The organism is Marmoricola sp. RAF53, assembly GCF_052114005.1.
Classification (GTDB): domain Bacteria; phylum Actinomycetota; class Actinomycetes; order Propionibacteriales; family Nocardioidaceae; genus Marmoricola.
Window position 1 is genome coordinate 1 of the sequence record NZ_JBFRDX010000027.1, and the last position, 48,312, is coordinate 48,312.

The following is a 48,312-nucleotide window of genomic DNA, read 5'->3' on the forward strand; positions in this document are numbered from 1 at the left end:
CCTGCGCGAGGTGCGCGGCCGCCTCGGACGGCGCGCCGAGAGCGGCCGCCCGGTCGGCCGCGCGCTCCAGGTGGTCCGACGCGGCGCGGGTCAGCTCGCCGACGTCGGGGTCGGCGGGGACCGCGTCGATCGCGTCCAGGTAGTGCTGCGCGATGATCGGCGCGAGCTCGACCGAGGCGTCGCCGGACTCCAGCTCGGACTCCAGCGCCCGCGCCACCCGCAGGTGCGTCGACTTCCGGTCCCGGCGCGACAGCATCCCGTAGGCGACCTGGCGGACCGCGCCCTGGACGAACCGGTAGTCGCCGAAGTCCGCGCTGAGCCGGTCGCTCTCGCGGCGGATCACCTCGCGGCGGACCAGGCCCGCGATCGCGCCGTCCAGGTCCGGTACGTCGTCGCACAGGGCGGCGATCCCCGGAGCCGTGAACACCAGGCCGAGCACGCTGGCCCGGTCCACGACCCGGCGCTCGCCCGCCGGCAGCGTGTCCAGCCGCGCGGCGATGAGCGCCTGCAGGCTGGCCGGCGCGGTCAGTGCGCCGAGGTCGACCGCGTCCGGGTCGGCCAGCACGTAGTGCCCGTCGCGGGCGACGACCAGCTCCTGGTCGACCAGCGAGCGGACCGTCTCGATCGCGAAGAGCGGGATGCCCTCGGCGCGGGCGACGAGCTCTTCCCGGATCGCCGCCGGCACGCCGGCGACCAGGCCGTCCAGCAGGCTGGTCATCTCCGCGGTCGACAGCGGCTCGAGGTGGACCACGGTGACGCGGCGGTTGCCGACCAGCTCCGGGTGCTCGGTCAGCAGCTCCGGCCGGGCGAGGACGAGCACGAAGAGCGGGTAGTCCGCGGCGGCGAGGAGGTGCTCGAGGAAGGCCAGCAGTCCCTCGTCGGCGTACTGGGCGTCGTCGACGACGAGCACGACCGGCTGCACCACGTCGGACTGCCAGAGGCCGACGTACTTGAAGAACGCGGTCCAGGCGACGTACAGGTCCTCGCGCGGGAACGAGCCGCCCGACTCCAGGCCGAGCAGCGCGGCGATCCGCGGTTGCAGCCAGCCGCGCTCGGTCTCGTCGGGCACCAGGTCGGTGAGCGCGCGCTGCAGGGTCTGCCGGTTGCCGACGTCGTCGCCCTCGGCCCCGGTGCCGGCGATGATCGCGAGCCGGGCGCGCACGGCCTCGGCCAGGGCGTAGTAGGCGACGCCCTCGCCGTAGGACAGGCAGCGGCCGCGGTGCCAGAGCACGCTCGACTGGAACCCGTCGACGTACTTGTAGAACTCCTGGCCCAGGCGGGACTTGCCGACGCCGGCCTCGCCGTCGACGACGAGCAGCCCGGGGCGCAGCATCTCCTCGGCCCGGTGGAAGACCTCCTTGACCATGCGCAGCTCGCGGTCGCGGCCGACCAGCCGTCCCTGCAGGCCGTCGTCGCGCAGCCGGTCCCCGCCGGCGCCGGCGACGACCGCGCCCGCCACCCACAGCGGCACCGGCTCGGCCTTGCCCTTCATCGCGTGCGACCCGGCGTCGGCGAACGCGATCGCCGCGGAGGTGAAGCTGCGGGTGGTCTCGTCGACCCAGACCTCACCCGGGTTCGCCGTCGACTGGATCCGGGCCGCGGTGTTCACCGGGTCGCCGGCCACCATGCCCTGCCCGGTGGCGCCGAGGTTCACCGCGACCTCGGCGGTGGTGATGCCGACCCGCATGTTGAGACCCGGCATGCCGATCCGGTCGCCGAGTGCCTGGACCCGCTCGACCAGCTCCAGGCCGGCGCGGACGGCCCGCTCGGCGTCGTCCTCGCGGGTGACCGGCAGTCCCCAGACCGCCATCACGGCGTCGCCGATGAACTTCTCCAGCGCGCCGCCGTAGCGGTTGACGATCGCGCGGCACTCCTCGAAGTAGGCGCTGAGCAGCTCGCGGACCTCCTCGGCGTCGCGGCTCTCCGACAGCGAGGTGAACCCGACGAGGTCGCCGAACAGGACGCTGGTGATCTTCCGGGCCGCGCTCTGCGGGGGAGCCGCGGCCGCGACCGGGTCCGTGCCGGGTGCGCCGCTCGGGGTGCCGCAGCCCGGGCAGAACCGGGCCCCGGCGGGGAGGTGGGTGCCGCAGGAGGCGCAGGCGGGCGCCGCGAGTGGGCTGCCGCAGGAGAAGCAGAAGCTCGCTCCCTCGGCCTGCCCGGCCGTGCCGCACGCCCCACAGGTCTTCACACGAACCCCCAGTCAGGTGTTCCCCCGGTCAGCATGCCGCACCCCGAACCGGGGCCGAAAGGTTTCGGCACGCGCGGGTTCAGGCGCGGAGCGGCCGGCCCCGGGCTAGGCGAACCGGTCGGAGAGGGCGTAGCGGAGCAGGACGACGTCGCCGACGGGCCGCACCTCGGCCAGCGTGGCGCGGTGCCCGGAGTCCCACGGGAAGCAGCCGTCGTCGACGAGCCGGCGGGCGCGGGAGTCGCCCACGAAGAACGGCGCGACCGCGACCTGGAGCTCGTCGGCCAGCCCGGCGGTCAGGAACTGGGTGAGCACGGTGCCGCCGCCCTCGACGAGGAGGCGCCGGACGCCGCGGGCGTGCAGGTCCGCGCCGAGCCGGCGCATGTCGACCTCCCGGCCGGCGTCGACCACGGTGGCCACCCTGCCGAGCGCGCTGCGGGCCGCACCGGCGCAGTCGCTGGTGCAGTAGACGAGCCGTTCGCTGGAGCCGGCGGTGAAGAACGCCGCCGCCGGGTCGAGCTTCGCCAGCGACGTGACGGTCACCTTCACCGGCTGCTCGGGGAGCCCGCGAGCCCGGCGCCCCGCGATCCGGGCCGGGTCGCGCACCAGCAGCCGCGGGTTGTCGTTGCGGACGGTCGCGGCCCCGACCAGGATCGCGTCGCACGTCGCCCGGACCGCGTCGACCCGGTCGAGGTCGGACTCGTTGGAGAGCACCAGGCGCTCGTCGGTGCCGGCGTCGAGGTAACCGTCCAGCGACATGCAGCAGCTGAGCACGGTGTAGGGCCGGTCACGGATCTCAGGGCCGGGACTCTCAGGCACGGACGACCTCCTTCCGGTTCTCCGGTACCCAGCCTCGCTTCTGCGCCCACCTGGGCGCCCACCTGGGGGCCCACCTCTGCGCCCACTGGGGCCCCCACCTGGGCGTCCACCTTGGGGCCAGGACGACCAGGCCGGGCAGTGTCGCGACGAACCCGAGGACGCCGTACGTGACGGAGGCGGTGACGCCGTCGGCCGCGGTCATCCCCGCGGCGGCGAAGACCGCGGCCGCGGCGCCCTCGCGCGGTCCCCAGCCGGCCACGTTCACCGGCAGGGCGGCGGCGACCAGGACCAGACCGGCCACCGGGAGCAGGGAGGGCCGCGCGGGCGCCGTGCCGGACGCGGCGACGGCGACCAGGAAGATCGTGACGTGGCCGGCCGCGGCGACCGCCGAGACCAGCGCCACCAGCAGCCACCGGCCCCCGCCGAGCACCTCGCGCGGGACCAGGAGGACGGCGACGGCGGCCGCCACGACGAGACCCGCCAGGACCGCGGCTCCGGTGGCGGGCCCGGGGCGCAGCGGGGACGGCACCAGCACCACGAGCAGCGCGGTCAGCGCGATCTGGACGCCCTGACCGAGGGCGCGCTCGGACGCCACCGAGCCGAGCCCGCGGCCGAGACGGCCGGCCGCCCGGCCGTGCCCGACCCCGCGGTCGACGTCACCGACGATCCCGCCGGGCAGGGTCGCGTTGAGCAGCTGGGACCGGTAGTACGCCGCGAACGCGCGCCGCGCCGGCACCGGGACGCCGAGCCCCTCGGCGACCAGCCGCCAGCGCCAGGCCGAGCACAGCGTCGTGATCGCCGTGATCACCAGCGCCGCGGCGACGGCGGCCGGGGTGGCCCGGCGGAGACCGTCGAGGAACGGCCCGGTGCCGACGCGGGTGGCGACGAGCGCGACCAGGCCGGCGCCCAGGAGGAGGCGGGCCCACTTCCACGCGGTGCTGTTCACGGGCGTCTCTCCGCTCGCCGGCGCTGTCATCCGGAACTACGCAGCGCGCCGGGGTGCGGTTCACCGAGGTGCGCGAGCACCTCTGCCAGCCGCGCGGCGGTGCGGTCCCACCCGGTCAGCCCGGTACGACGCCCGCGCGCGGCGCGCCGCAGCCGCGCTCGCAGCTCCGGGTCGCCGAGCCAGCCGCCGACCGCCGCGGCCAGCGCCGCCGGGTCCTCCGGCGCGACCAGCAGGCCGGGCAGGGTCCCGTCGGGGGCGCGCCCCAGGGCCTCGGGCAGGCCACCGACGTCGCTCGCCACCACCGGGATCCCGCGGGCCAGCGCCTCGGTCACGACCATCCCGTAGGTCTCGACCCGGGACGGGACGAGCAGCAGGTCGGCGGCGGCGTACCGGGCGTCGAGGTCCGCGCGCGGCACCGGCGGGTGCAGCCGGACCCGGCCGGCCAGTCCGGACTCCGCGACCTGGGCGCGGACGCCGGCGGCGAACCCCGGGGCGATCCCCGGGGAGCCGATCAGGTCGCAGGTCCACGGCAGCGCGCTCAGCCCGGCGAGCGCCGCGACGAGGACGTCCTGCCCCTTCCCGCGCACCAGGGGGCCGATGCCGAGCAGCGCGGTGCCGTCCGGGCTCCCGGTCGCCAGCGGCGCCGGGTCGGTGCCCGGCTCGGCGACGTGCACCAGCTCCGGGTCGAGGTCGTACTCCGCGAGCAGCCACGACCGGGTCCAGCCGCTGGTCGCGACCACCCCGGCCGCGGTGGCGAGCAGATCGCGCTCGTCCCGGCGCACGCCGGGTCTCTGGTACCCCCACGGCAGGTGCACCAGGACGACGACCCGCAGCCGCGGGAAGCCCACCACCGACGGAGGAACGGTGAGCAGCCCGTCGACGAGCACCAGTGCGCCGTCCGGGAGACCGGCCAGCGTCGTGCCGAGCCGGCCCGTCGCCACCGGGTGCTCGTGGATCGTCCAGCCGAGCGCGGTCAGCGCGGCGGCCGCACGCCGGTCGTAGACGTTCCCCCCGCTCGGACGCGCCGGGTCGTCGATGGCCGCCGGTACGAGCAGGTGCAGGTCCACGGCGACCTCAGAGGGCCCGCTCGTAGCTGGCCCAGGCGATGTGGGACTCGTGCAGCGTGACCGTGACGCGGCCGAGGTCCCGGGCGCCCTCGCCGAGCGCGCCGGCCTCGATCCGGGCCACCAGCCGGTCCGCGATCTCGCGGGCCAGCACCTCGGTGGTGGTGTTCCGCCCGGCGAAGGCGGGCTCGTCGTCGAGGTTGCGGTAGGTGAGGTCGGCCAGCACTGCGCGGAGCTGCTCGGCGGCGAGGCCGATGTCGACGACGATGCCGTCCGCGTCGAGCGACTCCCCGGCGAACCCGGCGTCCACCACGAAGGTGGCACCGTGCAGCCGCTGCGCCGGTCCGAAGACCTCGCCGGTGAAGCTGTGCGCCACCATGATGTGGTCGCGGACGGTCACGCTGAACACGGCGCCTCCTCGCTGGTGGGCTGGTAGCCGATGGTGTGGCAGAGCGCCGGCAGGCTCCCGTCCGCGAGCTTCGGCATCACCGCCGGCAGGTCGCCGAACGGCGAGCTGCCCGACACCAGCACGTCGAACGCCGGGTCGCGGAGCAGGTCGAGGGCCAGCCGCATCCGGTCGGCGGTGCTGCGCCGGTCGCGCCGGGCCGCGGCGACCGCGCCCACCTGGCTGGCCCGGATCGCCAGCCGGGACGAGTGGAACGCCCCGCCCAGGTCGAGCCGGACCGGGGTGTCGCCGTACCAGCTGAGGTCGAGGACGGTGCCGTCCGGCACCAGCAGGTCCAGCGAGCGCTGCAGCCCGGCGGCGGTGGCGCTCGTGTGCACCACCAGGTCGCGGCCGCCGTCGACCTCGTCGGGCAGCGCGAACCCGGCGCCGAGCGCCGCCGCGGTCCCGGCGCGGCGGGGATCGACGTCGACCAGGGTGACCTCGACGCCCGGGATCCCGGCGAGCAGCCGGGCCACGCAGCAGCCGACCATCCCGGCGCCGACCACCGCGACCCGGTCCCCGACCAGCGGAGCGGCGTCCCAGAGCGCGTTCACCGCGGTCTCGACGGTGCCGGCGAGCACCGCACGGGCGGGCGGGACGTCGTCCGGGACGACGGTCACCGCGGTCGCCGGGACGACGTACGCCGTCTGGTGCGGGTAGAGGCAGAAGACCGTCCGGCCGACGAGCGCTCCGGGGCCCTGCTCGACCACGCCGACGCTGAGGTAGCCGTACTTCACCGGCCCCGGGAAGTCGCCCTCCTGGAACGGCGCCCGCATCGCGTCGTACTGCGAGGCCGGGACGCCGCCCCGGAACACCAGCGTCTCGGTGCCGCGACTGACCCCGCTCCAGAGCGTGCGGACCAGGACCTCGTCGCGGACCGGCGCGGGCACCGGTTCCCCGCGGATCTCCCCGGCGCCGGGTGCGGTGACCCAGAACGCCTGCGCCTCCTCCGTCATCGGATCCCTCTCGCTCGGGCTGAACCGACCCGTTCCCGGGTCCGTGTTACCTGTGTACCCCTGATGACGGAGGGACAGTGCTGCGGGTTCACGGCCACCGCTTCGGTCCGGCCGACCGGGTCACCCTGGTTCGGGCGCTGCTCGCCTGCGTGGTCGCCGGGATGGTCGCCGGGTCCGTGGTGCGGCCGGCCGACGTCCGCCTCCTCGTCGCCCTCAGCTCGGTCGCGCTCGTCCTCGACCTCGTCGACGGCCACGTCGCGCGCCGGACCGGCACGGTCTCGGAGTTCGGTGCCCGCTTCGACCTGGAGACCGACGCGTTCCTCATCCTCGTGCTCAGCCTGTACGTCGCCCCCCGGTTCGGCTGGTGGGTGCTGGCCATCGGCCTGATGCGCTACCTGTTCGTCGCGGCCGGGAGGGTCTGGCCGTGGCTGCGCGGCACCACCACGCCGCGACCGTGGTGCAAGGTCGTCGCCGCCACCCAGGGGATCGTCCTCACGGTCGCGGCCGCCGGCGTGCTGCCGGCGTCCACGACCCGGCTCCTGCTCGCGGGCGCCCTGGCGTTGCTGCTGGAGTCCTTCGGGCGGGAGGCGCTGGAGCTGCGCACCGGCGCGGCACCGCGGCGCACGCCACTGCGACCGCTGCTGCTCGGCCTGCTCGCGTTCGCCGTGGTCTGGGCGGCCCTGGTCTTCCCCGACCGGCCGGACCGGCTGAGCGCGACGGGCCTGCTGCGGGTCCCGGTCGAAGGCGTCCTGGTCGTCGCGGTCGCCGTGCTGCTCCCGGCGGGCTGGCGTCGTACCGTCGCGGTCTCCGCCGGGCTGCTGCTCGGCGTCCTGGTCGTCGTGAAGGCGCTGAACCTCGCCTTCTTCACCGTCTTCGACCGCCCGGTCGACCCGCTCAACGACTGGTACTACCTCGGGCCCGGGCTCGGCGTGCTCCGCGACACCAACGGCACCGCCGCCGCGGTCGGCGCCGTGGTCGTCGTGACCGGCCTCGTCCTGCTGGTGCTCACCCTGCTGCCGGCGCTGGTGCTCCGGGTGACCGAGGCCGCCGCGCGCCGTCGCCGGGTCACCGCCCGGCTGGTCACCGCGCTCGCGGCTGTCTGGCTGCTGGCCGCGGTCGCCGGGACCGAGCTGGTGCCCGGCGAACCGGTCGCCTCGCACAGCGCCTCGGCGATCGTCTCCTCCCAGGTGGACCGGCTCCGCGACGACCTCCGCGACCGTCGTACGTTCGACCGCGAGGTGGCCGTCGACCGGTGGGCCGGCGCGCCCGCCGACCGGGTGCTGACCGGGCTGCGCGGCAAGGACGTGCTGCTGCTGTTCGTCGAGAGCTACGGCCGGGTGGCGGTCGAGGGCTCGTCGTTCTCGCCCGGCGTCGACCGGGTGCTCGATGCCGGGACGGCCCAGCTGCGCGCCGACGGCTGGTCCGCCCGCAGCGCGTTCCTCACCTCGCCGACGTTCGGGGCGGGGAGCTGGCTGGCACACGCCACTCTGCAGTCCGGGCTCTGGGTGGACAGCCAGCAGCGCTACGACCAGCTGCTGACCCGGGACCGGACGACGCTCACCTCGGCGTTCCGCGAGGCCGGCTGGCGCACGGTCGTCGACGACCCGGCCAACACGATCGACTGGCCGCAGGGCCGCCGCTTCTACGGCTTCGACCAGCTGTACGACGCCCGCAACGTCGGCTACGCCGGCCCGCGGTTCGGCTACGCGACGATGCCCGACCAGTACACCCTGGACGCCTTCCACCGGCTCGAGCTGGCGCCCCACCCGCGCCGCCCGGTGATGGCCGAGATCGACCTCATCTCCAGCCACCACTCGTGGACGCCGCTGCCGCACCTGGTGCCGTGGTCCGACGTCGGCGACGGCTCCGTCTTCGACCCGATGCCGGCCCTCGGCCAGTCGGCCGCGAGCGCCTTCCGCGACCCGGCCCGGGTCCGCGAGCTCTACGGCCGCTCGATCGAGTACTCGCTCAGCGCGGTCCTCGGGTTCCTCCGGACCTACCCGGACCCGGACCTGGTGGTCGTCATGGTGGGCGACCACCAGCCGCACTCCTACGTCAGCGGCGCCAGTCCCGGCCACGACGTGCCGATCTCCGTGATCGCCCACGACCCGGCGGTGACCCGCCGCATCGAGGGCTGGGGATGGCGCGACGGCCTCAATCCCGATCCGGCCGCGCCGGTCTGGCGGATGGACCTCTTCCGCGACCGGTTCCTCGCGGCCTTCGGATCCCAGGAAGGAAGCACACCATGAAGTTCCGTTATCCCGCCGCGGCCGTCGTCCTCGTCTCCGCCGCGGTGCACCTGCAGATGTGGTTCGACGGCGTCCGTCACCAGCACATGATCGGACCCGCGTTCATGCTCAACGCCATCGGCGGGGTCGTCATCGCGATCCTGCTCCTCACCTGGCGGACCAGCTGGGTGCCGTTGTTCCTCTGCGCCGGCTTCGGCGTCGCGACCCTCGGGGCGTTCATCACCGCCTCCACCGTCGGCCTGTACGGGATCCACACCCACTGGGAGGGGTTCCGCGTCTGGGCCGCCGCGATCTCCGAGGTGCTCGCGATCGTGCTCGGTCTCCTCGCCGCCCGCGACGAGGGCTACCTGTCACGGGGTGAGGCGCAGCACCGGGGTGCCGTCGGCACCGCGGATCTCCACTGAGCTGATCTCCACGCGCCCGGCGGCGGTGGCGGCGGACAGGTGCATCGTGCGGCCCGGCAGGGCGCGCCAGGTGGCCACCTGCTCGGTGCCGCCGCCCCGGGTGCGGACGACCATCGCGTAGCTCTCGTGGTGGCCGTTGCCGGGGTAGGTGCTCGCCGCGTAGCTGCACGCCAGGTCCATCCGGGTGCCCCAGGCCACCGGGGTGAGCGCGAGCCGCGCGGTCATCCCGTGGTCCGCGAGCACCTGCATCGGCCGGCCGGCCGCGACGGTCCGGGCCGGCGGGTTCGGGTCGTCGAGGGCGTGCGTGACCGCGACCGCTCCGCCGGCGACGACGGCGAGGACCGCTGCCGCGGCACCGGCGACGGCCCAGGTCCGCCGGCGTCGCTCCTGGTGCACCCGGCGGACGAGCGCGGGCAGCAGCGTGGCCGGGACGGGGACCTCCTGGCCCGGGTCGGTGAGCACGTCCGGCGAGATCCGCCCGAGCAGGCCCGGGAGGCCGGCCATCTCCTGGACGGCCCGGGTGCAGGCGGCGCAGCCGTCCAGGTGCTCCTGGAAGGAGGCGCGCTCGGCCGGGGTCAGCGCGCCGAGGACGTAGGCGGCGTCGTCGTACCGGTACTCGCAAGTCATGGCGTCACCCCCATCTCCTCCAGCGCGAGCCGGAGCGCCCGCAGCGCGTAGTGGGTCCGCGACTTCACGGTGCCCTCCGGGATCCCGAGCCGCCGGGACGCCTCGGCCACGGAGTCGCCCCGGTAGTAGCACTCCAGGAGCACGTCACGGTGCTCCCGGGACAGGTGCGTGACGGCCTCGGCGACGATCCAGGACAGGATCGCCTCGTCGGTGCCGTCGCTCGTGGCGCCCTGCTCGGGGACCTCGGCGACGCTGAGCTCGCGCCGCGCCCGCGCGGTGCGCCACTCGTCGATGACGATGTTGCGGGCGACGGTGAACAGCCACGAGCGGACCGAGCGGTCCGACTGCTCCAGCACGTCGGCCTTGCGCCAGGCGCGGAGCAGCGTCTCCTGGACGACGTCCTCGGCCCGGGCGTGGTCGCCGCGGGTCAGGTGCAGGCAGAAGGACCACAGCGCCGCTGCGTGCTCGTCGTGCAGCTGCTGCATCAGGTCGACCGGGCCGTCAGGCATCGCACCTCACAAGGAAGACACGTCCGGCCGGGTCTTCCGGTTCAACCCGTGCCCGCTCCGATGCTAGACCGCGGCCCGCTGTCAGGTCCGGTTCAGCCGCGGCCCCCTAGCGTCGCGCCGCATGACGTCCCGAACCTTCCGCGTGCCCAAGGTCCCCGAGGTCTTCCTCCTGTTCTGGGTGGTGAAGCTGCTGACGACCGCGATCGGCGAATCCGGCGCCGACTTCCTCGGCACCGTCAGCATCCCGCTGGCCGCGGTCCTCGGGATCGGCGGCTTCTTCGTCGCGCTCGCCGTCCAGCTGCGCGCCTCGGACTACCACCCGGTGCGCTACTGGGTGACGGTGCTGAGCGTGGCGCTGTTCGGCACGATGATCGCCGACGGCCCGCACGTCGCCCTGGGCACGCCGTACTACGTCGACTCGGTGATCTACTTCGTCGCGCTCTGCGCGCTGCTCACCTGGTGGCGGCGCAGCGAGGGCACCCTGTCGGTGCACAGCATCACGACCGCCCGCCGGGAACGGTTCTACTGGGGCACCGTGCTCCTCACCTTCGGGCTGGGCACCGCCCTCGGCGACACCACCGCGATCAACCTGGGGATGGGATTCGGCGGGTCGATCGTGCTGTTCGGCGTCCTGATCCTGGTGCCGCTCGCGCTCTGGCGGGCGGGCCGGCTGGACGCGACCATCGCGTTCTGGGCGTCGTACGTGCTGACCCGACCGCTGGGCGCCTCGGTGGCGGACTGGCTCGGGAAGCCCCCGTCCCAGGGTGGTCTCGGGTGGGGCGACGGCACCGTCACCGCGATCGGCCTGGGCCTCTTCGCGGCCCTGGTCGGCTACCTCACCGTGACCCACTCCGACGTCGAGGGCGCGCACGCGACCCGCGAGCTGGAGGAACTCGTCGTGGACTGATGGCCGCACGGTTGGCATGCTCGGAGGGTCGCGCGAACCAGTGTGATCGCCCCACCACTCGAGGCCGGGCGCCGATCGAAGGAGCAGCGAATGACCGACGCCCGCGTAGTGAACGATGCCGATGCCGCCCTGTTCGGGAACAGGTTCTCCATCCAGGAGGTGCCGAGCACGGAGTTCCCGGACCAGGGCATGACCCCGACCGACGCGATGCGGCTGGTCGGGGAGGACCTCGCGCTCGAGGGCGACCCGGGCCGCAACCTGGCGACGTTCGTGACGACCTGGATGGAGCCGGAGGCGCAGCGGATCATCGCCGAGAACCTGCACCGGAACTTCATCGACCACGCCGAGTACCCGCGGACCGCGGAGATCGAGCAGCGCTGCATCCGGATGCTCGCCGACCTGTTCCACGCCCCGGGGGAGACCACCGGCGCCCGGACCCAGGGGTCCTCGGAGGCGATCATGCTCGGCAGCCTGTCGCTGAAGTGGAACTGGCGGAAGCGGCGCGAGGCGGCGGGCCTGCCGACCGACCGGCCCAACCTGGTCTTCGGCGGTGACGTGCACGTGGTGTGGGAGAAGTTCTGCCGGTACTTCGACGTGGAGCCGCGGATCGTGCCGCTGAGCCCGGGGAAGTACACGATCGGGCCGGACGACGTGGAGCCGCACCTCGACGAGAACACGATCGGCGTGGCCGCGGTCCTCGGCACCACCTTCACCGGCCACAAGGACGACATCGTCGGCATCAACGACCTGCTGGTGCGGACCAAGGCGGACCGGGGTCTCGACATCCCGCTGCACGTCGACGGCGCCAGCGGCGGCTTCGTCTGGCCGTTCCTCTACCCGGACTCGCCGTGGGACTTCCGGCTGGAGCAGGTGCGGTCGATCAACGTGTCCGGCCACAAGTTCGGGCTCGTCTACCCGGGGATCGGCTGGCTGATCTTCCGCGAGACCGCGGACCTGGCCGAGGACCTGGTCTTCAAGGAGAACTACCTCGGCAAGACCGACTCGACGTTCACGCTGAACTTCTCGACCGGCTCCTCGATGGTGCTGGCGCAGTACTACAACTTCATCCGGTACGGCCGCGCGGGCTACACCTACATCATGCAGAACATGGCCGAGAACGCGCGCGTGCTCGCGGAGAAGCTCGCGGCCCTGGGGCTCTTCGAGGTGATCGGTCAGGGCGAGGAGCAGCTGCCGCTGGTGGCCTTCAAGCTCGCCGAGAAGCAGGACTACGACGAGTTCGACATCGCCTGGCAGCTCTCCGCCGAGCGCGGCTGGATGGTGCCGGCGTACACGCTGCCGCCGGACGCCCAGGACGTCACGATCATGCGCGCCCTGGTGAAGGAGACGATGAGCCGCGAGCACGTCGACACCCTCGCCCGCGACATCGAGCAGGCCTGCGCTACGCTGGCCGAGAAGGGCGGCGCGCACGAGCGCGAGCGCCAGCGGATGGTCACCGGCCCCGGTCACTGAGCACCTCGGTGGTTGCGGTGCAGGCCGTCCAGACCTGCCTCGAAACCTGGTGAAAGACGACCGCTCCATCGCGTGCTCGGACGTGCTCGTAGTGCGGGTCGTGGATCCGTCGGTGGTGGAAGTGGCAGAGCGGGATCGCTTGGGCGAGGTCGGTGTTCCCGCCGTGCGACCAGGGTTCCTCGTGGTGCAGCTCGCACCAGGCGTAGGGGCGTTCGCAGCCGTCGGCGGCGCAGGTGTCGTGGCGGAGTCCGAGGGCGGTGCGTTGGGCCTCACTGAACAGCCGGGAGGACCGGCCGAGGTCGAGGGGTAGTGAGGTGCCGCCGAGAACGGCGGGGATGATCCCGGCGCCACACGCGAGGCGCCGGGCTTCGCCGGCGGAGAGGTCGGCGCCGGTGTCGAGGTGCGCGACCTTGAGGGCGTCGCGCAGGGTGTCGTGCTCGACGGTCACGATCAGGGTTGCGGCGGTGCGGGGGTGCAGGGTGGTCGGTGGGGATCGTGAAGTGGCAAGTGAGGGTGCCGTCGCGGTTGTCGTGCAAGGTCAGCCGGGTCCGGCTCCGGGCGCGGTCCTCCTCGGCGGCGACGAGCTCGTCCTCGTGGCCGTCCACGACGACAGGGTCCGGTTCAACCGCCGCCAGGGCGCGGCGGGCTGCGCGACGCAGGGCGCCGGGGGAGAGCGTCTGGGCCTTCTCGACGAGCGCAGCTTCGACGACGTCGCGCTGCTCACGGGTCACCCGGACTGGCAGATCGCTATCCGCGCGCACGATCACAGCCGCATGCTCGGTCGAGATCGAGCCGGCCGCCAGCGCCTCCCGGGCCGCGGTACGCCGGTCCAAACCCTGCGCCAACCCGACCTGCCGCTGGGACTCGGCCTGGTCGGCGTTCGCGAGCCGGGCGGCCCACTGCCCGGTCGAGGCGGCACCGGCCTGGAGCGCCGTACGGGACCGATCGGCTGCGGCTATCACCCGCAGTCGCAGGGCCGCGACCCGAGCCTCGGCCCGGGCCAGGGACTGCAGCAACGCGGCCTGCTGAGCCCCCGACAAGCAATCGACGTCCCACGCCGTGGCGCGGTCCAGACACGCATGCAGCTCGGCCGCCGAGGCGGCGGTGTCGAGGAGCGCGGTGCCCGAGGTCATGGATCAAGCATGATCGAACACCTGTTCGATATCTACGTCGATCTGGAATCTGTGGAGAACCCGCTGTCACGGAGTCCGGTCACGCTCCGTGACGCCTCAGGGGGCCGGGGCGTCGTCCACGTCCGGGTCGAGCTCGTCGGCCCGCCGCAGCGCCTCGTCGCGCTCCTTCACGTGCTCGGTCAGCGTGGTCCGGCGCTCCTCGTAGTCGGCCTCCAGCTTCCGCGACTCCGCGTCCTTCCGGTCCGCCTCGGCCCGCACCTCGCGGGCCCGCGCCTCGGCCGCGTCGGCCTCGGCCTGGTGGCGCCGGATGGTGGTCTGGTGCGTGCCCGCCTCCTCGCGCAGCTCGGCTGCGCGGGCGCGGTCCCGGTCCTGCTTGCGGGTCGTTGCCGCCCTGCTCAGTGCCACCAGCCCGGCGATCACGAAGACCGCGACGATGACGGCGAGCAGTACCCAGATGACTGTGTCCATGGTGTCGTACCTCCCTTGCTGCTGGACGTACCCCACGACTCACGACCTGATGCGTTCCCCGTCCGGATCCACCAACGGGCGCAGCGACACCCGGATCGGCAGCACGTCCCCACCCACGTTCACCGCGTACGACGTCCCGGCGCGCACCCACGCCGGGTCGACCGCGCCGCCCGCCGGGTCCCAGAGCGAGGCCAGCCCGACGGCGGCACCGACGGTCGCGCCCCAGGCGGCCGACATCACCTGGCCGGCCGGTACGCCGTCGCGGAGCACGAGCTCGCCGCCCCAGAGCATCGCCTCCGGGTCGAGAACGGCGAACGACACCAGCCGCCGCCGCGCACCCGACGCCCGCGCCTCCTCGACGGCCGTCCGGCCGAGGAAAGGCACGTCGGTCTTGAGCTTGCAGGCGAAGAGCAGCCCGGCCTCGACGGGGTTGACGTCGGGGTTGAGGTCGCGCGGGAAGGCGCGGTACCCCTTCTCCAGCCGCAGCGAGTCGATCGCGTAGTAGCCGCCGTTCCGGACGCCGAGGTCCGCGCCGGCCGCCATCAGGTCGGCGTGCACGCCGACGGCGAACTCGGTGGGCACGTACAGCTCCCAGCCGAGCTCGCCGACGTAGGTGATCCGGGTGGCCCGCACGGTCGCCGGTCCCAGGTCGATCTCACGACTGGTGCCGAACGGGAAGGCGGACAGGTCGGCCCGCGACAGCCGGGACAGCAGGTCCCGGGAGCGCGGGCCCATCACCCCGAGGACGGCGTAGGACGAGGTCACGTCGACGACCTCGACCCGGCTGCCCGGCGGGAAGTTCCGGCGCAGGTGGTCCTGGTCGCGCTCGGTGGTCGCGGCGCTGGAGACCAGCAGGTACCGGGTCCCGCCGATCCGGGTGACGGTCAGGTCGGACTCGTAGGTGCCGCGGGCGTTGAGGACGCCGGTGTAGACGGTCCGGCCGACCGGGACGGCGACGTCGGCGGTGCAGATCCACTGCAGCGCCGCCTCCGCGTCCGGCCCGGTGACGACGTACTTGGAGAACGAGGTCTGGTCGAAGACGGTCACCCGCTCGCGCGTGTTCACGTGCTCCTCGGCGACCCACGGCAGCCAGTCCGGCTTCGCCCAGGTGTACGCCGGCCCGGAATTCGGCCCCGGATCCAGGCCCGCCGGCGCGAAGTAGTTCGGCCGCTCCCAGCCCATCTTGCTGCCGAAGGACGCGTTGGCCGCCGCGAGCACGTGGTGGACCGGGGAGCACCGGAACGGCCGTGCCGTCGTCATCTCCCGGTGGGGCCAGGGGATCGCGTAGTGCAGACCGAGCACCTCGGCGACCCGGGCGCGCAGCCACTGGTTGTTGCCGTGGAACGACGCGAACCGGCGGAGGTCGACCGCGGTCAGGTCCATCGGGGCCTCGCCGCCGACGATCCACTCGGCGAGCGCCCGGCCGGCACCCCCGGCCGAGGCGATGCCGACCGAGTTGAACCCGGCGCCGACGTAGAAGTTCCGCACCTCGGGGGCCGCGCCGAGCAGGAACTGGTTGTCCGGGGTGAAGCTCTCCGGGCCGTTGTAGAACTTGCGCACCCCGGTCTCGGCGAGCGCCGGGATCCGGTGCACGGCGGAGTCCATCAGCACCGAGAAGTGCTCCCAGTCCTCGTCGAGCAGCTGGAACTCGAAGGGGTGCGGGATCGCGTCGGGGGAGACCCACGGTTTCGCTTCGGGCTCGAAGCCGCCGACGACGAGGCCGCCGACCTCCTCCTTGAAGTAGGTCCAGCCGTCGGGGTCGCGCAGGATCGGCAGGTCCGGGTGCACGCCCTCGATCGCCTCGGTGACGACGTAGAAGTGCTCGGCGGAGTGGAGCGGCACCGTCACCCCGGCGGTCGCGCCGACCGCCTTGGCCCACTGGCCGGCGCAGTTGACCACGACCTCCGCCTCCACCTCGCCCGCGGTGGTGCGGACCCCCACGGCCGCACCACCGCGGACGACGACCCCCGTCACCCGCACCCCCTCGACGACGACGGCGCCTCCCCGGCGGGCGCCCTTGGCCAGTGCCTGGGTGAGATCGGTCGGGTTCGCGGTCCCGTCGCCGGGGAGCCAGAGCGCGCCGACGACGTCGTCGACCTGCATCACCGGCCACCGCTCGCGGGCCTCGTCGGGACCGATCAGCGCGCACTCGAGGCCGTAGGCGTCGGCGTTCGCGGCGGTCCGGCGCAGCTGGGTCATCCGGTCCTCGGTGCGCGCGACCGTCACGCCGCCGCAGCGCTTGTACCCGGTGGCGAGGCCGACCTCGGCCTCGAGCCGGGCGTAGAGCTCGGTGGAGTACTGGACCAGCCGGGTGCCGCTCTCCGAGGCCCGCAGCTGGCCGACCAGGCCGGCGGCGTGCCAGGTGGTCCCGGAGGAGAGCCGGCCCTGCTCCAGCAGCAGCACGTCGGTCCAGCCGAGCCCGACGAGGTGGTAGGCGACGCTGGTCCCGATCACGCCGCCGCCGATGACGACGACGCGGGCCCGGGAGGGCAGCCCGGCGGGCGGCGCGGTGTCAGGCATCGCCGGCCGCCTCGTCGAGGAGCCGGTCGAAGTCGGGGCCCTCGAACTCGGCGACCGCGGCGTCGTACTTCTGCATCGACCACTCCCAGAAGTCGAAGTCGAAGGTGCTCACGGCGTCCTGGATCGAGCCCCACAGCGTCCAGCCGTACCGGGACATCAGTCCCCACAGCCGGGCGCGGGCGACCCGGTGCCGCAGCAGGGTGCCGTCGTAGGCCTCGACGAGCTGGTCGAGCTGGTCCAGCGACAGGCCGGACTCGGCCCAGATGTCGCCGAGCTCGAAGGTGGCCTCGTTGTTGCCGGAGTACTCGTAGTCGATCAGCCAGATCTTCTCGCCGTCGTCGATGATGTTGCCGGCCAGGAGGTCGTTGTTGCAGGGCACGGTCGGTTCGTCGCGGACCGCGAACGCCTTCCGGATCCGGGCCGTCTGCGGCTCGAAGTCGCGGTAGCGCGCGGGGAGCCGGAAGCCGCGCTCGGTCACCACCTCCAGGTAGCGCGGCTGGAGGGCGAACATGTCGAAGTCGTTGGCGAAGCGGGGGCCGGCGTGCAGCGCGCGGACGGCGGCGGCGACGCGGTCGAGGCTGGTGCCGGCGCGGAGGTCGTCCTCGGTGTAGGTGCGGCCCTCGATCCAGCCGACCACCATCAGCCCGGGGTCCGGCAGGTAGTCGAGCACCGGCGCGCCGACCCCGGCCGCCGCGGCCGCGACCGAGTTGTGGTGCTCGTGGTCGCGGTCGATGGCCAGCAGCGAGCTGCCGTGCTGGGCGACCCGGACGACGCAGACGCCTCCGGGGTGGGTCACCTTGAGGTTGACGTTGGTGAGCCCGCCGGTGAGCTCCTCGACCGCGTACGACGTACCGCGGAGCCAGTCGATCCGGTCGAGGACGTCCCGCCACGGCGAGGGCTCTGCCACGGGCGCCACGGGCTCCGCCTTCCGTCCGAGCGACCTGTCTAAAGGTCTAAGGTCATGCCATTGACGGCATTATGTGACCCCTACCACACTGTCGCCAAGAGCCGGTTGGCGAAAGGGACGTGTCATGAGCGTGACCGAAGACCCGCAGATGAATGCCGACGAGAAGCGCCTGGCGGAGATGGGCTACAGCCAGGACCTCTCCCGGAACTGGTCCGGTTTCTCGAACTTCGCCATCTCGTTCTCGATCATCTCGATCCTGGCGGGCTGCTTCACCAACTTCGGCGCCGGCTGGAACAACGGCGGCCCGATCTCGATCTCGTGGTCCTGGCCGATCATCAGCATCTTCATCCTGATCATCGGCTTCACCATGTCCGAGCTGGTCTCGGCGTACCCGACCTCGGGCGGCATCTACTGGTGGGCCTCCAAGCTGGGCGGGCCGCGCGCCGGCTTCTACACCGGCTGGCTCAACCTGGTCGGCCTGGTCGCGGTCACCGCCGGTGTCGCCTACGGCTGCGCCACCTTCATCGACCTGACGATCAGCACCTGGTCGGATTCCTACGCCGGGGACTACTCGCTGAAGCGGGTCTTCCTGATCTTCGTCGTGGTCCTCGCGCTCGCGTCGGTCCTCAACATCTTCAGCGGCCACCTGATGGCGATCATGAACAACGTCTCGGTCTGGTGGCACGTCGCCGGCGCGACGATCATCGTGCTGATCCTGCTGATCGTCCCGGACACCCACCAGAGCTTCAACTACGTCTTCACCGAGCGGATCAACAACACCGGGTTCCACGACGGGTCCACCAGCGGAGCGTTCTTCTTCTTCGTGGTCATCCCGTTCGGCTTCCTGCTGACGCAGTACACGATCACCGGCTTCGACGCCTGCGCGCACCTGAGCGAGGAGACCAAGGGCGCCTCCATGGGCGCGGCCAAGGGCATCTGGCAGTCCATCCTGTACTCGGCGATCGGCGGCTACATCCTGCTGCTCTGCGTGGTCTTCGCGGTCCCGAACGGGCCTGACGGCAAGCCCGACAACGCGCTCGGCGCCGGCGGAGTCCAGCCGATCTTCAACGCCGCGCTCGGGTCGAACTGGGCGGGCCTGGTGCTCTTCATCTCCGCGGCCGGACAGCTCTTCTGCGCGGTCTCCTGCATGACCTCCGCGTCCCGGATGACCTACGCGTTCAGCCGCGACCGGGCCGTCCCCGGATCCGGGCACTGGTCGCGGCTGTCGGCCAACCGGGTCCCGGCCCGCGCGGTGATGCTGGTGGCCGTGCTCGCGGCGCTGCTCACCCTGCCGGCACTGGTCGAGGTGAACCAGGGCACCAAGGACGCGCCGCTGATCATCCCGGTCGCGTTCTACGCGGTCACCTCGATCGCGGTGCTCGGCCTCTACCTCTCCTTCGCCATCCCGATCTGGCTGCGGTACCGGCACGGCGACAAGTTCGAGGTCGGCGAGTGGACCAACGGCGCGAAGTACAAGTGGATGAACCCGCTCGCCGTCGCCGAGATCATCATCGTCTCGATCTACCTGATGCTGCCCAACCTCGCCCGCGGCAACCCGTTCGACTCCGACTTCTCGTGGAAGTTCGTCAACTACTCGCCGATCGTCCTCCTCGGCGTCCTGCTCGCGATCACCATCTGGTGGCAGGTCTCGGCGAAGAACTGGTTCAAGGGCCCGATCCGGACGATCGACTCGGCCGAAGTCCCCTGATACTCGTCGCCATGACTCCTTCCCCGGAGTCGACCCCGCACCTCGGGTCGACCCGCCCCCTCGGTGACGTGCTCCTCCGGCCGGTCCGCGGGCACCACGCCTTCGAGAGCTGCGTGGAGCAGCTCGCGACCGGGATCCGCCTGGGCGCGTTCAAGCACGGCTCGGCGCTGCCGCCCGAACGCGAGCTCGCCGAGCGGATGGGGGTCTCCCGTGCGACGCTGCGCGAGGCGATCGCGGGTCTGCGCAGCGCCGGGATGGTGCGCACCACCCGCGGGCGCGGCGGCGGCACCGTCGTGTCCTACCAGCCGGAGTCGCCGTCGGCCGGTGCGTCCTCGACGATCGCCGGGCGTCGTACCGAGCTGCTCGACTCGCTCGTGTTCCGGCGGGTCGTCGAGCCCGGGGCCTGCTACGTCGCCGCCGGCCGTGAGCTCAGCGCCGCGGACAGGCTGCTGCTCACCACCTCGCTGGCCGAGGTCGACAGGGCCGAGGACCCGGCGACGCACCGGCAGGCGGACTCGCGGCTGCACCTCGCGATCGCCAGCGTCACGGGATCGCCGATGACGATCGAGGCCGTCGCCGAGGTGCAGTCCTGCCTGCACGACATGCTCCAGGCGATCCCCGTGCTGGAGGTCAACATCGAGCACTCCAGCAGCCAGCACCGCGCCATCGTCGAGGCGATCATCGCCGGTGACGCGACCAAGGCACGGCGGGCGATGGAGCAGCACTGCGACGACACGGCAGCCCTGCTGCGCGGACTGCTCGGCTGAACCCGCACGCACCACGAGGAGGACCATGACCCGCAACGCTGAGCCCCGTAACGCCGAGCCCCGTAACGCTGAGCCCCGTAACAGCAGGCACCTGACGCTCGACCAGCTCGCCGCGGCGATCGACGACGGGTCGGTCGACACGGTCGTGGTCGCCTTCACCGACATGCAGGGCCGGCTGCAGGGCAAGCGCCTGCACGGCCGGTACTTCCTCGACATCGTCGTCGAGCACGGCACCGAGGGCTGCAACTACCTCCTCGGCGTCGACGTCGACATGAACACCGTCGACGGCTACGCGATCACCTCCTGGGAGCGCGGCTACGGGGACATGGAGTTCGTCCTCGACCTCGACACGATCCGGCTGCTGACCCACCTGCCGGCCACGGCGATGGTGCAGTGCGACCTGGTCTGGCCGCCGACACCGGAGGACCCGCACGCCCCCGTGCTGCAGTCCCCGCGCGGGATCCTGCGGCAGCAGGCCGACCGGGCCGCCGCCCTCGGCTACACCGCGTACGCCGGCACCGAGCTGGAGTTCATCCTCTTCGAGGACAGCTACGAGGACGCCCACCACGCCGGCTACCGGCACCTGACCCCGGCCAACCAGTACAACGTCGACTACTCGATCCTCGGCGGCACCCGGGTCGAGCCGCTGCTGCGCGACATCCGCAACACCATGTACGACGCCGGTCTCGACGTCGAGGGCTCCAAGGGCGAGTGCAACCTCGGCCAGCACGAGATCGGCTTCCTGTACGCCGACGTGCTGGTCACCGCCGACAACCACGCGGTCTACAAGACGGTCGCCAAGGAGATCGCGGCGATGCACGGCCGGTCGCTCACCTTCATGGCGAAGTTCGACGAGCGCGAGGGCAACTCGTGCCACATCCACCTGTCGCTGCGCGGCACCGACGGCGACATCGTCTTCTGGGACGACGCGACCGGGACCCGGACGCCGCTCTACGACCAGTTCGTCGCGGGCGTGCTCGCGACGATGCCGGACCTGACCCTGCTCTACGCGCCGAACGTGAACTCCTACAAGCGGTTCGCGGACGGGTCGTTCGCGCCGACGGCGATCGCGTGGGGCGAGGACAACCGGACCTGCGCGGTCCGGCTGGTCGGCCACGGCGCCGGCGCCCGGATGGAGAACCGCGTCCCGGGCGGCGACGTGAACCCGTACCTGGCGCTGGCCGCCATGCTGGCCGGCGGCCTGCACGGCATCGAGCAGGGTCTGGAGCTGGAGCCGCCGCTGGTCGGCAACGCCTACAGCTCGGACCGGCCGCGGGTCCCGCGGACGCTGCGCGACGCCCGGGACGCGTTCTCCTCTTCGAGGATCGCGCGGGCGGCGTTCGGTGACGAGGTCGTGGACCACTACACGAACATGGCCGACGTCGAGCTGGCCGCGTTCGACGCCGCGGTCACGGACTGGGAGCTGCGCCGCGGCTTCGAACGCATGTGAGAAGCAATGAGGCACCGCGAACGCATGTGAGAAGCAATGAGGCACCGCGAACGCATGTGAGAAGCAATGAGGCACCGCGAACGCATGTGAAAGAGAGCAGATGACCGACACCCACACCGTCCTCAACCCGGCCACCGCGGCCCCGGTGGCCGAGATCGCGCTGACCACCCTGGCCGAGACCGACGCGGCCATCGAGCGGGCCGCCGCGGTCTTCGGTGCGTGGCGCGACATCGCTCCGGGCGAGCGGGCCCGGCTGCTGCGCGCGTTCGCGACCGTGGTGGACGCCCACCTCGAGGATCTCGCCCGGCTGGAGGTGCTCAACTCCGGGCACACGATCGGCAACGCCCGCTGGGAGGCCGGCAACGTCCGGGACGTGCTGAACTACTACTCGGCCGCCCCGGAGCGGATGTTCGGCCGGCAGATCCCGGTCGCCGGCGGGGTGGACGTGACCTTCCACGAGCCGCTCGGCGTGGTCGGGGTGATCGTGCCGTGGAACTTCCCGATGCCGATCGCCGGCTGGGGCTTCGGGCCGGCGCTGGCCGCCGGCAACACCGTCGTCCTCAAGCCCGCCGAGCTGACGCCGTTGACCGCGATCCGGCTCGGTGAGCTGGCGCTGGAGGCGGGTCTGCCGGAGGGGGTCTTCACGGTCCTGCCCGGCAAGGGCTCGGTGGTCGGCGAGCGGTTCGTGACCCACCCGCTCGTGCGGAAGGTCTGCTTCACCGGGTCGACCGAGGTCGGCAAGCGGATCATGGCCGGCTGTGCCGACCAGGTGAAGCGGGTGACCCTCGAGCTCGGCGGCAAGAGCGCGAACGTCGTCTTCGCCGACGCCGACATCGCCAAGGCGGCCGCGACGGCGCCGTACGCGGTCTTCGACAACGCCGGCCAGGACTGCTGCGCCCGGTCCCGGATCCTCGTCCAGCGGTCGGCGTACGACGAGTTCCTGGGCCGGCTGGAGACCGCGGTGCGCTCCCTCCGGGTGATCGACCCGGCCGACGAGGCCAGCGAGATGGGCCCGCTGATCTCCGCCCAGCAGCGGGCGGTCGTGACCGGGTACCTCGACGGCGTGGAGACCGCGTTCACCGGTGCGGCCCCGGACGACGGCGGGTTCGCCGAGGGGTTCTGGGTGCCGCCGACGGTGGTGCTGGCCGACGACCCGGCGCTGCCGATCTGGCGCGAGGAGGTCTTCGGGCCGGTGGTTGCGGTGATGCCGTTCGACGACGAGGAGGAGGCCGTCCGGCTCGCGAACGACACCGAGTACGGTCTGTCCGGCTCGATCTTCACCCGCGACCTGGGCCGCGCGCTCCGGGTCGCCCGCGGTGTGGAGGCGGGCAACCTCAGCGTGAACTCGCACTCCTCGGTCCGGTACTGGACGCCGTTCGGCGGCTACAAGCAGTCCGGCCTCGGCCGCGAGCTCGGGCCGGACGCACCGAACGCGTTCACCGAGGAGAAGAACGTCTTCATCGCCCAGGACTAGGGAAGGGAAACGCAGATGGCTGGTCGTCTGGACGGCAAGGTCGCGGTCGTCACCGGGGGTTGCTCGGGGATCGGGCTCGCGACGGTACGACGTTTCCTGGAGGAGGGCGCGAAGGTCGTCATCGGCGACGTGGACGACGCCACCGGGACGAACCTCGCCTCGGACCTCGCCGGGGAAGAGGGGCGCTGCACGTACGTGCACGTCGACGTGACCAGCAAGGAGGAGGTGGACGCGCTCTTCCGGACCGCGAAGGAGACCTACGGCTCGGTCGACGTCGCGTTCAACAACGCCGGGATCTCGCCCCCGGAGGACGACTCGATCCTGGACACCGACCTCGACGCCTGGCGCAAGGTGCAGGAGGTCAACCTGACCAGCGTGTACCTGTGCTGCAAGGCGGCGCTGCCGTACATGCTCGAGCAGGGCAGGGGCTCGATCATCAACACCGCGTCGTTCGTCGCGGTGATGGGCGCGGCCACGTCGCAGATCTCCTACTCCGCGTCCAAGGGCGGCGTGCTGTCGATGACCCGCGAGCTCGGCGTCCAGTTCGCCCGGCAGGGGGTCCGGGTCAACGCGCTCTGCCCCGGACCGGTGAACACGCCGCTGCTCCAGGAGCTCTTCGCCAAGGACGCCGAGCGGGCCGCGCGCCGGCTGGTGCACGTGCCGATGGGGCGGTTCGGCGAGCCGGAGGAGATGGCCAACGCGGTGCTGTTCCTGGCCTCCGACGAGTCTTCGTTCATGACCGCCTCGACGTTCCTGGTCGACGGCGGCATCTCCGGCGCCTACGTCACCCCGCTGTGATCCGATGCCTCCGCTGATCGGGCTCAGCGCGTACCGCGAGCAGGCGCGCTGGGGGGTGTGGGACACCTCGGCGGACCTGCTGCCGAGCGACTACGCGTGGGCGGTGGAGTCGGCCGGCGGCGTCCCGGTGCTGCTCCCGCCGTCGCTCCCGTACGCCGCCGCGGCGGCGGCCGTGGTCGCGCGCCTGGACGGCCTGGTGGTCAGCGGCGGCGCCGACGTGCAGCCGGAGCGGTACGACGCCGAGCCGCACCCGCGGACGGTGCGGTGGCGCGCGGACCGGGACGCCTGGGAGCTGGCGCTGCTCGACGCGGCGTACGCCCGCGGGCTGCCGGTCCTCGGCGTCTGCCGCGGCATGCAGGTGATGGCGGTCCACGCCGGCGGCTTCCTCGACCAGCACGTGCCGGACCTGGTCGGGCACGAGCAGCACAACCCCGGCGGAGACGGCTACGGCGACATCGCCGTGCGGGTGGAGCCGGGCAGCCGGCTCGACGAGGTCCTGGGCGGGACCGGCGTGACCGTGCGCTGCCACCACCACCAGTCGGTCCGCACGCACCCCGGGTTCGCGGCGGTCGCGTGGGCCGGCGACGGGCTGCTGGAGGCGATCGAGGCGCCGGGGGAGCCGTTCCGGCTCGCGGTGCAGTGGCACCCGGAGGTGACCCCGGGACACGGCGCGGGGGCGGGCGTCTTCGCCGCCCTGGTCGAGGCCGCCGCAGATCGGTGACCGACTCCGCGTGATGAGCGGGTGCCGTTTCGCGTCGTACAGGTGACGACTACGCACGGCCGCCGAGGGCCGGCGGACGGAGGCACCGATGCGCGACGCGGACGACGACCGCAGGCCGGACATCCCCGACGAGGCGCTGCACGCCCTGGTGGCGCGCGCGGTCGGCGAGGCGGCGCGCGAGGAGATCGACCTGCCGCACGTCGTCGTCTGCCGTGACCCCCAGACCGGGACGGTGACCTACGCCGGCCCGTTCCGCGACGGCCTGGCGGCGCTCGTCCACGCCGACCGCGAGAGCCGCGCCGAGCAGGGCGACGACGGCGTCCCGTTCGAGATCACCGTCGCCGCGCTGTACCCGGCGCGCGCCGACGGCCAGCGCTGACCGCCCCCCTCAGGACCCAGGAGTAGTCCCGCCATGCCCCGACGCCGCGTCGATCTCGTGCCCGACGGCCCCGTCGTCGGCGCGCTCGAGACGAGCACCGAGATCCCGACCCCGACCGGGATGACCGCCCTGTCGGCGCTGCAGGTCGGCGACACCGTCTTCGGCTCCTGCGGACGGCCGGTGCTGGTCACCGAGCTGTCCGAGCCGCTGCCGGACCAGGAGTGCCTGGAGGTCGAGCTGTCGACCGGCGACCGGATCGTCGCCGACGTCGACCAGCGCTGGCTGACCGACCGCCGGGACCTGCCGCGCTCGGCGCTGGTGCCGACCCGGCGGCCCACCCTGGAGGTGGCCGGCTCCCTGGCCGAGCTCGGTCCGGCGGTGCTGGGCATCCGGGTCGCCCCGGCGGTGCGGCTGCCGGACCGGACGCTCCCGCTCGACCCCTACCTGCTCGGCGCCTGGCTCGCCGCCGGCATCGAGGGCGGACCGTCGCTGACCGGGGTCGCCCCGGCGGTGGTCGCCCGGCTGCGCGTCCGCGGCGCCCGGGCGTTCCCCGCGAGCCACGACCTCGGCGGGGTGCGGCACTGGATCGCCGTCCCGGTCGGGTCCGGCCGCCGCGCCGGCGACCTGGCCGCGCGGCTCCGCCGGCTGGAGGTCCTCGACGACAAGCACCTGCCGGCCTGCTACCTGCGGGCCGGAGAGGAGCAGCGCCGGGACCTGCTCGCGGGTCTCCTCGACGTGCGTGGCCGGGTGACCGACGGCGGCGAGGTGGTGCTGCGCGCCCCCACCCACGCGGTCGCGGTGGGGGCCTACGAGCTGCTCGCCTCGCTCGGGTACCGGCCGGGGCTGCGCGTCTCCCGGGCTGGGATCGCCGAGGTCGGCTTCGTCACCGCCGACCAGGTCTTCGGGCTGGAGCCGCTGCGTGCGCTGCACCAGAGCCGGCGCCGGCTCGCCGCCGATCCGCGTCCGCGGCGGCTCGTCGTCGGCGCCCGCCGGGTCGGGCCCCGACCGGTCCGGCGGATCCGGGTCGGCGCCGACGACGGCGTCCTGCTGGTCGGCCGCTCGTTCGTCCCGATGCCCGGTGCCGCGGTCGCCGAGCTGCGGGTCGACGCTCCGGCCTGAGGGCGGCTCTTGCGCGGCGGGCCGGCAGCCCACACGCTGTGCGCATGGATCTCACTCCGCAGGGCGTCACCCGTGCCGTCGTACGACGGGCGAACGCGTTCGGCGCGACCCCGATCAGCTCGCGCAGCGTGCTGTCCCGCGCCGTCCCCCGACCGGGCGACCACGACGGCCTGGCGGCGCTGCGCCGGGCGGTCGGCGGCAAGGTCGTGCTGGTGACCGGGGCGTCGTCGGGGATCGGGCGCGCGTCGGCGGTCCGCTTCGCCGCGGCCGGTGCCCGGGTGGTGCTGGTCGCCCGGAGCGAGGAGCTGCTCACCGAGGTCGCCGACGACATCGCCGCGGCCGGCGGGGAGGCGTACGTGCAGTCCTGCGACCTCACCGACTTCGACCAGATCGACGCCCTCGTCACCAAGGTCCTCGACCGGCACGGGCAGGTCGACGTCCTGGTGAACAACGCGGGCATGTCGATCCGGCGCAAGGTGCAGCACTCGGCGGACCGGTTCCACGACTTCGAGCGGCCGATGCACCTGAACTACTTCGCCGCCGTCCGGCTGACGATGGGGCTGCTGCCCCGGATGGTCGAGCGGGAGCACGGCCAGGTCATCAACATCTCCAGCTGGGCCGCCGTGCTGCGGCCCGCCCGCTTCTCCGGGTACGCCGCCTCCAAGGCGGCCCTGGAGACCTGGTCGGACTGCGTGCAGGGCGAGGTGCTCGACGACGGCGTGGTCTTCACGAACGTGCGGATGCCGCTGGTCCGGACCCCGATGATCGCCCCGACCAAGCTCTACCGACGGGTGCCGGCGCTCACCGTCGACCAGGCCGCGACGGTGGTCTGCGACGCCGCCGTCTCCCGGTCGCGCCGGGTGACGCCGCTGGTCGCCGGCTGGGTCAGCTTCTGGGAGTCGATCAGCCCGGCCCTGGGCGACCAGATCCGCAAGAACGCGATCTGACCCCGGCGCGGGTGCGATGATCCGCGCGTGAGCAGATCCGGCGAGGCCCCGTTCGGGTCGGTGCTCCTCGGGCCGGTCGAGCAGGGTCCGAAGCGGCTGCGGACGCGGCTCCAGCTGCTGCTCACCGTGCTGCTCGTGACGACGCACCTGATCGGCGCCGCGGTCGTCCTGGTGATCTCGGTCTTCGTGCTGCCGACCAAGGCGGTCAACCAGGCCAGCTGGGTGGCGCTGGCGATCAGCATCCCGGTCTACGTCGCGGCCGCGGTCGTCGTCGGCGGGGTCTGGGGCACGGTCAGCAGCCTGCGCGCCGCCGCCTGGGCGCTGGCCGAGCGGCAGCCGACCGAGGCCGAACGACGCCGGACGCTGCGGATCCCGCTGCGGCTGACCCTGATCCAGGGGCTGCTCTGGGCCGGCGGGTTCGTCGTGTTCACCGCCGAGGCCGTGGTGCTGCAGACCGACCGGGCGCTCGGGACCGGCTTCGCGATCGCGATCACCGGGCTGATGGTCTCGGGGATCGCCTACCTGTTCAGCGAATTCGCGCTCCGCCCGCTCACCGCGCGGGCCCTGGAGGCCGGGCCGGTCGAGCTCACCGGCCAGGTCGGCGTCCAGGGCCGGATGCTGCTGTTCTGGGCGATCGGGTCGGCGGCGCCGGTCGCGGGGTTGTCGATCGCCGCGCTGCTCGCCCTCACCGCGGACGACATCTCCGTCGAGCGGCTGGCCGTGACCGCCCTCGTGCTCACCGCGATCGCACTCGTCTTCGGCCTCCTGATCACAGTGCTCAACGCACGCTCGGTGGTCGCCCCGATCACGACCGTGCGGCACGCGCTGGACCGGGTCCGGGCCGGCGAGTTCGACGCCCAGGTCGCGGTCTTCGACGGCACCGAGCTCGGCCAGCTCCAGGCGGGGTTCAACGACATGGCCCGCGGGCTGCGCGAGCGGGAGGCGATCCGGGACCTCTTCGGCCGGCACGTCGGTCACGAGGTCGCCGCCGCAGCCTCCCGGGGAGCCACCCTCGGCCGGGTCGAGCTGGGCGGGGAGACCCGGGTGGTCTCGGTGCTGTTCATCGACCTGATCGGCTCGACGACGTACGCGAACGCGCGCGACCCGCAGGAGGTCGTCCGCACGCTGAACGACTTCTTCGCCGTCGTGGTCGCCGAGGTGGACGCGCACGGCGGGCTGGTCAACAAGTTCATCGGCGACGCGGCGGTGGCGATCTTCGGTGCCCCGGTCGCGCTGGCGGACCACCCCACGGCCGCGCTCGCGGCGGCCCGCCGGATCGCCGCCCGGCTGGAGGTGGAGGTCTCCCAGATCCGCGCCGGGATCGGGGTCGCCACCGGCGAGGCGGTCGCCGGCAACATCGGCGACGAGTCCCGGTTCGAGTACACCGTCATCGGGGACTCGGTGAACTCGGCCGCCCGGCTCTGCGACGGCGCCAAGGAGGTCCCCGGCCTGGTCCTGGTCGCGCAGGCGTCGGTGGACCTCGCCACCACCGACGAGCGGTCGCACTGGCAGCCCGCCGGCGCTCGCCCGCTCCGCGGCCGGTCCACTCCCACCAGGACGGCCCGGCTCCGGGATTGACCCGGGATTGACCCGGGATTGACCCGGGATTGACGCCGATCGAACATGTGTTCGATCATGGGGAGATGCCCGGTCCGATCGCCCTCGCCGACTCCCGTCCCGGTGACGGGTCGGGCGGGGCGCGCGCGGACACCCTGCGCCAGCTGCAGGACCGGATCGCCGGCATGCAGGACGGGGTCCCGCGGATCCCGGTGGTGACCCACCCGGCCCTCGCCGGGCTGCTCCAGCTCCGCACCGGCTCCGCCTACGAGGTGGACAGCGCCGCGCTCGCGCTCGCCCTGCTCGCGCCTCCGTCGCAGGAGGGCTCCTGGACGGCCGTCGTCGGGGCCGGCGACCTCGGCGTGGAGGCGGCCGCCGAGACCGGGGTCGACCTCACCCGGACCATCCTCGTCCCCGACCCCGGGGAGCACTGGCTGGAGGCGACGGCGGCGCTCGTCGACGTGGTCACGGTGGTCCTGCTCCAGCCCCCGCCCGGGGTCACCGAACGGACCGCGAGCCGGATCTCCGCCCGGCTGCGCAAACGCTCCACGGTCCTCGTGGTGCTCGGCCGGTGGCCCGGCAGCGAGGCGCGGCTCGAGGTCGAGCGGTCGACCTGGACCGGGGCCGAGCGCGGCCACGGCCGGCTCCGCGACCGCCGGATCGTGGTCGGCGTACGACGCGGCGCGGCGCCGGTCCGGCGTACCGAGCTCGAGCTGACCGCCGGCGGGGGGCTGCGCCCGGTCGCGACGGACGCGGCCGACCTCGGGTCGCCGATCGTCCTCGGGGCGGGCTGATGCGCGCCCTCGTGGTCTGGTGCCCGGACTGGCCGGTGGTCGCCGCCCTCGCCGACGGCGAGCCGGACACCACCGGCGCCGCGGTGCCTGCGTCGGTCCCGGTCGCAGTGGTGACCCGCAGCGCGGTGGTCGCCTGCAACGAGCCCGCCCGCGAGGCCGGCGTACGACGCGGGATGCGGCGCCGCGACGCCCAGGCGCGCTGCCCGGAGCTGGTGCTGCTCCCCGACAACCCGGACCGCGACGTCCGCGCCTTCGAGCCGGTCCTCGCCGCCGTCGAGGCGCTCCGGCCCGGGGTCGCGCCGCTGCGGCCGGGAATGCTGGCGATCCGGTCGCCCGGCCGGTTCTACGGGGGCGAGGAGCACGCCGCGGCCGTCATCGCCGAGCAGCTCGTCGGGATCGGGGTGCGCGACGTCCGGATCGGCATCGCCGACGACCTGTTCTCCGCCGAGCAGGCCGCCCGCCTCGCCGCCGTGCAGGGCTGGCGGGTCGTCGGCGAGGGCGGGTCGGCGGAGTTCCTGCGCGGCCTGGCCGTCGACGTGCTCGACGACCCCGACCTGGTCGGGCTGCTGCAGCGGCTCGGCATCACCACCCTGGGGGACCTGGCCCGACTGCCGGCCCGGGACGTGCTCACCCGGTTCGGCAACCTCGGCGCGAAGGTGCACCGGCTCGCTCGCGGCGTCGACCCGGTGCAGCCGGCCACCCGGCAGCCGCCGCCCGACCTCGTCGCCGAGGTGCCGTTCGAGCCGCCGCTGGCCTCGGTGGAGGCGGTCGGCTTCAGCGTCCGGCGCACGGCCGAGGAGTTCGTCGCCCGGCTCGGTGAGCGCGGCCTGGTGTGCACCGCGGTCCTGGTCGAGGCGGAGGGGGACGACGCGGCTCGGACGCTGCTCTCCCGGCGTACCTGGGTGCACTCGCGCTGGTTCGCCGCCGCGGACCTCGTCGACCGGGTGCACTGGCAGCTCCGGGCGAGCCCGAGCGGGGCGGTCCTGGGAGCGCCGGTCGGGCTGGTCCGGTTCGTGCCGGAGACCGTCGAACCCGCGGCCGCGCACGCCGACGGGCTCTGGGGCGGCGGCACCGACGAGCGCGTGGACCGCGGTGTCGCACGGGTGCAGGCGATGCTCGGGTACGACGCCGTGCTGATCCCGGTCCGGCAGGGCGGCCGGTCCCCGGCGGACCGGCAGGCCCTGGTGCCGTGGGGCGAGCGCCCCACCGGGCTGCGTCCCCCCGACCTGCCCTGGCCGGGCAGTGTCCCGCCGCCGGCGCCGACCCGCGTCTTCCCCGAGCCGTGGGCGACCTCGGTGGTCGACGGCACCGGCCACCCGGTGGCGGTCACCGACCGCGGCGAGGTCACCGCGGAGCCGTTTCGGGTCTTGATCAGGCCCAGCCACCCCGGCGCTGCCCACGGCTGGCGGAAGATCGCCTCCTGGGCGGGCCCCTGGCAGGCCGACGAGCAGTGGTGGGAGACCGAGGGGTCGACGCCGGTGGCGCGCTTCCAGCTGGTGGCGGAGGACGGCAGCGCGTGGTTGCTGCGCTGCGAGGCCGGGACCTGGTGGACGGAAGCGGCTTATGAGTAGGTGCACGCGTCATGGGGTGGAGTAACCCGCCGATCCCTTGGGCGGAGCTGGAGAAGCGGCTGACCGCGGCGCCGCGGACGGTGGACGCGCCGCCGGACGAGGGTCCGGGGTCGCGGAAGAAGAAGCGGTACCGGCCCAAGGACGAGGTGCACCGGCCGGACGGCCCGGTGACGCCGTACGCCGAGCTGCACTGCCACAGCAATTTCAGCTTCCTCGACGGGGCGAGCGGGCCGGACAAGCTGGTCGAGGAGGCGGTCCGGCTCGGGCTGGAGGGGATCGCGCTCACCGACCACGACGGGTTCGCCGGGGCGCCGCTCTTCGCCGAGATCGCCCAGAAGTACGGCGGGATCCGGACCGTCTACGGGTCCGAGCTCTCCCTCGGCCTGAGCGCGCCGCAGAACGGGGTCGCCGATCCCGAGGGCCGGCACCTGCTCGTCCTCGCCGACGGGGTGGAGGGCTACCACCGGCTGGCCGCGGCGATCACCGACGCCCAGCTCCGCGGTGACGAGAAGGGCCGGCCGGTCTACGACCTGGAGGAGCTCGCGGCGCGCGGGCGCGGGCACTGGCTGGTGCTCACCGGCTGCCGCAAGGGGAGCGTCCGGCAGGCGCTCGCGACGGGAGGCCAGGAGGCGGCCGCGGCCGAGCTGGACGCGCTCACCGCGCTCTTCGGCCACGACCGGGTGGTGGTCGAGCTGACCGACCACGGCCTGCCGCTCGACCACGAGACCAACGACCGGCTGGCCGCGCTGGCACGGGTGCACGGGCTGCCGGTGGTGGCGACCAACAACGTCCACTACGCCACCCCGGGCGAGCACCGGCTGGCCGCGGCGATGGCCTCGGTCCGGGCGCGCCGGAGCCTCGCCGAGATGGACGGCTGGCTGCCGCCGTACGGGGCCGCGTGCCTGCGCTCGGGGGCGGAGATGGCCCGCCGCTTCGCCCGCTACCCGGGCGCGGTCGCCCGGTCGGTGGAGCTCGCCGGGCAGCTCTCCTTCGACCTGCAGAAGGCGACCCCGCGGCTGCCCAAGCTCGGCATCCCCGCCGGACACACCCCGGCGTCCTGGCTGCGGGTCCTGGTCGAGCGCGGCTTCGCCACCTTCTACGCCGGTACGCCGCACGAGGAGGCGGCCCGGGAGCGGATCGAGCACGAGCTGCGGATCATCGAGGAGAAGGACTTCGCCGGGTACTTCACGATCGTGCACGACATCGTCGCGTTCGCCCGCGGTGAGGGGATCCTCTGCCAGGGCAGGGGATCGGCGGCCAGCTCGGCGGTCTGCTACGCGCTCGGGATCACCGCGATCGACGCGGTCGCGTACCGGCTGCCGTTCGAGCGGTTCATCTCCGCGCACCGGGACGAGGAGCCGGACATCGACGTGGACTTCGACTCCGACCGGCGCGAGGAGGTGATCCAGTGGGTCTACGACCGCTACGGCCGGCACAACGCCGCGCAGGTCGCCAACGTGATCAGCTACCGGCCGAAGATGGCGGTGCGCGACGCCGCGAAGGCACTCGGGTTCTCGCCTGGCCAGCAGGACGCCTGGTCCAAGCAGATCGACAGCTGGAGCGGGACGGTCGCCGCTGCCGGCACAGCCGGAGGAGGTGACGGCTCGGTCCCGAAGCCGGTGGTGGACCTGGCCGACCAGCTCCTCAAGGCGCCCCGGCACCTGGGCATCCACTCCGGCGGGATGATCCTCACCGAGCGGCCGATCGGGGAGGTCTGCCCGATCGAGCGGGCCCGGATGGAGAAGCGCACCATCCTGCAGTGGGACAAGGACGCCTGCGAGTGGATGGGCCTGGTCAAGTTCGACCTGCTCGGGCTGGGGATGCTCGGTGCGCTCAACCACATGATGGTGCTGGCCGGGGAGCACCTCGGCGAGCACTGGACGCTGCAGTCGATGCCCAAGGAGGAGCCGGGCGTCTACGACATGCTCTGCCGCGCGGACTCGATCGGGGTCTTCCAGGTGGAGAGCCGGGCACAGATCGGCACCCTGCCGCGGCTCCGCCCGCGGTGTTTCTACGACCTGGCCATCGAGATCGCGCTGATCCGGCCCGGGCCGATCCAGGGCGGCGCGGTGCACCCGTACATCCGGCGCGCCACCGGCCGGGAGGAGGTGACCTACGCGCACGCCGACCTGGTGCCGGTGCTGGAGCGGACCCTGGGGGTGCCGCTCTTCCAGGAGCAGCTGATGGAGATGGCGGTCGCGATCGGCGACTGCACCCGCGACGACGCCGACCTGCTGCGCCGGGCGATGGGCTCCAAGCGCGGCGTCGAGCGGATCGAGTCGGTCAAGGAGACGTTGTTCGCAGGGATGCGGCGGCGTGGCCTGACCGGCGAGCAGGCCGCGCAGATCTACGTGCAGATCCTGTCGTTCGCGAACTTCGGGTTCGCGGAGAGCCACGCGCTCAGCTTCGCGCTGCTCGTCTACGCCAGCTCGTGGTTCAAGCTGCACTACCCGGCCGCGTTCCTGGCCGGCCTGCTGCGCTCGCAGCCGATGGGCTTCTACTCGCCGCAGTCGCTGGTCCAGGACGCCAAGCGGCACGGGGTCGTCGTCGAGCGCCCCGACATCGTGGCCTCCGGGGCGAAGGCGGGGCTCGAGCGTCTCGCGGTGCCGGGGCCCGCCGGTCCGGACACCTGCCTGGCGCCGTACCACGAGCCGACGCCGTACGACGGTGACGCACCCGACCCGACGGCGACCCACCGCCGCGACGGCGCTTTCGCGGTCCGGCTCGGGCTGGACAGCGTCCGCGGCATCGGCGCCGACGTCGCGGCGAGGATCGTGGCGGCCCGGGAGGAGCGGCCGTTCCGGGACATGGTCGACCTGTCCCGGCGGGCGTCCCTGGACAGCGGCCAGCTGGAGGCGCTGGCGACCGCGGGCGCGTTCGAGGTCTGGGGGATGACGCGCCGGGAAGCCTTGTGGAGCGCGGGATTCACCGAGCGCGAGGACCAGCTGGAGGGCGCCGGTGCGGTGGTCGCGGCGCCGGCGCTTCCCGGGTTGGACTCGGTGGGCACCACGCTGGCCGACCTGTGGGCGACCAGGATCTCCCCGGCCGGGCACCCGGTCGAGCACCTGCGCCATGCGCTCACGATGGCCGGGATCAAGTCGGTCGCCGACCTCGCGACCTCGGAGTCCGGGCGCCGGGTGCACGTCGCCGGACTGGTCACGCACCGGCAGCGGCCCAGCACCGCCGGCGGGGTCACCTTCCTCAACCTGGAGGACGAGACCGGGATGCTCAACGTGATCTGCACGCAGGGTGTGTGGAACCGCTACCGCAAGGTGGCCAGGACGGCCGCGGGCATGGTGATCCGGGGGATGGTGGAGCGCAACGACGGCGTCACCAACCTGGTCGCCGACAAGATCGCCACGCTGGAGAGCGTCAGCCCGGGAGCCGACCTCGCCCTGCAGGACCGGCACCGGTCCCGCGACTTCCAGTAGCCGCCGACCCGGCGCAGACGCGCGCCATCACCCGGGTCAGCGTCAGAGGCCCTGCCAGTCCGGCTTCCCGGCAGCGACCTCGCGGTAGTACCCCACCCTGGCCAGGCCGCTGGCCGCGGCCTCGTCGACCAGGACGCTCGCGTGCGGGTGGAGCTGCAGGACCGAGGCCGGGCAGGACGCCGTGACCGGGCCCTCGACGGCGGTGGCGAGCGCGTAGGCCTTACCCGCGCCCGTGGCCACCAGGACCAGGTGCTGGGCGTCGAGGATGGTGCCCAACCCCTGGGTGAGGACGTGGCGCGGGACGTCGCCGTCGACGTCATCGAAGAAGCGGGCGTTGTCGCGCCGGGTGAGCGCGGTCAGCGTCTTCAGCCTCGTCCGCGAGGCGAGCGAGGACCCCGGCTCGTTGAACGCGAGGTGGCCGTCACTGCCGATGCCCAGGATCTGCAGGTCGATCCCGCCCGCGTCCACGATCGCCCGTTCGTAACGCTCTCCCGCGGTCGCCAAACCCTCAGGAGCGGGGTCCGGGCCGGCCACGTTGGCGGGGTCCAGGTCGAGGTGGTCGGTCAGCTCACGGGCGATCGTCGCGCGGTAGGACTGCTCGTGCCCGCGCGGCAGGCCGACGTACTCGTCGAGGGTGAAGGCGCGGACCGATGCGTACGACGGACCGGTGCCGGCCCGGTGCCGCATGATCAGATCGCGGTACGCCGCCAACGGGCTCGACCCGGTGGCGAGTCCGAGGACCGCGTCGGGCTTGGACCGGACCAGCGCCTCGACGGCGTCGGCGGCGAGCACCCCGACGGCGTCCGCGTCGGGGAGGACCAGGACCTCCATCAGCTCTCCCGGGTGTCGTGGACGACAGTGCCGCCGAGGACGGTGGCGACCACGTCGAACCGGCCGTCCGCCGTGTCGAGCAGGACGAGGTCGCCGCGGTACCCCGGGTCGAGCCTCCCGCGAGTCGGGTCGCCGATCAAGGCTGCCGGCGTGGTGGTCGCGGCCGCGATCGTGTCGGCGAGCGAGCAGCCGGTGGTGGCGCGCAGGGTTCGCAGGCAGTCGCTGAGCGCGGCGGCGCTGCCGGCGAGGGTGCCGTCCTCCAGCCGGACGGCGCCGCCGGCCACCACGACGGACTGGTCGCCGAGCCGGGCGGGGCCGTCCGGGACGCCCAGCGCCGCGGTGGTGTCGCTGACCGCGAGGAAGCGGTCCGGGCCGAGGGCCCGCCAGGCGGTGCGCAGGGTGTCGGGGGCGAGGTGGTGGCCGTCGGCGATCACGCCGGCGACGAGGTGGCCGGCCAGGGCGCGGCCGACGGGGCCGGGCTCGCGTCCGACGAGCGGGGGCATCGCGTTGAACAGGTGGGTGACGCAGCGCGCGCCGGCGGCCTCCGCCGCGGCCACCTGGTCCGCGCTCGCCTCGGTGTGCCCCACGGAGACCACCACGCCGCGGGCGGTCAGGGCGGCGATCACGTCGAGAGCGCCCGGCAGCTCGGGGGCGAGGGTCGCCATCAGCACCCCGGCCTCCCGGGACCAGGACGCGACCAGGTCGAGCGACGGTTCGGTGAGCCACGCCCCGGGGTGCGCGCCCTTGCGGGCCGGCGCGATCATCGGTCCCTCGAAGTGCACGCCGAGCGGGACGGCGCCGGCCCAGTCGTTCGTCCCGGTGAAGGTCGCCAGCGCGGTCTCGCGGGCGCCCGGCGAGGAGGTGATCACGGTCGGCAGGTACGCCGTCACGCCGTACCGGGCGAGCACCGGGCCGATCTCGCGAAGCCGCTCGGGCTCGTCGGTGACGTCGATGCCGCCGGCGCCGTTGAGCTGGAGGTCGATCAGCCCCGGCGCGACGGTGAGCCCGGTCGCGTCGAGGACGGGCGCCCCACCGGAGGTCGCGGCGGCCAGGAGGCCGTCGTGCACCAGGACGTCGCGCCGCCCGCCGTGCACGTCGGTGCCACCGAGGACGCGGAGGCTGCGCGTCATCGGGACAGCGCCTCGAACCGGTCCAGCGCCCGCCCCATCTCGGGGGAAGCCGCGTCGTCGAAGCTCGGTCCGCGCAGCGGGACCGCGTCGCCGGGGGCCACCGGCTCCCCGCAGTGCTCGCAGCAGGCGACCGCCCGGGCGACCTGCCCGCAGCCGAGGTGGCGCCACTGCACCGGTGGTCCGGCTTCGCCGAAGACCCACTTGTCGCCGAACTGCTGCATCGCGAGGACGACCATCGCGAGGTCGGCGCCCTTCTCGGTCAGCGTGTAGTCGTACCGCGGCGGGTGCTCGGAGTAGGGGACCCGGAGGAGCACCTCGTGACCGACGAGCGCGGTCAGCCGCTGGGTCAGCACCTTGCGGGACACGCCGAGCTCGCGCTGGAGCGCGTCGAAGCGGGTGATCCCGAGGGCGACGTCACGCAGGATCAGCGGCGTCCAGCGGTCGCCGACGATCTCCAGCGTGCTGATCAACGAGCAGGGCTTGTCGAGCTGGTCGTCCCGAGCCACGCGTTGCATGGCTCACAGTCTAGACGAGTGCGTTCCCCAAGGGAACTGACCCTGCTAGCGTGCGGCCATGCTCGAGCGCATCGCCCGCCTGACCTGGCACCACCCGCGCAAGATCCTGCTCGCGACCCTCGCGTTCGTCGCTGTCGCCGGGTTCTTCGGCCACGACGTCGAGCACCACCTCAAGGCGGCCGGTTTCACCGACCCGTCCTCGGAGAGCGAGGTCGCCGGGGACGTGCTCGGCGGCGCGCTCGGCTTCTCCGCCCAACCCGGCCTCGTCGTGCTCGTCCGGGCCGCGGACGGCGGCCGCCTGGACGTCACCGACCCGGGCGTGTGGGCCGAGGTCGCCCGGCTCGCCACCGAGCTCCGCGGTTCCGCGTACGTCGGCCACGTGGTCGACCCGCTCGCCGATCCCGTCGCCGGCGCCGCGCTGGTCGCCCGCGACGGCCGCTCGCTGGCGCTCACCGCTCAGCTGACCAGCAGCGACCTGGAGGACAAGGGTGGGCTCGCCGACGAGTCGGTCCGCGAGCGGGTCACCTCCGAGAAGCTCGACGTCAGCTACGGCGGGTACGCGCCGAGCTTCAACGAGGTCAACGACCAGACCCGGCGCGACCTCAGCAAGGCGGAGCTGATCGCCTTCCCGCTGCTCGCGATCCTGCTGCTCCTCGTCTTCCGCAGCGTGGTCGCCGCCGCGGTGCCGCTGCTCATCGGCGTGATCTCGATCGTCGGCACCCTGTTCGCGTTGCGGATCATGGCGTCGCTGGTCGACACCTCGCTCTTCGCGCTGAACATCGCGACCGCGCTCAGCCTGGGGCTGGCGGTCGACTACGCCCTGCTGCTGGTCTCCCGGCACCGCGAGGAGGCCGCGCGGTCGGGCTTCACCTACGACGCCCACCTCACCGTGGTCCGCACCGCCGGCCGGACCGCGCTGTTCTCCGGGCTCACCGTCGCCGGCGCGATGGCCGCCCTGATGGTGATGCCGCAGCGCTTCCTCTACTCGGTCGGCGCGGCCGGCGCGATGGTCGGTGTCTTCTCGGCGCTGATCGCGATCCTCGTGGCGCCGGCCCTGCTCGCCGTGCTCGGGCCGAAGATCAACGCGCTCTCGCTGCGCCGCGGGCCCGCCGTCTCCGACTCGTCCTCGCGCTGGCTCCGGCTGGCTCGCTGGGTGATGAAGCGACCGGTGCTGGTCGCGGTGACCACCAGCGCCGCGCTGCTCGCCCTCGCCGCGCCCCTGTTCGCGACCCACCTGACCGGGCCGAGCGCGCAGGCGGTCCCGCCCGGGCAGCAGTCCTACGCCGCCAACGCCTACCTGCAGGACCACTACGGTCGCGAGGTGACCGAGGGGGTCTCGCTCACGGTGCACGGGAAGGTCTCCGACGACGACCTAGTCGCACTCCACGACCGGATCACCGCCGTCGCCGGGGTCGACCGGGTCGGGCCCTTCCAGCGGGCCGGGTCCGACGTCGCCTACACGACGGCCGCGCTGGACGCGCCCGCCCTGTCGGACGAGGGCCAGGCCGCGGTGCGCGGCGTCCGGGCACTGGCCGACCCGTCGGGAGCCGAGCTGCTGGTCGCCGGGAACACCGCCAGCTTCCTCGACGAGAAGGAGAGCCTGGGCCGGAACGCCGTCCTCGCGGTCGGGCTGATCTTGCTGCTCACCCTGGTGCTGCTCTTCCTGCTCACCGGTTCGGTGCTGCTGCCGCTGAAGACGCTGCTGATGAACACGATGACGCTGGCCGCGACGCTCGGCATCCTGGTGACCGTCTTCGAGAAGCGGTTCGCCGTCGGGCTGCTCGACTACCCCGGCCCCTACCGGGTCGAGGTGACCAGCCTGGTCTTCCTGTTCGCGGTCACCTTCGCGCTGGCCACCGACTACGCGGTGCTGGTGATGGCGCGGATCAAGGAGCTGCGCGACTCCGGGATGAGCAACGAGGACGCCGTCGCCGAGGGCATGGGCCGGACCGGTCGGATCATCAGTGCCGCCGCGCTGATGATCGCGGTGGTGTTCGCGGCCTTCGCGGTCAGCCCGGTGTTCTTCATGAAGCAGATCGCGGTCGGGATGGCGCTCGGCGTGATCATCGACGCGACCGTCGTACGGGCGCTGCTGGTGCCGTCCCTGATGCGCCTGCTCGGCGACGCCAACTGGTGGGCCCCCGCCCCGCTCCGCCGGTTCCACGACCGGTTCGGCATCCGCGAGGGCTGAACCTCAGCTGACCAGGGGAGCCAGGTAGCGGCGGGCGTAGTCGCGGACGGCTGCGGGGTCGGTGAGGTCGAGGGCTCCGTGCGGGTTGAGCATGTAGGTGTACGCCAGCCGCAGCATCAGCTCGGCGACCACGTGCAGCTCGTCGTCGGGCATGCTCGCGCCGCTGCGGCGCAGGGTCTGCGCGACCTGGTCGGCGGCGCCGAGGACGAGGGCGCTGTGCGAGGAGCCGCCGACGCCGATGATGATCTCCGGCTCCGACTCCACCATCCGGGCGAGCAGCGGGATCTCCCGGGTCAGTGCCATGCCCTTCACGAAGCACTCGACCACCGCCTCCTGCGGCGGCAGTCCGGAGGCGTGCGCGTCGAGCTGGGTCAGGAAGTCACCGAGCTGCCGGGCCAGCACCGCGTCGAGCAGCGCCTCCTTGTTCGGGTAGGCGCGGTACAGCGTGCTCCTGCTGATGCCGGCGGCGCGCGCCACGTCCTCGACGTTGGCCCGGCGGGCGCCGTACTGCTCGAAGACGCGCTGAGCCGCGTCCAGGATCTCGCTCGTCATCTGCGCACCACGTCCCCCATTCTCGCAGCCGTCACAGCCGCTCGAGCGTCACCGGGAGCCGGTCGCGCGGGTACGGCAGCGCCACCAGGTCCAGCGGCCAGCGGTAGTCGTCGGGGACCGACCAGCGGTAGGTGCGCAGCAGCTCGTGGAAGATCGCCCGCACCTGGACGCCGGCGAAGTACATCCCGATGCACTTGTGCACCCCGCCGCCGAAGCCGTGGAACGCCATCCGGTGGCCGTGGTCCTCGCGCCGCGGCTCGGCGAACCGGTCCGGGTCGAACCGGGTCGGGTCCGGCCAGTACGTCGGGTCGAAGTGGCTGTAGAACGGCGAGACCGTGACGAAGGCGCCCTCGGGGATCCGGTAGCCGTTGACCGCGGTCTCGCGGGTCGCCACCCGCGGCATGTTCGGCACCGGGCTGCACAGCCGCAGCGACTCCTTCATGACCCGGTCGAGGAGCTCGTCGCCGACCACGGAGTCGTAGTCGTCACCGGCGGCGAGCGCGGACGCACGCGCTTTCTCCTGCCACTCCGGGAACCGCGCCAGGTGGTAGGCCATCGAGCTCATCGTGATCGTGCTGGTGTCGTGCGCCGCCATCAGCAGGAAGATCATGTGGTTGACGATGTCCTCGTCGGTGAACTCGTCGCCCTCCTCGCTCTGCGCGATGCAGAGCTGGGCGAAGAGGTCGTCGCCGCCGTTGCGGCGCTTCTCCGGCAGGTGCTCGTAGAAGAACTCCTCCAGCACCTTGCGGGCGGCCAGGCCCTTGGCCCACGGGGTGCCGGGCACGTTCGCGCGGACGATCGAGGTGCCGGCGCGGACGGCGGCGATGAAGGCTTTGTTGACGCGGTCCTGCTCGGCCCGGGGGAGGTCGACCCCGACGAACGTCTCGATCGCGAGGTCGAGGGTGAGCTCCTTGAAGAGCTCGAACATCCGCGGGTGCGCGACGTCGCCCCATCCGGCGAGTCCTTCACGGATGTGCGGCACCATCACCGCGTGGTAGCGGCGCATCGCGTCGTTGGTGAACGCGGCCTGCAGGATCCGCCGGTGGTGCAGGTGCTCGTCGAAGTCGAGGAGCATCAGGCCCCGGTGGAAGAACGGCCCGATGAAGTGCGACCACGCGGGGCCGTTGGCGAAGACCCGCTCGCGGTTGATCAGGATCTGCTCGGCGGCGTCCATCCCGTAGCAGGCGTAGAGCGTGGTGCCGAAGACGTTGATCTTCAGGACCTCGCCGTACTTCGCGCGCATGACGTCGTTGTGGCCGATCGGGTCGCGGCGCATCTTCAGCAGGTGCGGCAGGCCGACCAGGGGGCCGCGGACGGTCCGGAGGTTCTCGGTGCTCTGGGCGGTCGCGGTCACGGGCAGCTCCCGGGTGAGATCGTCGCGGCAGAAACGTTGAAACAAAGTCGTGCCAATGTATCATCGGGCCATGCCGACTGCCCAGACCCAGGACGTCGCCGCCGCCGACGAAGTGCCGCTCGCGGGACTCCCGCTGGGGCCCGACTCGTTGACCTGGCAGCTCTTCGCCGACCACCGGATGGCGCTGCTCGGACCGCGGGCCGCGGTGCTGCAGAACATGCTGCCCGCGCTCGGCCAGGGCGTGGAGGACCACTCGGTCTGGTTCGCGGAGACGCTGGCCCGGCTGCGGCGCAGCATCCCGCCGATCTTCAACACCGTGTACGGCGCCGACGGGGTCGCCGCCGGGCACGAGGTCCGCGACTTCCACCGGCACATCAAGGGCACCCTCCCGAGCGGCGAGCGCTACAGCGCCCTCAACCCGGACACCTACTACTGGGCGCACGCCACCTTCGTGGAGCACCTCGTCGTCGCCACCGAGACCTTCATCCGGCCGCTCTCGCCGGCCGAGAAGGACCAGATCATCGGCGAGCACCGCACCTGGTTCGAGCGGTACGGCGTCAGCGCCCGCCAGGTGCCGGGCACCTGGGCCGAGTTCGACGCGTACTGGCAGCACGCTCTCGACGAGCGCCTCGTCGCGCACCGGACCGCCAGGTACGGCGTCGGCTACGCCACCAAGGGCTGGCCGCGCCCGAAGCAGGTGCACCCGCTGGTGTGGTCGGTCGTCTCCCGGCCGCTCGACGCGGTGAGCTCGTTCGTCACCGTCGGCGGCATGCCCGAGCGCGGTCGCGAGCTGCTCGGGCTGCCCTGGGACGAGGCCCGCGAACGCCGCTACCAGCGGTTCGCCGCCGTCTGCCGCGCCCTCGACCCGGCGTACGCGAAACTGCCCGGCAGGCTCCGGATGCACCCGATCGCCCTGCGGGCCTTCCGGCGAGAGGGGCGCCCGGCATGAGTGACAGCATGAGTGACGGCACGAGCGGGCACCCGCGCGACGCCGTGCTGCCGCCGCACGTCACCCCGGCCGACGTCGCCCGCTGGACCGCGCTGGTCGCGGCCACCGGCGACGAGACCGCCCGCGCGGTCTCCCCGTTCACCGGCCACCTGCTCCCGCCGGTGCCCCAGTCCACCCCGGCCGACGTGGCCCGTGCCGCGGACCGCGGTCGCGCCGCGCAGCCCGCGTGGGCCGCGCGCCCGGTGACCGAGCGCGCCCAGGTCCTGCTCCGGTTCGGCGAGCTCATGGTCGCCGAGCGCGACAAACTCGTCGACCTGGTGCAGTGGGAGACCGGCAAGTCCCGGGTGCACGCGGGCATCGAGGCGATGGGCGTGCCGATGGTGGCGGCGTACTACGGCGCCGAGGGGCCCGGCCAGCTGCGCGCGACCAAGGTCCGCTCCGGCGTCCCCGGCATCGTCGCGGCCCGGGTGACCCGGCACCCCAAGGGGCTGGTCGGCGTGATCGCGCCCTGGAACTACCCGCTCTTCCTGGCCGTCGGCGACGTGATCCCGGCCCTGGTCGCCGGCAACGCCGTGCTCAGCAAGGCCGACTCGCAGGCACCGCTGACCCTGCTCGCGGCCCGCGACCTCGCCCTGCGCGCGGGCCTGCCCGGCGACGTCTGGCAGGTCGTGGCCGGCCCGGGCAGCCGGCTCGGCCAGGCGATCGTCGACCAGGTCGACCACCTCGCCTTCACCGGCTCGACCGCCACCGGGCGCCGGCTCGCCGTCGCCGCCGGCGAGCGCCTGATCGGGACCTCGCTGGAGCTCGGCGGGAAGAACCCGATGATCGTCCGGGCCGACGCGAACATCGACGCCGCCGTCACCGGGGCCGTCCAGGCGTGCTTCGCCAGCGCCGGCCAGATGTGCATCGGCATCGAGCGGATCTACGTCCACGAGGACCGGTACGACGAGTTCGTCGGCAAGCTCGTCACCGCGACCCGGGCGATCCGGATGGGGGCGTCGTACGGGCACGACGTCGAGCTCGGCTCGCTCACCTCCGCCGGGCAGCTCGCGGCGACCGTCAAGCACGTCGAGGACGCCGTCGCGCAGGGCGCCACCGTCGAGGTCGGCGGTCGCCCGCGACCCGACCTCGGCCCGTTCTTCCACGAGCCGACCGTCCTGTCCGGGGTGACGCCGTCGATGGCCGTGCACGCCGAGGAGACCTTCGGGCCGGTGGTCGCCGTCTACCCGGTCGTCGACGACGAGGACGCGGTCACCCGCGCCAACGAGACCGAGTACGGCCTCTCCGCCAGCATCTGGAGCCGCGACCTGGACCGGGCCCGCGAGCTCGCCGGCCGGGTCCGGGCCGGCGCGGTCAACATCAACGACGGCTACCTGTCGGCGATCTCCTCGCTCGCCGCCCCGATGGGCGGGATGAAGGCGAGCGGGGTCGGCCGCCGGCACGCCGCCGACGGCATCCTCCGGTTCACCGAGTCGCAGACCACCACCAGCCAGAAGGTCTCGACGCCGTACCCGTCGAGGACCAAGACTCATCTCAGCACCTACCTCCGCGCCACCCGCCTCGCGGTGGCCGGCCAGCTCAAGGCCGCGCGCCTGAGGAACCGACGGACGAAGGAGTCCCGATGAAGCTCAACGGCAAGGTCGTCGCGATCACGGGCGGTGCCCGCGGGATCGGGGAGGCCACCGCGAAGGCGCTCACCGCGGCCGGCGCCCGCGTCGCCGTCGGCGACCTGGACGCAGACCTGGCGGCCCGGTCCGCGCAGGGGTACGGCGGCCTCGGGCTCCCGCTCGACGTGACCTCCACCGAGTCGTTCGCCGCCTTCCTCGACAAGGTCGAGGCCGAGTACGGCCGGATCGACGCGCTGGTCAACAACGCCGGGATCATGGTGATCGGCAAGCACCTCGACACCCCGCTCGAGGGCCAGCTCAAGCAGCTCGACATCAACCTGCGCGGCGTCATCCTCGGCGTCCACGAGGTCGCGCCGCGGATGATCGCCGCCGGCGGCGGGCAGATCGTCAACATCGCCTCCCTCGCCGGCCGGATCCCGGCCCCGGGCTCGGCGGTCTACAGCGCCACCAAGGCCGGGGTGCTCGCCCTGACCGAGGCGCTCGACGCGGAGCTGGCCGAGCACGGCGTCCGGGTCGCGGCGGTGCTGCCGTCGTTCACGAACACCGGCCTGATCGACGGGACGACCGCGCCGCGGCTGAGCCCGCCGATCCAGCCCGAGCAGGTCGCCGCCGCGGTGGTCGGCCTGGTGGCCAAGCACCGGCCGGTCGCGACCGTGCCGAAGTCGCTGGCGTTCTCCAGCCTGCAGTGGGGGCTGATGCCGAACCGGGCGAAGCGCTGGCTCGGACGCCGGACCGGGATGGACACGATGTTCACCGACTTCGACCACACCGCGCGGGCGGCGTACGACCAGCGCACGACGGGCGACTGAGACCTGGCAGGCTGACACCGAGGAGATGGACGGGGTCGGCCGGTTCGGCTGGGTCACCGACCCCGAAGGCAACCGGATCGAGCTCTGGCAGCCGGCCTGACCGGAACCCTGCTCAGAATTCTGGGGCGCGGCGCGTAATTTCCGGGACCTTCGCGACGTCAGAACTTCAGGGGCGCCGTTGGGGGCGGCCCCTCGTGCCGCTCTGAGGCACGTTCGCCTCTGCCTGGAGTCCGACGTCATGACGATCCGCTTGTTCCTGTCCGCGTTTCTGACCGCTACCGCCGCGACCTGGGCGCTGGCGGCTCCGCCGGCGACGGCGGCCGAGATCCCGGGGGCGGTCACCTCCGTGTCCACCACGGCGCAGCAGGTGAACCAGTGGGACCAGGTCGACTTCACCTGCGCGTGGGCGGTGCCGGACGGGTCCCGGCCGGGTGACACCTTCGGGCTCCAGCTCCCGCCCGAGCTGCGCTGGTTCGGGGCGGCGGACTTCCCGCTGCAGGCGCCCGACGGGACCGTGATCGCCCGCGGCCGCGCCGACAGCAGCGGCGCCGTGACGTTCACGCTCACCGACTACGTGCTCACCCACCAGGACGTCCACGGCACCTGCCGGTTCAGCACCCAGTACACGCGACCCACCGCGCCGGGCCAGGTGGTGCTCGACTTCCCGGTGGGCTCCTCGGTGGTGCACGTGACGGTCCCGACCACCGACCAGTGCACCCACGACTGCGGGCCGGACCTGACGGTGCCGGCGAAGAGCGCGTACTGGGCGGACGCCGCCCAGGACCGGGTCCGCTCGGTGATCTCCGTCCCGCTGGTCCCGGCCGACGACGCCACCGTCGTGGTCACCGACCGGCCCGGCGCGGGACTCGCCCTGGACTGCGCGACGGTCACCCCGAAGATCGGCCGGGTCCGCGGTGGCGACGGCTACCTCGCAACACCCCTCGACGGCGCGACGTACCCGGCCGCGGTCGTCTGCAGCCCGACGCTGCTCACGGTCACCTGGACCGGCGTACCGGCGGGAGAGATGGCCGAGGTGTGGGTCGACGCCGACGTGACCGACCCGTCGCTCGGGACGTACTCGAACTCCGGCACCGTGACGATCAACGGCGAGACCACGCCCGTCGTCGACGACGTACGCCGCTCGCAGGCCGGGGGCGCCGGTTCCGGCAGCCCGCTCACCCCGACTCCCACCCCGACTCCGACCCCGACCCCGACCCCGACTCCCACCCCGGCCCCGATCCCCACTCCGACCCCGACCCCGGCTCCCACCCCGCCGGCGCCTCCGACGGCCACGGTCGCCCCGCCGACCGGACCCAGCCAGCACGTCGCGAAGCTGCCGGCGACCGGGGCGCCGGAGGTCCGGGCGGAGCTGGTCGCGGGCGGGGCGCTCCTGCTGGCCGGCACCGCCACGGTCCTCAGCGGTGCGGGCGCACTCGCGCGACGGCGCTCCACGGCCCCCAGCCGGCCGCGTTGTGCGCCCGGATCGTGAACCGGTAGACCCGGTTGTTGGTCAGCCCGCGCACGGTCGCGCCCCGGACCCGGGCCCCCGCGACCGCGATGACCTTGCCGTTGCGCCGGACCTGGTAGGCGTCGATCGGCTGCCCGCTGACCGGGGAGCGCCAGTGCAGAAAGGCCTTGTGGTTGCCGGATCGCGCGGTGAGCCCGCGCGGCGCCGTCGGCCTGGTCATTCGAGGCGGAACCGGCGGCAGGCCCTGCGCACCGGCAGCGGCCTCGAAGGAGAAGACGCTCGACTCGGCCGGCAGCCGTGAGTAGACCATGCTGAAGCGCCGCTGGCCCTGCGCGTGCGCCTCGAAGTAGGCCATCGAGACCTTCGTGGAGCCGCTGCCGGTGTCGAAGTAGAAGTAGTCGTTGCTGTCGTAGCTCACCGTCTCGGCGCACACGAACCGGCAGCCGTCGAAGTCGGCATCGTCCTCCTGGCCCTCGAAGTAGCCGCCGAACGTGTGCGTCGCGGTGTCGACGAAGACGACCGAGGTCGGGCGGTTGAACTCGGTGCCGAAGGAGAAGAACTTGCGGCTGTCGGGCCCGGACGGCGCGGTGTTCAGGGGGAAGTCGTCGGTGGACGTCTCACCCCCACCCTGGCGCGCCCAGCACTCCAGCCGGTCGTGGTTGGTGTCGTAGAAGTCGGCGGACGCGGCGTGCTGGACCCGCAGGACCAGGGCGCCGCACGGCATCTGCTCGTCGGCTGCCGCCTGGGCGGGCTCGGCCACGGACAGGAAGCCGGCCGCGAGCAGCAGCGGGGCGACGAGAGCGAGACGGCGCACGGGGGACCTCCGAGAGGATCGATCGGGACTCCCTGAGTCTCCGTCCCGGCCGGCCGGGTGTCCTCCGTCATCTGGCGTATCTTCCGGGCCCCTGCCCGGACTCGCTCAGCGCCAGTCGAAGTACTCGCGGTGGATGTTCCGCCCGCGGACACCCGCGCCGCGGAGGCCCTGCTGGAGGTCGCGCAGCATCGGTTCGGGGCCGCACAGGAAGGCCGAGAGCTCGGCCGGGGCGTCCACGGACTCGAGGATCCGCTCGGCGGTCAGGCGTCCGTCGGTCGCGGAGTCGACCAGGTGCAGCCGGACGTGGTCGTACTCGGCGACCCGCGCGGTGATCTCGTCGGCGAAGGCCGCCGGACCGCCGGTGTAGGCGTAGTAGAGGTCGACCTCGCCGTGCGGCGGACCCTCCTCGAGCGCGCGCACCCAGCTCAGGAAGGGCGCCACGCCGACGCCGCCCGCGATCCACACCTGCCGGCTCGTCCCCTTGGAGTGGTGGAACCGGCCGTGCGGCCCGCCGATGACCGCCGGCATGCCCGGTTCGAGGAGGTCGGCGATCGAACGGGTGTAGTCGCCGAGACCTTTCACGGTGAACCGGACGTACGGCTCGGTCGGGGCACTGGCGAGCGTGAACGGGTGCCGGTGCCAGCCGTCCTTGGCCTCGATGTAGACGAGCGCGAACTGGCCCGGGAGGAAAGTCATCGGCTTGCCCAGCGGGCGCAACCGGATCTCCACCAGGTCCTCGGCGACGCGGGTCACGCTGTCGACCTCGTAGTCGTGCAGCGAGCGCACGAACTGGGCGATCAGCTCGCGGTAGACGTAGAAGACCAGCCCGATGCCGCCGACGACGACGTAGGACCAGCGCAGCACGTCGGACTTCGGGAACGGCGATCCGTCGAGGAGGCCGTGGAAGAAGGCGGCCGCCACCAGCAGGCCGGTCAGCCGGTGCACCTGACGCCAGCGGTCGTAGCCGCCGAACAGCCGCCGCACCTGCGCGATCACCGGCTTGTCCTTGAGGGCCTTGATCGGCCCCCGCAGCGGGCGCGGCACGACCGACTGCCAGCGCGGCAGGATCGCCCACAGCGCGAGGCCGACCATGCCCCAGGCGCCGATGGCTCCGAGCGTGCCGCCCCAGGAGGAGTGGATCGGGCTCGACGCGAGCGGGATGTGCGCGGCGAGCAGCACCAGGCCGGTGATCGCCATCCGCCGGTGCCAGATCGCGGCTCGGTCGATCCCGTCGAACCAGGTCTCGACCCACGGCAGCGAGCTGATCAGCACCAGGGCCGCGGAGAGCAGCACCACCGAGATCGCGCCGACGTACTGGCCGACGTACGGTCCGGTCGGCTCGCCGGAGGGCCGGAAGAAGACCCAGAGGGCGGAGTAGGCGACGAGCAGCACTCCGATCGTCACCGGGCCGGTGTGACGGTGGGGGATGCCGCGCAGGGCCGCCATGCGGCGACTCTAGGGCACGCCGCTCAGCGGTGACCCTTGCCGCCGCCCTTCCCGTGGTGCGCCGGTCGGTGGGTCTTCTTCGGCCCGGCCTTGGCGGGCTTCGCGGCGGCCGGCTTCGGTGCCGCTGCTCGGGGCGTGATGTTCGTCGGGACCGGGGTGAGGACCGAGGCCTGCTGCACCCGCTGCGCCGGGACGGGCGCCGGCGTCGCGGGGTCGTCGGTCCCGACGGTCCCGCCGGCTCCGAGCGCGAAGGCGAGCACGCAGGCGGCGGCCGTCGCCGCGCCGGCGGCGTACCAGGCG

42 protein-coding genes and 1 pseudogene are annotated in these 48,312 nt (G+C 73.2%); 22 read left to right on the forward strand and 21 right to left on the reverse strand.

Going from position 1 to position 48,312, the window contains the following annotated elements; translation table 11 throughout:
• The 6 genes from AB4Y76_RS18495 to AB4Y76_RS18520 all read right to left on the reverse strand — a co-directional run.
• Window positions 1-2,188, reverse strand: a 2,188-nt coding sequence (locus AB4Y76_RS18495; RefSeq protein WP_441927964.1) for an adenylate/guanylate cyclase domain-containing protein, incomplete at its 3' end; no start/stop codon positions are given.
• A gap of 105 nt (window positions 2,189-2,293) precedes the next feature.
• The gene (locus AB4Y76_RS18500) at window positions 2,294-3,004 is read right to left on the reverse strand and encodes a RibD family protein (RefSeq protein WP_441927966.1); all 711 of its coding nucleotides are present in this window, start codon (window positions 3,002-3,004) and stop codon (window positions 2,294-2,296) included.
• A complete protein-coding gene (locus tag AB4Y76_RS18505) occupies window positions 2,997-3,950 on the reverse strand; it encodes a lysylphosphatidylglycerol synthase transmembrane domain-containing protein (RefSeq protein WP_441927968.1) in 954 nt (317 codons plus the stop codon). The genes AB4Y76_RS18500 and AB4Y76_RS18505 overlap by 8 nt, the downstream gene beginning before the upstream one ends.
• A gap of 26 nt (window positions 3,951-3,976) precedes the next feature.
• Window positions 3,977-5,017 carry a glycosyltransferase family 4 protein gene (locus AB4Y76_RS18510; protein WP_441927970.1) on the reverse strand — a complete coding sequence of 347 codons (1,041 nt, stop codon included), beginning with the start codon at window positions 5,015-5,017 and terminating at the stop codon, window positions 3,977-3,979.
• 7 nt (window positions 5,018-5,024) lie between these two features.
• Window positions 5,025-5,423, reverse strand: a complete 399-nt coding sequence (locus AB4Y76_RS18515) for a 6-pyruvoyl trahydropterin synthase family protein (RefSeq protein WP_441927972.1) — start codon at window positions 5,421-5,423, stop codon at window positions 5,025-5,027.
• Window positions 5,411-6,415, reverse strand: coding sequence for a zinc-dependent alcohol dehydrogenase (locus tag AB4Y76_RS18520; RefSeq protein ID WP_441927974.1), 1,005 nt, complete (start codon window positions 6,413-6,415; stop codon window positions 5,411-5,413). Before AB4Y76_RS18520 ends, AB4Y76_RS18515 begins: the two co-directional genes overlap by 13 nt.
• A gap of 77 nt (window positions 6,416-6,492) precedes the next feature.
• Between AB4Y76_RS18520 and AB4Y76_RS18525 the strand changes: the two genes are divergently transcribed.
• Both AB4Y76_RS18525 and AB4Y76_RS18530 read left to right on the forward strand, forming a co-directional pair.
• The gene (locus tag AB4Y76_RS18525) at window positions 6,493-8,664 is read left to right on the forward strand and encodes a CDP-alcohol phosphatidyltransferase family protein (protein WP_441927976.1); all 2,172 of its coding nucleotides are present in this window, start codon (window positions 6,493-6,495) and stop codon (window positions 8,662-8,664) included.
• Entirely contained in the window at window positions 8,661-9,068 is a 408-nt protein-coding gene (locus tag AB4Y76_RS18530) for a hypothetical protein (RefSeq protein ID WP_441927978.1), read from the forward strand. Before AB4Y76_RS18525 ends, AB4Y76_RS18530 begins: the two co-directional genes overlap by 4 nt.
• Here AB4Y76_RS18530 and AB4Y76_RS18535 read toward each other — a convergent pair.
• Window positions 9,015-9,695: an anti-sigma factor family protein gene (locus tag AB4Y76_RS18535; RefSeq protein WP_441927980.1), complete on the reverse strand. Its 681-nt coding sequence runs from the start codon at window positions 9,693-9,695 to the stop codon at window positions 9,015-9,017. The genes AB4Y76_RS18530 and AB4Y76_RS18535 overlap by 54 nt on opposite strands.
• On the reverse strand, window positions 9,692-10,204 hold the full coding sequence (locus AB4Y76_RS18540) for a sigma-70 family RNA polymerase sigma factor (RefSeq protein WP_441927982.1): 513 nt from the start codon (window positions 10,202-10,204) through the stop codon (window positions 9,692-9,694). Before AB4Y76_RS18540 ends, AB4Y76_RS18535 begins: the two co-directional genes overlap by 4 nt.
• A 121-nt stretch (window positions 10,205-10,325) precedes the next feature.
• On the opposite strand from AB4Y76_RS18540, the gene AB4Y76_RS18545 reads away from it, so the two are divergent.
• Complete coding sequence (locus tag AB4Y76_RS18545) at window positions 10,326-11,111, forward strand: COG4705 family protein (RefSeq protein ID WP_441927984.1); 786 nt, start codon at window positions 10,326-10,328, stop codon at window positions 11,109-11,111.
• 90 nt (window positions 11,112-11,201) lie between these two features.
• Window positions 11,202-12,581, forward strand: a complete 1,380-nt coding sequence (locus AB4Y76_RS18550) for a glutamate decarboxylase (RefSeq protein ID WP_441927986.1) — start codon at window positions 11,202-11,204, stop codon at window positions 12,579-12,581.
• On the opposite strand, the gene AB4Y76_RS18555 is transcribed toward AB4Y76_RS18550, so the two are convergent.
• The 5 genes and pseudogenes from AB4Y76_RS18555 to AB4Y76_RS18575 form a co-directional block, all read right to left on the reverse strand.
• Window positions 12,562-13,029: an HNH endonuclease signature motif containing protein gene (locus AB4Y76_RS18555; RefSeq protein ID WP_441928049.1), complete on the reverse strand. Its 468-nt coding sequence runs from the start codon at window positions 13,027-13,029 to the stop codon at window positions 12,562-12,564. The two genes, AB4Y76_RS18550 and AB4Y76_RS18555, sit on opposite strands and share 20 nt — an antisense overlap.
• A 79-nt stretch (window positions 13,030-13,108) precedes the next feature.
• A pseudogene (locus tag AB4Y76_RS18560) lies at window positions 13,109-13,714 on the reverse strand (DUF222 domain-containing protein); the annotation flags it as partial.
• Between the two features lie 96 nt (window positions 13,715-13,810).
• The gene (locus tag AB4Y76_RS18565; RefSeq protein ID WP_441927988.1) at window positions 13,811-14,182 is read right to left on the reverse strand and encodes a hypothetical protein; all 372 of its coding nucleotides are present in this window, start codon (window positions 14,180-14,182) and stop codon (window positions 13,811-13,813) included.
• Between the two features lie 39 nt (window positions 14,183-14,221).
• Window positions 14,222-16,702, reverse strand: a complete 2,481-nt coding sequence (locus AB4Y76_RS18570) for a GcvT family protein (RefSeq protein ID WP_441927990.1) — start codon at window positions 16,700-16,702, stop codon at window positions 14,222-14,224.
• The gene (locus AB4Y76_RS18575; protein WP_441927992.1) at window positions 16,695-17,618 is read right to left on the reverse strand and encodes a phosphotransferase; all 924 of its coding nucleotides are present in this window, start codon (window positions 17,616-17,618) and stop codon (window positions 16,695-16,697) included. The genes AB4Y76_RS18570 and AB4Y76_RS18575 overlap by 8 nt, the downstream gene beginning before the upstream one ends.
• Before the next feature lie 115 nt (window positions 17,619-17,733).
• Here AB4Y76_RS18575 and AB4Y76_RS18580 point away from each other — a divergent pair, with 115 nt between their 5' ends.
• The 13 genes from AB4Y76_RS18580 to AB4Y76_RS18640 all read left to right on the forward strand — a co-directional run bounded on the left by AB4Y76_RS18580 (window position 17,734) and on the right by AB4Y76_RS18640 (window position 34,325).
• Window positions 17,734-19,317 carry an amino acid permease gene (locus AB4Y76_RS18580; RefSeq protein ID WP_441927994.1) on the forward strand — a complete coding sequence of 528 codons (1,584 nt, stop codon included), beginning with the start codon at window positions 17,734-17,736 and terminating at the stop codon, window positions 19,315-19,317.
• Between the two features lie 11 nt (window positions 19,318-19,328).
• Window positions 19,329-20,084: a FadR/GntR family transcriptional regulator gene (locus AB4Y76_RS18585; RefSeq protein ID WP_441927996.1), complete on the forward strand. Its 756-nt coding sequence runs from the start codon at window positions 19,329-19,331 to the stop codon at window positions 20,082-20,084.
• A gap of 25 nt (window positions 20,085-20,109) precedes the next feature.
• On the forward strand, window positions 20,110-21,534 hold the full coding sequence (locus AB4Y76_RS18590; protein ID WP_441928000.1) for a glutamine synthetase family protein: 1,425 nt from the start codon (window positions 20,110-20,112) through the stop codon (window positions 21,532-21,534).
• Window positions 21,535-21,634: 100 nt separating this feature from the next.
• On the forward strand, window positions 21,635-23,008 hold the full coding sequence (locus AB4Y76_RS18595) for an aldehyde dehydrogenase family protein (RefSeq protein WP_441928002.1): 1,374 nt from the start codon (window positions 21,635-21,637) through the stop codon (window positions 23,006-23,008).
• A gap of 15 nt (window positions 23,009-23,023) precedes the next feature.
• Window positions 23,024-23,806 carry a 3-oxoacyl-ACP reductase gene (locus AB4Y76_RS18600; protein ID WP_441928004.1) on the forward strand — a complete coding sequence of 261 codons (783 nt, stop codon included), beginning with the start codon at window positions 23,024-23,026 and terminating at the stop codon, window positions 23,804-23,806.
• 4 nt (window positions 23,807-23,810) lie between these two features.
• The gene (locus tag AB4Y76_RS18605) at window positions 23,811-24,527 is read left to right on the forward strand and encodes a gamma-glutamyl-gamma-aminobutyrate hydrolase family protein (protein ID WP_441928006.1); all 717 of its coding nucleotides are present in this window, start codon (window positions 23,811-23,813) and stop codon (window positions 24,525-24,527) included.
• Between the two features lie 88 nt (window positions 24,528-24,615).
• Window positions 24,616-24,906, forward strand: a complete 291-nt coding sequence (locus AB4Y76_RS18610; protein WP_441928008.1) for a hypothetical protein — start codon at window positions 24,616-24,618, stop codon at window positions 24,904-24,906.
• A gap of 33 nt (window positions 24,907-24,939) precedes the next feature.
• A complete protein-coding gene (locus AB4Y76_RS18615) occupies window positions 24,940-26,025 on the forward strand; it encodes a hypothetical protein (protein WP_441928010.1) in 1,086 nt (361 codons plus the stop codon).
• A 44-nt stretch (window positions 26,026-26,069) separates the two neighbouring features.
• Window positions 26,070-26,972 (forward strand): SDR family NAD(P)-dependent oxidoreductase, encoded by a 903-nt coding sequence (locus tag AB4Y76_RS18620; protein ID WP_441928012.1) that lies wholly within the window; start codon window positions 26,070-26,072, stop codon window positions 26,970-26,972.
• 27 nt (window positions 26,973-26,999) lie between these two features.
• The gene (locus tag AB4Y76_RS18625; protein WP_441928014.1) at window positions 27,000-28,550 is read left to right on the forward strand and encodes an adenylate/guanylate cyclase domain-containing protein; all 1,551 of its coding nucleotides are present in this window, start codon (window positions 27,000-27,002) and stop codon (window positions 28,548-28,550) included.
• Window positions 28,551-28,615: 65 nt separating this feature from the next.
• Complete coding sequence (locus AB4Y76_RS18630; RefSeq protein WP_441928016.1) at window positions 28,616-29,323, forward strand: hypothetical protein; 708 nt, start codon at window positions 28,616-28,618, stop codon at window positions 29,321-29,323.
• Window positions 29,323-30,894 (forward strand): DNA polymerase Y family protein, encoded by a 1,572-nt coding sequence (locus tag AB4Y76_RS18635; protein ID WP_441928019.1) that lies wholly within the window; start codon window positions 29,323-29,325, stop codon window positions 30,892-30,894. Before AB4Y76_RS18630 ends, AB4Y76_RS18635 begins: the two co-directional genes overlap by 1 nt.
• Window positions 30,895-30,905: 11 nt before the next feature.
• A complete protein-coding gene (locus AB4Y76_RS18640; protein WP_441928021.1) occupies window positions 30,906-34,325 on the forward strand; it encodes an error-prone DNA polymerase in 3,420 nt (1,139 codons plus the stop codon).
• Window positions 34,326-34,367: 42 nt separating this feature from the next.
• Here AB4Y76_RS18640 and AB4Y76_RS18645 read toward each other — a convergent pair whose 3' ends face one another.
• From AB4Y76_RS18645 to AB4Y76_RS18655, 3 genes are read right to left on the reverse strand one after another with little or no spacing between them, the layout of a single operon-like run.
• A complete protein-coding gene (locus tag AB4Y76_RS18645) occupies window positions 34,368-35,156 on the reverse strand; it encodes a glucosamine-6-phosphate deaminase (RefSeq protein WP_441928023.1) in 789 nt (262 codons plus the stop codon).
• The gene (nagA, locus tag AB4Y76_RS18650) at window positions 35,156-36,286 is read right to left on the reverse strand and encodes an N-acetylglucosamine-6-phosphate deacetylase (protein WP_441928025.1); all 1,131 of its coding nucleotides are present in this window, start codon (window positions 36,284-36,286) and stop codon (window positions 35,156-35,158) included. Before nagA ends, AB4Y76_RS18645 begins: the two co-directional genes overlap by 1 nt.
• A complete protein-coding gene (locus AB4Y76_RS18655) occupies window positions 36,283-36,801 on the reverse strand; it encodes a winged helix-turn-helix transcriptional regulator (RefSeq protein WP_441928027.1) in 519 nt (172 codons plus the stop codon). Before AB4Y76_RS18655 ends, nagA begins: the two co-directional genes overlap by 4 nt.
• 58 nt (window positions 36,802-36,859) lie before the next feature.
• Between AB4Y76_RS18655 and AB4Y76_RS18660 the strand changes: the two genes are divergently transcribed.
• Entirely contained in the window at window positions 36,860-38,992 is a 2,133-nt protein-coding gene (locus AB4Y76_RS18660) for an MMPL family transporter (RefSeq protein WP_441928029.1), read from the forward strand.
• A 3-nt stretch (window positions 38,993-38,995) separates the two neighbouring features.
• Here the strand turns inward: AB4Y76_RS18660 and AB4Y76_RS18665 are convergent, their stop codons facing one another.
• Window positions 38,996-39,544 carry a TetR/AcrR family transcriptional regulator gene (locus AB4Y76_RS18665; RefSeq protein ID WP_441928031.1) on the reverse strand — a complete coding sequence of 183 codons (549 nt, stop codon included), beginning with the start codon at window positions 39,542-39,544 and terminating at the stop codon, window positions 38,996-38,998.
• Between the two features lie 31 nt (window positions 39,545-39,575).
• Window positions 39,576-40,898: a cytochrome P450 gene (locus AB4Y76_RS18670; protein WP_441928033.1), complete on the reverse strand. Its 1,323-nt coding sequence runs from the start codon at window positions 40,896-40,898 to the stop codon at window positions 39,576-39,578.
• Window positions 40,899-40,968: 70 nt separating this feature from the next.
• On the opposite strand from AB4Y76_RS18670, the gene AB4Y76_RS18675 reads away from it, so the two are divergent.
• From AB4Y76_RS18675 to AB4Y76_RS18690, 4 genes are all read left to right on the forward strand, one after another.
• Complete coding sequence (locus AB4Y76_RS18675) at window positions 40,969-41,847, forward strand: oxygenase MpaB family protein (RefSeq protein WP_441928035.1); 879 nt, start codon at window positions 40,969-40,971, stop codon at window positions 41,845-41,847.
• An 8-nt stretch (window positions 41,848-41,855) separates the two neighbouring features.
• Window positions 41,856-43,472, forward strand: coding sequence for a succinic semialdehyde dehydrogenase (locus AB4Y76_RS18680; protein WP_441928037.1), 1,617 nt, complete (start codon window positions 41,856-41,858; stop codon window positions 43,470-43,472).
• Window positions 43,469-44,284, forward strand: a complete 816-nt coding sequence (locus AB4Y76_RS18685) for an SDR family oxidoreductase (protein WP_441928039.1) — start codon at window positions 43,469-43,471, stop codon at window positions 44,282-44,284. Before AB4Y76_RS18680 ends, AB4Y76_RS18685 begins: the two co-directional genes overlap by 4 nt.
• Window positions 44,285-44,522: 238 nt before the next feature.
• Complete coding sequence (locus AB4Y76_RS18690) at window positions 44,523-45,773, forward strand: Ig-like domain-containing protein (protein ID WP_441928041.1); 1,251 nt, start codon at window positions 44,523-44,525, stop codon at window positions 45,771-45,773.
• Here AB4Y76_RS18690 and AB4Y76_RS18695 read toward each other — a convergent pair.
• The 3 genes from AB4Y76_RS18695 to AB4Y76_RS18705 form a co-directional block, all read right to left on the reverse strand.
• A complete protein-coding gene (locus AB4Y76_RS18695) occupies window positions 45,700-46,566 on the reverse strand; it encodes a fibronectin type III domain-containing protein (RefSeq protein ID WP_441928043.1) in 867 nt (288 codons plus the stop codon). The genes AB4Y76_RS18690 and AB4Y76_RS18695 overlap by 74 nt on opposite strands.
• A gap of 105 nt (window positions 46,567-46,671) precedes the next feature.
• Window positions 46,672-48,012, reverse strand: coding sequence for a ferredoxin reductase family protein (locus AB4Y76_RS18700; RefSeq protein WP_441928045.1), 1,341 nt, complete (start codon window positions 48,010-48,012; stop codon window positions 46,672-46,674).
• Between the two features lie 23 nt (window positions 48,013-48,035).
• Window positions 48,036-48,312 (reverse strand): hypothetical protein (locus AB4Y76_RS18705; RefSeq protein WP_441928047.1); only part of this gene is annotated, 277 nt, incomplete at its 5' end.

Excerpts from the sequence above, each read along its gene's own strand:
- AB4Y76_RS18655 (WP_441928027.1), bottom strand. The coding sequence starts at position 36,801 with ATGCAACGCGTGGCTCGGGACGACCAGCTCGACAAGCCCTGCTCGTTG.
- AB4Y76_RS18615 (WP_441928010.1), top strand. The coding sequence starts at position 24,940 with ATGCCCCGACGCCGCGTCGATCTCGTGCCCGACGGCCCCGTCGTCGGC.
- AB4Y76_RS18660 (WP_441928029.1), top strand. The coding sequence starts at position 36,860 with ATGCTCGAGCGCATCGCCCGCCTGACCTGGCACCACCCGCGCAAGATC.
- AB4Y76_RS18690 (WP_441928041.1), top strand. The coding sequence starts at position 44,523 with ATGACGATCCGCTTGTTCCTGTCCGCGTTTCTGACCGCTACCGCCGCG.
- AB4Y76_RS18630 (WP_441928016.1), top strand. The coding sequence starts at position 28,616 with ATGCCCGGTCCGATCGCCCTCGCCGACTCCCGTCCCGGTGACGGGTCG.
- AB4Y76_RS18640 (WP_441928021.1), top strand. The coding sequence starts at position 30,906 with ATGGGGTGGAGTAACCCGCCGATCCCTTGGGCGGAGCTGGAGAAGCGG.
- AB4Y76_RS18530 (WP_441927978.1), top strand. The coding sequence starts at position 8,661 with ATGAAGTTCCGTTATCCCGCCGCGGCCGTCGTCCTCGTCTCCGCCGCG.
- AB4Y76_RS18540 (WP_441927982.1), bottom strand. The coding sequence starts at position 10,204 with ATGCCTGACGGCCCGGTCGACCTGATGCAGCAGCTGCACGACGAGCAC.
- AB4Y76_RS18550 (WP_441927986.1), top strand. The coding sequence starts at position 11,202 with ATGACCGACGCCCGCGTAGTGAACGATGCCGATGCCGCCCTGTTCGGG.
- AB4Y76_RS18580 (WP_441927994.1), top strand. The coding sequence starts at position 17,734 with ATGAGCGTGACCGAAGACCCGCAGATGAATGCCGACGAGAAGCGCCTG.
- AB4Y76_RS18585 (WP_441927996.1), top strand. The coding sequence starts at position 19,329 with ATGACTCCTTCCCCGGAGTCGACCCCGCACCTCGGGTCGACCCGCCCC.
- AB4Y76_RS18675 (WP_441928035.1), top strand. The coding sequence starts at position 40,969 with ATGCCGACTGCCCAGACCCAGGACGTCGCCGCCGCCGACGAAGTGCCG.
- AB4Y76_RS18535 (WP_441927980.1), bottom strand. The coding sequence starts at position 9,695 with ATGACTTGCGAGTACCGGTACGACGACGCCGCCTACGTCCTCGGCGCG.
- AB4Y76_RS18620 (WP_441928012.1), top strand. The coding sequence starts at position 26,070 with ATGGATCTCACTCCGCAGGGCGTCACCCGTGCCGTCGTACGACGGGCG.
- AB4Y76_RS18700 (WP_441928045.1), bottom strand. The coding sequence starts at position 48,012 with ATGGCGGCCCTGCGCGGCATCCCCCACCGTCACACCGGCCCGGTGACG.
- AB4Y76_RS18680 (WP_441928037.1), top strand. The coding sequence starts at position 41,856 with ATGAGTGACGGCACGAGCGGGCACCCGCGCGACGCCGTGCTGCCGCCG.
- AB4Y76_RS18570 (WP_441927990.1), bottom strand. The coding sequence starts at position 16,702 with ATGCCTGACACCGCGCCGCCCGCCGGGCTGCCCTCCCGGGCCCGCGTC.
- AB4Y76_RS18565 (WP_441927988.1), bottom strand. The coding sequence starts at position 14,182 with ATGGACACAGTCATCTGGGTACTGCTCGCCGTCATCGTCGCGGTCTTC.
- nagA (WP_441928025.1), bottom strand. The coding sequence starts at position 36,286 with ATGACGCGCAGCCTCCGCGTCCTCGGTGGCACCGACGTGCACGGCGGG.
- AB4Y76_RS18635 (WP_441928019.1), top strand. The coding sequence starts at position 29,323 with ATGCGCGCCCTCGTGGTCTGGTGCCCGGACTGGCCGGTGGTCGCCGCC.
- AB4Y76_RS18605 (WP_441928006.1), top strand. The coding sequence starts at position 23,811 with ATGCCTCCGCTGATCGGGCTCAGCGCGTACCGCGAGCAGGCGCGCTGG.
- AB4Y76_RS18595 (WP_441928002.1), top strand. The coding sequence starts at position 21,635 with ATGACCGACACCCACACCGTCCTCAACCCGGCCACCGCGGCCCCGGTG.
- AB4Y76_RS18685 (WP_441928039.1), top strand. The coding sequence starts at position 43,469 with ATGAAGCTCAACGGCAAGGTCGTCGCGATCACGGGCGGTGCCCGCGGG.
- AB4Y76_RS18545 (WP_441927984.1), top strand. The coding sequence starts at position 10,326 with ATGACGTCCCGAACCTTCCGCGTGCCCAAGGTCCCCGAGGTCTTCCTC.
- AB4Y76_RS18590 (WP_441928000.1), top strand. The coding sequence starts at position 20,110 with ATGACCCGCAACGCTGAGCCCCGTAACGCCGAGCCCCGTAACGCTGAG.
- AB4Y76_RS18600 (WP_441928004.1), top strand. The coding sequence starts at position 23,024 with ATGGCTGGTCGTCTGGACGGCAAGGTCGCGGTCGTCACCGGGGGTTGC.
- AB4Y76_RS18520 (WP_441927974.1), bottom strand. The coding sequence starts at position 6,415 with ATGACGGAGGAGGCGCAGGCGTTCTGGGTCACCGCACCCGGCGCCGGG.
- AB4Y76_RS18610 (WP_441928008.1), top strand. The coding sequence starts at position 24,616 with ATGCGCGACGCGGACGACGACCGCAGGCCGGACATCCCCGACGAGGCG.
- AB4Y76_RS18645 (WP_441928023.1), bottom strand. The coding sequence starts at position 35,156 with ATGGAGGTCCTGGTCCTCCCCGACGCGGACGCCGTCGGGGTGCTCGCC.
- AB4Y76_RS18665 (WP_441928031.1), bottom strand. The coding sequence starts at position 39,544 with ATGACGAGCGAGATCCTGGACGCGGCTCAGCGCGTCTTCGAGCAGTAC.